The organism is Micromonospora sp. NPDC049151, from assembly GCF_040648395.1.
In the GTDB taxonomy this organism is placed as follows: domain Bacteria; phylum Actinomycetota; class Actinomycetes; order Mycobacteriales; family Micromonosporaceae; genus Micromonospora.
Map to the genome: position 1 here is coordinate 1 of NZ_JBEZDP010000030.1, position 54,111 is coordinate 54,111.

At 73.4% G+C, this 54,111-nt stretch carries 47 protein-coding genes, 1 rRNA gene and 1 pseudogene; 38 read left to right on the forward strand and 11 right to left on the reverse strand.

What is annotated here, in order from left to right:
- Positions 1-89 (forward strand): 5S ribosomal RNA (gene rrf, locus AB0B20_RS26285); the annotation flags it as partial.
- A 93-nt stretch (positions 90-182) separates the two neighbouring features.
- Here the strand turns inward: rrf and AB0B20_RS26290 are convergent.
- Positions 183-860, reverse strand: coding sequence for a hypothetical protein (locus tag AB0B20_RS26290; protein ID WP_357474306.1), 678 nt, complete (start codon positions 858-860; stop codon positions 183-185).
- A 69-nt stretch (positions 861-929) separates the two neighbouring features.
- Between AB0B20_RS26290 and AB0B20_RS26295 the strand changes: the two genes are divergently transcribed.
- Genes AB0B20_RS26295 through AB0B20_RS26305 form a run of 3 tightly spaced genes read left to right on the forward strand, consistent with a single transcriptional unit; the run spans position 930 to position 5,393 of the window.
- Positions 930-3,548 carry a valine--tRNA ligase gene (locus AB0B20_RS26295; RefSeq protein ID WP_357474309.1) on the forward strand — a complete coding sequence of 873 codons (2,619 nt, stop codon included), beginning with the start codon at positions 930-932 and terminating at the stop codon, positions 3,546-3,548.
- Between the two features lie 58 nt (positions 3,549-3,606).
- Positions 3,607-4,941, forward strand: coding sequence for a folylpolyglutamate synthase/dihydrofolate synthase family protein (locus AB0B20_RS26300; protein ID WP_357474312.1), 1,335 nt, complete (start codon positions 3,607-3,609; stop codon positions 4,939-4,941).
- Positions 4,938-5,393, forward strand: a complete 456-nt coding sequence (locus tag AB0B20_RS26305; RefSeq protein ID WP_357474315.1) for a DUF4233 domain-containing protein — start codon at positions 4,938-4,940, stop codon at positions 5,391-5,393. The genes AB0B20_RS26300 and AB0B20_RS26305 overlap by 4 nt, the downstream gene beginning before the upstream one ends.
- Positions 5,394-5,413: 20 nt before the next feature.
- Here the strand turns inward: AB0B20_RS26305 and AB0B20_RS26310 are convergent, their stop codons facing one another.
- Positions 5,414-6,772, reverse strand: a complete 1,359-nt coding sequence (locus tag AB0B20_RS26310) for a VOC family protein (RefSeq protein WP_357474318.1) — start codon at positions 6,770-6,772, stop codon at positions 5,414-5,416.
- Between the two features lie 144 nt (positions 6,773-6,916).
- On the opposite strand from AB0B20_RS26310, the gene ndk reads away from it, so the two are divergent.
- Positions 6,917-7,342, forward strand: a complete 426-nt coding sequence (ndk, locus tag AB0B20_RS26315; RefSeq protein WP_030503075.1) for a nucleoside-diphosphate kinase — start codon at positions 6,917-6,919, stop codon at positions 7,340-7,342.
- Between the two features lie 96 nt (positions 7,343-7,438).
- Here the strand turns inward: ndk and AB0B20_RS26320 are convergent, their stop codons facing one another.
- A complete protein-coding gene (locus AB0B20_RS26320) occupies positions 7,439-7,879 on the reverse strand; it encodes a carboxymuconolactone decarboxylase family protein (protein ID WP_357391061.1) in 441 nt (146 codons plus the stop codon).
- Positions 7,880-8,073: 194 nt separating this feature from the next.
- Between AB0B20_RS26320 and AB0B20_RS26325 the strand changes: the two are divergent.
- The 3 genes and pseudogenes from AB0B20_RS26325 to AB0B20_RS26335 form a co-directional block, all read left to right on the forward strand.
- Positions 8,074-9,032, forward strand: a pseudogene (locus AB0B20_RS26325) (alkaline phosphatase D family protein); the annotation flags it as partial.
- A 347-nt stretch (positions 9,033-9,379) separates the two neighbouring features.
- Positions 9,380-12,526 carry an isoleucine--tRNA ligase gene (ileS, locus tag AB0B20_RS26330; RefSeq protein ID WP_357391065.1) on the forward strand — a complete coding sequence of 1,049 codons (3,147 nt, stop codon included), beginning with the start codon at positions 9,380-9,382 and terminating at the stop codon, positions 12,524-12,526.
- A gap of 141 nt (positions 12,527-12,667) precedes the next feature.
- Positions 12,668-13,375 (forward strand): lysophospholipid acyltransferase family protein, encoded by a 708-nt coding sequence (locus AB0B20_RS26335; protein ID WP_357391067.1) that lies wholly within the window; start codon positions 12,668-12,670, stop codon positions 13,373-13,375.
- 4 nt (positions 13,376-13,379) lie between these two features.
- Here the strand turns inward: AB0B20_RS26335 and AB0B20_RS26340 are convergent, their stop codons facing one another.
- The gene (locus tag AB0B20_RS26340; RefSeq protein ID WP_357474323.1) at positions 13,380-15,524 is read right to left on the reverse strand and encodes a hypothetical protein; all 2,145 of its coding nucleotides are present in this window, start codon (positions 15,522-15,524) and stop codon (positions 13,380-13,382) included.
- 237 nt (positions 15,525-15,761) lie between these two features.
- Between AB0B20_RS26340 and AB0B20_RS26345 the strand changes: the two genes are divergently transcribed.
- The 10 genes from AB0B20_RS26345 (at position 15,762) to AB0B20_RS26390 (ending at position 28,656) form a co-directional block, all read left to right on the forward strand.
- Positions 15,762-17,747 carry a TIGR03960 family B12-binding radical SAM protein gene (locus AB0B20_RS26345; protein ID WP_043328969.1) on the forward strand — a complete coding sequence of 662 codons (1,986 nt, stop codon included), beginning with the start codon at positions 15,762-15,764 and terminating at the stop codon, positions 17,745-17,747.
- 170 nt (positions 17,748-17,917) lie between these two features.
- Complete coding sequence (locus AB0B20_RS26350) at positions 17,918-18,355, forward strand: hypothetical protein (RefSeq protein WP_357388411.1); 438 nt, start codon at positions 17,918-17,920, stop codon at positions 18,353-18,355.
- Positions 18,356-18,369: 14 nt separating this feature from the next.
- On the forward strand, positions 18,370-19,863 hold the full coding sequence (locus AB0B20_RS26355) for a hypothetical protein (protein WP_357388413.1): 1,494 nt from the start codon (positions 18,370-18,372) through the stop codon (positions 19,861-19,863).
- A 10-nt stretch (positions 19,864-19,873) separates the two neighbouring features.
- Entirely contained in the window at positions 19,874-21,283 is a 1,410-nt protein-coding gene (mycP, locus tag AB0B20_RS26360) for a type VII secretion-associated serine protease mycosin (RefSeq protein ID WP_357474326.1), read from the forward strand.
- A gap of 263 nt (positions 21,284-21,546) precedes the next feature.
- A complete protein-coding gene (locus AB0B20_RS26365; RefSeq protein ID WP_357388519.1) occupies positions 21,547-22,266 on the forward strand; it encodes a TIGR03936 family radical SAM-associated protein in 720 nt (239 codons plus the stop codon).
- 130 nt (positions 22,267-22,396) lie between these two features.
- Positions 22,397-25,729 (forward strand): Rne/Rng family ribonuclease, encoded by a 3,333-nt coding sequence (locus AB0B20_RS26370; protein ID WP_357474329.1) that lies wholly within the window; start codon positions 22,397-22,399, stop codon positions 25,727-25,729.
- 295 nt (positions 25,730-26,024) lie between these two features.
- Entirely contained in the window at positions 26,025-26,339 is a 315-nt protein-coding gene (gene rplU, locus AB0B20_RS26375) for a 50S ribosomal protein L21 (RefSeq protein WP_018787289.1), read from the forward strand.
- A gap of 11 nt (positions 26,340-26,350) precedes the next feature.
- Complete coding sequence (gene rpmA, locus AB0B20_RS26380) at positions 26,351-26,605, forward strand: 50S ribosomal protein L27 (RefSeq protein ID WP_013288010.1); 255 nt, start codon at positions 26,351-26,353, stop codon at positions 26,603-26,605.
- Positions 26,606-26,695: 90 nt separating this feature from the next.
- Positions 26,696-28,147 (forward strand): GTPase ObgE, encoded by a 1,452-nt coding sequence (obgE, locus tag AB0B20_RS26385; RefSeq protein ID WP_357388419.1) that lies wholly within the window; start codon positions 26,696-26,698, stop codon positions 28,145-28,147.
- A gap of 59 nt (positions 28,148-28,206) precedes the next feature.
- On the forward strand, positions 28,207-28,656 hold the full coding sequence (locus AB0B20_RS26390; protein ID WP_357388421.1) for a GNAT family N-acetyltransferase: 450 nt from the start codon (positions 28,207-28,209) through the stop codon (positions 28,654-28,656).
- Positions 28,657-28,659: 3 nt separating this feature from the next.
- Here AB0B20_RS26390 and AB0B20_RS26395 read toward each other — a convergent pair whose 3' ends face one another.
- Positions 28,660-29,319, reverse strand: a complete 660-nt coding sequence (locus AB0B20_RS26395; RefSeq protein WP_357388423.1) for a DUF6766 family protein — start codon at positions 29,317-29,319, stop codon at positions 28,660-28,662.
- A 76-nt stretch (positions 29,320-29,395) separates the two neighbouring features.
- A complete protein-coding gene (locus tag AB0B20_RS26400) occupies positions 29,396-29,860 on the reverse strand; it encodes a DUF4383 domain-containing protein (protein ID WP_357388521.1) in 465 nt (154 codons plus the stop codon).
- 209 nt (positions 29,861-30,069) lie between these two features.
- Between AB0B20_RS26400 and AB0B20_RS26405 the strand changes: the two genes are divergently transcribed.
- The 3 genes from AB0B20_RS26405 to AB0B20_RS26415 are packed head-to-tail and all read left to right on the forward strand — an operon-like array spanning position 30,070 to position 31,974.
- The gene (locus tag AB0B20_RS26405) at positions 30,070-30,855 is read left to right on the forward strand and encodes a hypothetical protein (protein ID WP_357388425.1); all 786 of its coding nucleotides are present in this window, start codon (positions 30,070-30,072) and stop codon (positions 30,853-30,855) included.
- Positions 30,856-30,886: 31 nt separating this feature from the next.
- A complete protein-coding gene (locus AB0B20_RS26410) occupies positions 30,887-31,339 on the forward strand; it encodes a phage holin family protein (RefSeq protein WP_018787295.1) in 453 nt (150 codons plus the stop codon).
- Positions 31,336-31,974: a DUF3618 domain-containing protein gene (locus AB0B20_RS26415; protein WP_357388427.1), complete on the forward strand. Its 639-nt coding sequence runs from the start codon at positions 31,336-31,338 to the stop codon at positions 31,972-31,974. The genes AB0B20_RS26410 and AB0B20_RS26415 overlap by 4 nt, the downstream gene beginning before the upstream one ends.
- A gap of 64 nt (positions 31,975-32,038) precedes the next feature.
- On the opposite strand, the gene AB0B20_RS26420 is transcribed toward AB0B20_RS26415, so the two are convergent.
- Positions 32,039-33,121 (reverse strand): glycosyltransferase family 2 protein, encoded by a 1,083-nt coding sequence (locus AB0B20_RS26420; RefSeq protein WP_357388429.1) that lies wholly within the window; start codon positions 33,119-33,121, stop codon positions 32,039-32,041.
- Positions 33,122-33,241: 120 nt separating this feature from the next.
- Between AB0B20_RS26420 and AB0B20_RS26425 the strand changes: the two genes are divergently transcribed.
- Together AB0B20_RS26425 and AB0B20_RS26430 are read left to right on the forward strand one after the other, a co-directional pair.
- Positions 33,242-33,880 (forward strand): cyclase, encoded by a 639-nt coding sequence (locus AB0B20_RS26425; protein WP_357388431.1) that lies wholly within the window; start codon positions 33,242-33,244, stop codon positions 33,878-33,880.
- Positions 33,877-35,055, forward strand: coding sequence for a zinc-dependent alcohol dehydrogenase (locus tag AB0B20_RS26430; RefSeq protein WP_357388433.1), 1,179 nt, complete (start codon positions 33,877-33,879; stop codon positions 35,053-35,055). Before AB0B20_RS26425 ends, AB0B20_RS26430 begins: the two co-directional genes overlap by 4 nt.
- Before the next feature lie 21 nt (positions 35,056-35,076).
- Here AB0B20_RS26430 and AB0B20_RS26435 read toward each other — a convergent pair whose 3' ends face one another.
- Positions 35,077-36,360 (reverse strand): cytochrome P450, encoded by a 1,284-nt coding sequence (locus AB0B20_RS26435; RefSeq protein WP_357388435.1) that lies wholly within the window; start codon positions 36,358-36,360, stop codon positions 35,077-35,079.
- 239 nt (positions 36,361-36,599) lie between these two features.
- Between AB0B20_RS26435 and AB0B20_RS26440 the strand changes: the two genes are divergently transcribed.
- Complete coding sequence (locus tag AB0B20_RS26440; RefSeq protein WP_357388437.1) at positions 36,600-36,986, forward strand: hypothetical protein; 387 nt, start codon at positions 36,600-36,602, stop codon at positions 36,984-36,986.
- 7 nt (positions 36,987-36,993) lie between these two features.
- Here the strand turns inward: AB0B20_RS26440 and AB0B20_RS26445 are convergent, their stop codons facing one another.
- On the reverse strand, positions 36,994-37,212 hold the full coding sequence (locus tag AB0B20_RS26445; RefSeq protein WP_013287999.1) for a DUF397 domain-containing protein: 219 nt from the start codon (positions 37,210-37,212) through the stop codon (positions 36,994-36,996).
- A gap of 66 nt (positions 37,213-37,278) precedes the next feature.
- Between AB0B20_RS26445 and pepN the strand changes: the two genes are divergently transcribed.
- The 10 genes from pepN to AB0B20_RS26495 all read left to right on the forward strand — a co-directional run bounded on the left by pepN (position 37,279) and on the right by AB0B20_RS26495 (position 48,681).
- On the forward strand, positions 37,279-39,795 hold the full coding sequence (gene pepN, locus AB0B20_RS26450; RefSeq protein WP_357474333.1) for an aminopeptidase N: 2,517 nt from the start codon (positions 37,279-37,281) through the stop codon (positions 39,793-39,795).
- Between the two features lie 83 nt (positions 39,796-39,878).
- A complete protein-coding gene (gene nadD / locus AB0B20_RS26455) occupies positions 39,879-40,475 on the forward strand; it encodes a nicotinate-nucleotide adenylyltransferase (protein WP_357388441.1) in 597 nt (198 codons plus the stop codon).
- A 110-nt stretch (positions 40,476-40,585) separates the two neighbouring features.
- Positions 40,586-40,990, forward strand: coding sequence for a ribosome silencing factor (rsfS, locus tag AB0B20_RS26460; protein ID WP_013287996.1), 405 nt, complete (start codon positions 40,586-40,588; stop codon positions 40,988-40,990).
- Positions 40,987-41,616: a histidine phosphatase family protein gene (locus AB0B20_RS26465; protein WP_357474336.1), complete on the forward strand. Its 630-nt coding sequence runs from the start codon at positions 40,987-40,989 to the stop codon at positions 41,614-41,616. The genes rsfS and AB0B20_RS26465 overlap by 4 nt, the downstream gene beginning before the upstream one ends.
- A 48-nt stretch (positions 41,617-41,664) precedes the next feature.
- Entirely contained in the window at positions 41,665-42,519 is an 855-nt protein-coding gene (locus AB0B20_RS26470; RefSeq protein ID WP_357474339.1) for a DegV family protein, read from the forward strand.
- Positions 42,520-42,528: 9 nt separating this feature from the next.
- Positions 42,529-43,311, forward strand: a complete 783-nt coding sequence (locus tag AB0B20_RS26475; RefSeq protein ID WP_357474342.1) for an SDR family oxidoreductase — start codon at positions 42,529-42,531, stop codon at positions 43,309-43,311.
- Between the two features lie 533 nt (positions 43,312-43,844).
- On the forward strand, positions 43,845-44,621 hold the full coding sequence (locus AB0B20_RS26480; protein WP_357474351.1) for a ComEA family DNA-binding protein: 777 nt from the start codon (positions 43,845-43,847) through the stop codon (positions 44,619-44,621).
- 140 nt (positions 44,622-44,761) lie between these two features.
- Complete coding sequence (locus AB0B20_RS26485) at positions 44,762-47,161, forward strand: ComEC/Rec2 family competence protein (RefSeq protein WP_357474354.1); 2,400 nt, start codon at positions 44,762-44,764, stop codon at positions 47,159-47,161.
- Between the two features lie 120 nt (positions 47,162-47,281).
- Entirely contained in the window at positions 47,282-48,262 is a 981-nt protein-coding gene (gene holA, locus AB0B20_RS26490; RefSeq protein WP_357474345.1) for a DNA polymerase III subunit delta, read from the forward strand.
- Complete coding sequence (locus AB0B20_RS26495; protein ID WP_357388451.1) at positions 48,259-48,681, forward strand: hypothetical protein; 423 nt, start codon at positions 48,259-48,261, stop codon at positions 48,679-48,681. The genes holA and AB0B20_RS26495 overlap by 4 nt, the downstream gene beginning before the upstream one ends.
- Positions 48,682-48,872: 191 nt before the next feature.
- Here AB0B20_RS26495 and rpsT read toward each other — a convergent pair whose 3' ends face one another.
- A complete protein-coding gene (gene rpsT / locus AB0B20_RS26500; protein ID WP_357388453.1) occupies positions 48,873-49,139 on the reverse strand; it encodes a 30S ribosomal protein S20 in 267 nt (88 codons plus the stop codon).
- 236 nt (positions 49,140-49,375) lie between these two features.
- Positions 49,376-50,446, reverse strand: coding sequence for an aminoglycoside phosphotransferase family protein (locus tag AB0B20_RS26505; RefSeq protein ID WP_357474348.1), 1,071 nt, complete (start codon positions 50,444-50,446; stop codon positions 49,376-49,378).
- On the opposite strand from AB0B20_RS26505, the gene AB0B20_RS26510 reads away from it, so the two are divergent.
- The 4 genes from AB0B20_RS26510 to AB0B20_RS26525 all read left to right on the forward strand — a co-directional run bounded on the left by AB0B20_RS26510 (position 50,445) and on the right by AB0B20_RS26525 (position 54,013).
- Positions 50,445-50,981, forward strand: coding sequence for a DUF4240 domain-containing protein (locus AB0B20_RS26510; RefSeq protein ID WP_357388457.1), 537 nt, complete (start codon positions 50,445-50,447; stop codon positions 50,979-50,981). The two genes, AB0B20_RS26505 and AB0B20_RS26510, sit on opposite strands and share 2 nt — an antisense overlap.
- A gap of 106 nt (positions 50,982-51,087) precedes the next feature.
- Positions 51,088-52,965, forward strand: a complete 1,878-nt coding sequence (lepA, locus tag AB0B20_RS26515) for a translation elongation factor 4 (RefSeq protein WP_357388459.1) — start codon at positions 51,088-51,090, stop codon at positions 52,963-52,965.
- Between the two features lie 222 nt (positions 52,966-53,187).
- A complete protein-coding gene (locus AB0B20_RS26520; RefSeq protein ID WP_116507974.1) occupies positions 53,188-53,475 on the forward strand; it encodes a GlsB/YeaQ/YmgE family stress response membrane protein in 288 nt (95 codons plus the stop codon).
- 253 nt (positions 53,476-53,728) lie between these two features.
- Positions 53,729-54,013, forward strand: a complete 285-nt coding sequence (locus AB0B20_RS26525) for a transglycosylase (RefSeq protein WP_013287983.1) — start codon at positions 53,729-53,731, stop codon at positions 54,011-54,013.
- Positions 54,014-54,111 lie beyond the last annotated feature (98 nt).

Below are 54,111 nucleotides of genomic sequence, written 5' to 3' on the forward strand. Positions count from 1 at the left end.
CCGGTCACATTCCGAACCCGGAAGCTAAGCCCTCCAGCGCCGATGGTACTGCACTCGGGAGGGTGTGGGAGAGTAGGACACCGCCGGACAATCTTTCAATTCAGGGCCACCCCACACGGGGTGGCCCTGAATTGCGTTGAGTCCCGGAAAGCCGGCCGGAGCCGGCCCTCGGATGAGCGGGGTCAGCGGCTCTGGACGGACTCGCGGATGTCGCGGAACAGCGCTGCCGCGTCGTCGATCCGGCGGCCCGGGAACATCCCCATTACGACGCTGCCGTGGTCGGCCCAGCCGCACACCGCGAAGTCGCCACCGTCGCCGGTGGTCGTACCGCACTTCATCACGCCGCCCAGGCGGCCGGCGTCCACCTCGCGCAACCCGGCCACCCGGCCGGTCTCGTCCGCCATCAGCCCGAACAGGGTGTCCAGGTCGCGTTCGGGCTGCCACAGCAGCGTGGTGCCGCCGAACAGGAGCACCGAGCGCTTGACGTCTCCCCGGTCGGAGTAGACAGCCCCGAAGCCGCGGTCCAGCTCGATGTCGGCGGCCAGCCCGTCGCGCAGGTACTCAGCGGTGCTGCGGGCCCGCTCACTGTCGTCCCGCACCAGCCCGGCCACCTCGGCGGGCTGGCCGAGGGTCGTGTCCTTCTGCTGGAGCACGCGCCAGCCGCCCACTCCGAAGGCGCCGGCACCGGCCAGGCCGGCCGCGACCAGGGCGGCAAGGACGATCTTCCGGCGCCGCGAGAACGGACGGCGTTCGGACTCCTGCGCGGGGTCGCGGCGGCTCAGCTCGATCGGCTCTTCGGTCAGCTCGAACGGATCGGAACCCCCGTCGACCGCGCGCTCCGTGAGATGCGCATCGGACATGACCGCCACCGTACGCGAATCACAGGTGGTGCACGTCGGGTCCCCGAAAGCGCTCCGTAGACTTTCAGGGTGACCGAGAGACTGGATGCCCGACGCCCCGACGCCCCGACCCTCGCCGGCCAGTACCAGCCCGGCGAGGTAGAGCAGCGACGGTACGAGCAGTGGGTAGCCGGCGGCCACTTCCGGGCGTCGGCGGACAGCGAGAAGCCGCCGTTCACCATCGTCATCCCGCCGCCGAACGTCACCGGGTCGCTGCACATGGGGCACGCGTTCGAGCACACCCTCATGGACGCGCTCACCCGGCGCAAGAAGATGCAGGGGTACGAGGCGCTCTGGCTGCCGGGCATGGACCACGCCGGTATCGCCACCCAGAACCTGGTCGAGCGGCAGCTCGCCGGGGAAGGGCTGTCCCGCCACGACCTCGGACGGGAGAAGTTCGTCGAGCGGGTCTGGCAGTGGAAGGCCGAGTCCGGCGGCGCGATCCTCGGCCAGATGCGCCGGCTCGGCGACGCGGTCGACTGGGACCGTGAGCGCTTCACCATGGACGAGGGCCTGTCCCGGGCCGTGCAGACCATGTTCAAGAAGCTCTTCGACGACGGGCTCATCTACCGGGCCAACCGGATCATCAACTGGTGCCCGCGTTGCCTCACCGCGCTGTCCGACATCGAGGTGGAGCACACCGACGACGAGGGCGAGCTGGTGTCGATCCGCTACGGCGACGAGGTCGTGGTGGCGACCACCCGCGCGGAGACGATGCTCGGCGACACGGCGGTGGCGGTGCACCCCGACGACGAGCGCTACCGGCACCTGATCGGCACCGAGGTGGAGCTTCCGCTCACCGACCGGCGCATCCCGATCGTCGCCGACGAGCACGTCGACCCGAGCTTCGGGACCGGCATGGTCAAGGTGACCCCGGCGCACGACCCGAACGACTTCGAGATCGGCCAGCGGCACGACCTGCCCTCGCTGACGATCATGGACGAGCGCGGCGTCATCACCGCGCCCGGCCCGTTCCAGGGCCTGGACCGGTACGAGGCCCGGCCGGCGATCGTCGCGGCGCTGCGCGAGCAGGGCCGGATCGTGGCCGAGAAGCGGCCGTACCTGCACGCGGTGGGGCACTGCTCGCGGTGCAAGACGACTGTCGAGCCGCGCCTGTCGTTGCAGTGGTTCGTCAACACCGCGCCGCTGGCGAAGGCGGCCGGTGACGCGGTGCGCGACGGCCGGGTGAAGATCGAGCCGGCCGAGCTGGCCAAGCGCTACTTCGCCTGGGTCGACAACATGCATGACTGGTGCATTTCCCGCCAGCTGTGGTGGGGCCACCGCATCCCCGTCTGGTACGGCCCGGACGGCGAGATCGTCTGCGTCGGCCCGGACGAGGAGCCGCCGACCGGCGAGGGCTGGCGGCAGGACGAGGACGTCCTGGACACCTGGTTCTCCAGCGGCCTGTGGCCGTTCTCCACGCTCGGCTGGCCCGAGCGCACCCCCGACCTGGCGAAGTTCTACCCGACCAGCGTGCTCGTCACCGGCTACGACATCCTGTTCTTCTGGGTCGCCCGGATGATGATGTTCGGCCTGTACGCGATGGACGGCGTGCAGCCGTTCGACGTGGTGGCGCTGCACGGCATGGTCCGCGACGAGCACGGCAAGAAGATGTCGAAGTCGTTCGGCAACGTGGTGGACCCGCTGGACTGGATCGACCGCTTCGGCGCCGACGCGACCCGGTTCACGCTGGCCCGGGGCGCGAACCCCGGTCAGGACGTGCCGGTCAGCGAGGAGTGGTGCCAGGGCTCCCGCAACTTCTGCAACAAGCTCTGGAACGCCACCCGCTTCGCGCTCCTGAACGGCGCGCACACCGACGGCCCGCTGCCGGACGCCGCAGGCCTATCCACCGTCGACAGGTGGATCCTGTCCCGGCTGGCGCACGTCACGGCCGAGGTGGACGAGCAGTTCGAGGCGTACGAGTTCGCCAAGGTCTGTGACCTGCTCTACCACTTCGCCTGGGACGACGTCTGCGACTGGTACGTGGAGCTGAGCAAGCCGGTGCTCGCCGAGGGTGGGCCGGCTGCCGACACCACCCGCCGGGTGCTCGGACACGTGCTGGACCAGCTCCTGCGGCTGCTGCACCCGGTCATCCCGTTCGTCACCGACGAGCTGTGGTCCGCGCTCAGCGGCGGCGAGACCGTGCTGACGGCGTCCTGGCCGGTCGCCGACCGTACCCTGATCGACGACGCCGCGGAGGGCGAGGTCGCCACGCTTCAGCGGGTGGTGACCGAGGTCCGGCGGTTCCGCTCCGACCAGGGGCTGCGGCCGACCCAGCGGGTCGCGGCGCGGCTCGACGGCCTGGCCGGCGCGGGCATCGCGGCGCACGAGCCGCTGGTGCGCTCGCTGGCCCGGCTCGACGCGCCCGGCGACGGCTTCCAGGCCAGCGCCACGCTCGCCATGCCCGGTGCGGTGAGCGTCGCGCTCGACACCCGCGGCTCGATCGACGTGGCCGCCGAGCGCGCCCGGCTCACCAAGGACCGGGCGGCGGCCGAGAAGGAGGCCACCCAGGCGCGGGCGAAGCTGGACAATCCGGCGTTCGTCGGCAAGGCGCCCGAACCGGTGGTGGCGAAGATCCGCGAACGGCTGGCGGTGGCCGAGGCGGACCTGGTCCGGATCGACGCCGCCCTGGAGGCGCTGCCCTCGTGAGCGCGAGGAGAGAGCCGGGGGCGCGAGCCCCGCAGTCGCGAACGGAAAGTGGTGCCGCATGAGCGACCGCACCGAGTTCGCCGAGGTGGAGGCCGCGCTCAACGCGCGCGGCTTCACCCGGATGCACTTCGAGCTGGAGAAGATCGAGACCCTGCTCGACCTGCTGGGCAGCCCGCAGCGGGCGTACCCGTCGATCCACCTGACCGGAACCAACGGCAAGACCTCGACGGCCCGGATGATCGACTCGCTGCTGCGGGCGTTCGGGCTGCACACCGGCCGCTACACGAGCCCGCACCTGGAGACCGTCCGGGAGCGGATCAGCCTGGACGGCGAATCGGTGAGCGAGGAGCGGTTCGTGTCCACGTACCGCGAGATCGCGCCGCTGGCCGAGCTGGTCGACCAGCGGTTCGCCGAGCCGCTGACCTACTTCGACATGACCACGGCGCTGGCGTTCGCCACGTTCGCCGACGCTCCGGTCGACGTGGCGGTGGTGGAGGTCGGGCTCGGCGGCGCGGAGGACGCGACGAACGTCATCCAGGCCGGCGTCGCCGTGATCACCCCGATCGGGCTGGACCACACCGAGTGGCTCGGCGACACGATCGAGGACATCGCGCTGCACAAGGCGGGCATCATCCACCCCGGCGCCACAGTCATCGCGGCGGCGCAGGAGGAGGATGCGGCCCGGCCGATCCTGGAACGCTGCGCCGAGGTGAACGCCACCGTCGCGCGGGAGGGCGCCGAGTTCGGCGTGCTGCGCCGCGCGGTGGCCGTCGGCGGCCAGGTGCTGACCATCCAGGGCCTGGGCGGGGTGTACGAGGAGATCTTCATCCCGCTGCACGGCGCGCACCAGGCGCAGAACGCGGCGGTGGCGCTCGCCGCCGTGGAGGCGTTCCTGGGCGCCGGGGCCCGGCGGCAGCTCGACATCGAGGCGGTCCGTGAGGGCTTCGCCGCCACCAGTTCGCCGGGCCGGCTGGAGCGGGTGCGTACCGCCCCGACGGTGCTGCTCGACGGCGCGCACAACCCGCACGGGATGGCTGCCACGGTCGCCGCCGTGCAGGAGGAGTTCGCGTTCAGCAAGCTCGTCGGCGTGCTGGCGGTGCTCGGCGACAAGGACGCGGCGAGCCTGCTGGAACTGCTCGAACCGGTGCTCGACTCGATCGTGGTGGCGGAGAACAGCTCGGCCCGGGCGATGCCGGTGGACGAGCTGGCCGCGCTGGCGCGGGAGATCTTCGGGCCGGAGCGGGTGCAGGCGACCCGGGAGATGCCCGACGCCATCGAGGCGGCCGTGGCGGAGGCCGAGGCGGACGTGCCGGGCGAACTGTCCGGGGTGGGCGTGCTGATCACCGGATCGGTGGTGACAGTGGCCGACGCCCGCCGGCTGCTCAAGCGATGACCGGCCCGCAGCAGCGCCCGGCCGGCGCTGAGCAGCCGACGGGTCCGGAGCAGGCGACGGGTCCGCAGCAGCCGGCTGGCGACGCGGCGGAGGACCGGGCGCCGGACGGCGGGCGGCGGTCCGGGCTACGGAACCCGGACAAGGCGGTACGCGGGCTGGGCGCCGGCACGATGTCGCTGGAGGCGCTGGTGCTGCTGCTGGCCATCCAGCCGATCCGGGTGGTCGGCGGTGACCTGAGCGGCGCGGCGATCGGCGCGATCGTGGCGCTGGCGGTCGCCTGCGTGGTGCTGGCCGGCATGATGCGCCGCCCGTGGGCGTGGCACGCCGGCACCGTGCTCCAGGGTCTGCTGCTGCTCTCCGGGCTGCTGCACTGGTCGCTGTTCGCGCTCGGGGTGATGTTCGCGCTGGTGTGGGCGTACGCGCTGCACGTGCGGCGGGTCATCCTCGGCTGAGGACGGCCGCCGGGTACGGCTCAGGCGTCGGCGAGCGTGCGCCACTGGGTCAGGGCCACGCCGTGGCCGTCGGGGTCGCGGAACGCCGCCGCCCACACCTCCAGCTTGGTGCCCCGGTTGACCACGCGCGGGGCGTACGTGAACCGGACGCCGGAGTCGCGCAGCCGCTCGTACGCCCCCTGGATGTCGTCCACCTCCAGGTTGACGTGCACCAGCCGGCGGCTGATCGGGGCGGCACCGGTCACCCGGCGCAGCACCAGCCGGGTCGGGCCGGAGGAGAGCACGGCGTTGCCCTCGCCCCGGTCCAGTTCGTCGAAGCCCAGTTCGCGGTAGAAGTCGAGGGACCGGTCCAGGTCGGCGACGAGCAGCGTGATGCCGACGCCACTGATCGGGCTGGCCAGATCGTCCGGCTCGGCCGAGCCGAAGATCGCCTCGTCCAGTTCCTCGGCGGTCGGCGGCACGTCGGAGCGCCGAGGAGAGTCCGAGGGATCGTCCAGCGGCACGTCGATCGGGTCGGGCAGGGTGTCAGCTGCCGGCGCGGGGTCGGCTACCGGTCCGGCGTCGGCTGCCGGTTCAGGGTCGACCGCCGGTCCGGGGTCGGCGAGCACCGTGTCGACACGCACCGTGTCGGCCGGCTCCTCGGCCGGTGCGCGGGGCGCGGGGGCACGGCGGGGGAGCGGGCCGGTGGTGGCGGCCCGTTCGACGAGCTGCCCCTCCAGCACCACCGGGCCGCCAGGGCTCTGGTGCAGCACCACCGGCTCGCGTTCCTCGGCCCGGGGCGGGACGTCGTCCAGGTACGGGTCCGGCGCGGGCGGGTAGTCGTCGCGGAAGTCGTCCTCCGGCGCGCGCCCGGCCCACGGCGGCGCCTCCTGCGCGATCAGCGGCTCGTCCAGCGGGTCCGGCTCGGGGGCGTACTCGGGCGGCATATCGGCGACGGCGGCGGCGCTCTCCGTGTGCGTGGGCACCTCGTCCCAGAGCACGCGTACGTGCCGCTGGTCGTCGAGCGCCACCCGGACCGGCAGCGCCTGGCCCAGCGAGGGCCACTTGGCGACCGGCACCCGAGGCTCGATGATCTTCTTGGAGCGGGGCGGCAGCCCCGGCGCGTCGATGACGAGTTGCAGCTCGCACCGGCCGAACGCGTACTGGGTGGGTGGCTCGGAGGCGCTGTGCACGTGCCCCAGGCCGATCACCCAGGTGCGACCGCCGCCGCGCACCGTGGCCAGGGCGATCGCCAGCACGAGCAGGGCGACGCCGAGGGCCACGATGGCCCAGCTCGTCATGCCGAGCCCGAACACCGTCACGAAGGTGGCGACGGTGCCCAGCACCACGCCGATCAGTTTGCGTACCGGCGCGATCGTGCGGTTCCCGCCATTCGCCACAGTGGACCTCCCAGGGGTTCCATGGTCAGGCTAGGCCGCCGCGGCGGGCCAGGGAAGACGCAGCCGCCGCGCCGGCGTCGGGACCGGGTCGCTACGCTGACCGTACCCAGCCGAACCCCGTTGAGCGCACAGGAGGCAACCAGCGTGTCCAGCAGCAGCCCGGACGAGCGGACGCTCGTACTGATCAAGCCCGACGCGGTGCGCCGGGGTCTGGTGGGCGAGATCCTGTCCCGCTTCGAGCGCAAGGGCCTGCGGATCGACGCGATGGTGAGCCGGACCATGGACGGCGACTTCGCCGACCAGCACTACGCCGAGCACGTCGACAAGCCGTTCTACCCGCCGCTGAAGACGTTCATGACCAGCGGACCGCTGGTGGCGCTCGTGCTCTCCGGCGACCAGGTGATCGAGGTGGTGCGCGCGATGATCGGCAGCACCGACGGCCGCAAGGCCGCCGCCGGCACCATCCGCGGCGACCTGTCGCTGTCGAACCGGGAGAACCTGGTGCACGCCTCCGACTCGGCGGACAGCGCCAAGCGCGAGATCGCGCTCTGGTTCCCCGAGCTGGCCTGACCGACCCGCCGACGGCCCCGGCCCCGCGTCTTCGCGGGACCGGGGCCGTCGTGTGTCCGCATTCAGACACAGGCCGCCGTCAGACCAGGGCCGCCCTCAGGCCAGGGCGGGCGGCTGGGTCTGGCAGGTCACCGCGATCCGGTTCCACACGTTGATGGTGGCGATCGCCATCACCAGGTCCGCCAGTTCCTTCTCCGACCACACCTTCGCCGCGGCGTCCCAGACCTCGTCCGGCACGCCGTGCTCGCCGAGCCGGGTCACCGCGTCGGTGAGGGCCAGCGCGGCCCGCTCCCGCTCGTCGAAGAACGGCGCCTCGCGCCACGCCGCCACAGCGAACAGCCGGCGGCTGTCCTCACCGGCCGCCAGCGCGTCCCGGCTGTGCATGTCGACGCAGAACGCGCAGCCGTTGCGCATCGACGCCCGCAGCTTCACCAGCTCCAGCACGGTGTGGTCCACGTTCGCCCGGACGTACTTCTCCAGGCCCAGCACGGCCTGGTACGCCTCCGGTGCCACCGCCACCATGTCCATCCGGCTCATCGCCGCCTCCTCGAGGTTGGGTACGCGGACAGGACGAGGTGGCGCGGGCGCGGTGTGACGGGACGGCGGTGTGACGGTGGTCATGATCGGGCGCTGGACAGCGGGCGTTGACATGCCGGTCACCTCGACCGGAGTTCCCGGCCACCTGCGGCCGGTAGACCGGGCTGGCGACACTGCCGAGACCGGGAGAACCCATGACGCACTTCGATCGACGTACCCTGCTCCGCGCCGGCCTGGTCGCCGGTGCCGGAGTCGCCGGCGGCGCGCTGCTCGGCGCGCCCGGCGCGCCCGCCGCGCCCGGATGGCGGCCCGGCGGCCGGCCGCTGCTCACCCACGGCGTGCAGAGCGGCGACGTGACCGCCGAGTCGGCGCTGGTCTGGACCCGCGCGGACCGGCCCGGCCGGATGCTGGTCGAGGTCAGCCGCCGCCCGGACCTGCGCGGCGCCCGCCTGGTGCGCGGCCCGGTGGTCGACCCCACCGGCGACTTCACCGCTGGGGGATCAGCCCGGACTTCGACGGCCTGGCGATCTTCCGGGCCATGCGGGAGCGCCGCCCGGACTTCTTCCTGTGCGGCGGCGACACCGTGTACGCCGACGGCCCGCTGACGGAGAGCGTGGTGCTGCCGGACGGCCGCACCTGGCGCAACCTGGTGACGCCGGAGAAGAGCAAGGTGGCCGAGACGCTGGCCGAGTACCGGGGACAGTTCGCGTACAACCTGCTCGACGAGCACCTGCGGGCGTTCGCCGCCCAGGTGCCGCAGATCAACCAGTGGGACGACCACGAGGTGGTGAACAACTGGTACCCGGGGGAGATCCTGACCGACGAGCGGTACGGCGAGAAGCGCGTGGACGTGCTCGCCGCCCGGGCCCGGCAGGCGTTCCACGAGTGGCTGCCGGTGCCGGCGGGCGGGCCGATGTACCGCAAGCTGTCGTACGGGCCGCTGCTGGACGTGTTCGTGCTGGACATGCGCACCTACAAGGACCCGAACGACGGCAACACGTACGCCGACCGCCACCGCGGCCTGCTCGGCAGGGCGCAGCGCGAGTGGCTGATCCGGGAGCTGCGCGCGTCCCGCGCCACCTGGAAGGTGATCGCCAACGACCTGCCGATCGGCGTGGTGGTGCCGGACGGGTCCGCCGCCCAGGAGGGTGTTGGCGGCGATGTCGATCTCGGATGTCGCCGTCAACCTCATGATCGCCGGGGGAGAGGTGGGGCGGGCGATACTCGGCGGCGCGGCGGGTGGGAGGTCGAGTACGCTTGAACCCACAGGCGACGACCCGGCCATCACCGGTGAGCCTCCGGAAGAACGGCCGGGTCACCGGCTCAGTAGAACCGGACGGGACGGCCCGTCACAGCCGGCCAACGAGCGGGCGGTCGCACCTCGGCCGCCAAGCGGGGTGGTACCGCGGGCCACGCCCGGTACGCCGTTCACGGCGTACCGGATTCGGCTCGTCCTCGCAGACCACAGACGAGTGAGCTGCTGAGGGAGAGCGACAGGCGATGGCCTATCCGTTGCACGACCCGACCGGCGCCGGTGTCCCGGCAAGCCCGGACCTGCCCGCGGTCGAGCGCCGGGTGCTGGAGCACTGGACGGCCGACAAGACCTTCGAGGCGTCGGTGGAGGCCCGCGACGCCGGCCGCGACGGCGAGAACGAGTACGTCTTCTACGACGGCCCGCCGTTCGCCAACGGCCTGCCGCACTACGGGCACCTGTTCACCGGCTACGTCAAGGACGTGGTGCCGCGCTACCAGACCATGCGCGGGCGGCGCGTCGAGCGCCGGTTCGGCTGGGACTGCCACGGCCTGCCCGCCGAGGTGGTGGCCGAGAAGCAGCTCGGCATCACCACCAAGGCGGAGATCCTGGACCTCGGCGTGGCCCGGTTCAACGACGCCTGCCGCACCTCGGTGCTGGAGTTCACCCACGACTGGGAGCGGTACGTCACCCGGCAGGCCCGCTGGGTCGACTTCGCCAACGACTACAAGACGCTCGACCTGGACTACATGGAAAGCGTCATGTGGGCCTTCAAGACCCTGCACGACAAGGGGCTGGTCTACGAGGGCTTCCGGGTGCTCGCGTACTGCTGGCGGTGCGAGACGCCGCTGTCGAACACCGAGACCCGGATGGACGACGTCTACCGGGACCGGCACGACCCGACGCTCACCGTCTGGTTCGAGCTGACCGCCGACGAGAACGCGCCGGAGCCGCTGCGCGGGCCGGTCAAGCTGGGCGTCTGGACGACCACGCCGTGGACCCTGCCGTCGAACCTGGCGCTCGCCGTCGGCCCCGACATCGAGTACGCGCTGCTGGAACGCGACGGCGAGCGCTACGTCGTCGGTGCCGCGCGCCTCGGCGCGTACGCCAAGGAACTCGAGGGGTACGAGCAGGTCGGCACCGTGTACGGCCGCGACCTGGTCGGACGCCGCTACACGCCGCTGTACGACTTCCTCGTCGAGCCGGCCGGCCCGAACGCCTACCAGGTGCTCGGCGCGGACTTCGTCACCACCGAGGACGGCACCGGGATCGTCCACCTGGCCCCCGCCTTCGGCGAGGACGACCAGAACACCTGCAACGCCGCCGGCATCCCCACCGTCGTGACGGTGGATGACCACACGCGGTTCACCGCGCTGGTGCCGCCGTACCAGGGCGAGCAGGTCTTCGACGTGAACAAGCCGGTGATCCGGGAGCTGAAGGAGCGGGGGGTGGTGCTGCGGCAGGACACGTACACCCACTCCTACCCGCACTGCTGGCGCTGCGACACCCCGCTGGTCTACAAGGCGGTGTCGTCGTGGTTCGTCGCGGTGACGACGTTCAAGGACCGGATGGTCGAGCTGAACCAGCAGATCAACTGGACCCCCGGCCACATCAAGGACGGCTCGTTCGGCAAGTGGCTCGCGAACGCCCGGGACTGGTCGATCAGCCGGAACCGGTTCTGGGGCTCGCCGATCCCGGTGTGGCGCTCCGACGACCCGAACTACCCGCGCGTCGACGTGTACGGCTCGCTCGCCGACATCGAGCGTGACTTCGGCGTACGCCTGACCGACCTGCACCGGCCGGCGGTGGACGACCTGGTCCGCCCCAACCCGGACGACCCGACGGGCAAGTCGATGATGCGCCGGGTGCCGGAGGTGCTTGACTGCTGGTTCGAGTCCGGCTCGATGCCGTTCGCCCAGGTGCACTACCCGTTCGAGAACCGCGAGTGGTTCGAGCACCACTACCCGGGCGACTTCATCGTCGAGTACATCGGGCAGACCCGCGGCTGGTTCTACACCATGCACGTGCTGGCCACCGCGCTGTTCGACAGGCCGGCGTTCCGCAACTGCCTGAGCCACGGCATCCTGCTCGGCTCGGACGGGCGCAAGATGTCCAAGAGCCTGCGCAACTACCCGGACGTCTACCACGTCTTCGACGCCTACGGGTCGGACGCGATGCGGTGGATGCTGATGTCCTCGCCGGTGCTGCGCGGCGGCGACATGGCGGTCACCGAGGCGGGCATCCGGGACGCGGTGCGCCAGGTGCTGCTGCCGCTGTGGAACGTCTGGTACTTCTTCTCGCTCTACGCCAACGCCGACGGCCACACCGCGCGTCGTCGTACCGACTCGGCGAACGTGCTCGACCGGTACGTGCTGGCGAAGACGAACGAGCTGGTCGCGACCGTCGGCGCGCAGATGGACGCGTACGACATCTCCGGCGCCTGCGCCACCGTGCGGTCCTACCTGGACGCGCTCACCAACTGGTACGTGCGCCGGTCCCGGGACCGGTTCTGGGCCGGCGACGCGGACGCGTTCGACACGCTGTGGACCGTGCTGGAGACGCTGTGCCGGGTGGTGGCGCCGCTGGCGCCGCTGACCGCCGAGGAGATCTGGCGGGGGCTGACCGGCGAGCGGTCGGTGCACCTGACCGACTGGCCGCAGGCGGCGCAGTTCCCGGCCGACCACGAACTGGTCTCCGCGATGGACAACGTCCGGGCGGTCGCCTCGGCGGCGCTGTCCCTGCGCAAGGCAAAGGGCCTGCGGGTGCGGCTGCCGCTGGCGAAGCTCACCGTGGCGTCGCCGGTCGCCGACCAGCTGCGGCCCTTCGCCGACCTGGTCGCCGACGAGGTGAACGTCAAGGAGGTCGTGCTCACCGACGAGGTGTCCGCGTACTGCCAGCAGGTGCTCACCGTGGTGCCGCGGGCGCTCGGCCCGCGTGTCGGCAAGGCCGTCCAGCAGGTGATCAAGGCGGTCAAGGCGGGGGAGTGGGAGCTGCGCGACGGTGCCCCGGTCGCCGCCGGGGTCACGCTCGCCGAGGGCGAGTACGAGCTGCGCCTGGTCGCCGCCGACGCCGAGCACTCCGCGCCGCTACCAGGCGGTGAGGGAGTGGTCGTGCTGGACACCGAGGTCACGCCGGAACTCGCCGCCGAAGGGCTGGCCCGGGACGTGGTCCGCGTCGTGCAGCAGGCCCGCCGCGACGCCGACCTGGACGTCTCGGACCGGATCACGGTGGCCGTCTCCGCCTCGGAGGAGGTACGCGCGGCGGTCGCCGCGTACACCGATTTCGTGGCCCGGGAGGTGCTGGCCGACAGCGTCGACTTCGCCGAGGGCCTCGACGGCTTCGCCGGTGAGGCGGGCGAGGGCGAGCGCGTGACGGTGACGGTCCGCAAGGTGTGAGCGGACCGGGCCCTCCTGCACCCCCTCGGGTGGAGGAGGGCCCGGCCCCAGCGAGTGGACTGCGGGCCACCCGCTCGGTGGCGGACGGCCGCGTCGGCTACCGTGACAGCGCCTGTTTCACGTACGACCGCCGGAGGACCCGTGCCCCTGCTCTACACCATCGGCAAGCTCACCGTGGCACCCGCGCTCCGGTTGGCCTTCCGTCCGCACGTGGAGGGTTTGGAGCACATCCCGGCGACCGGCGGCGCGATCTTCGCCAGCAACCACCTCTCCGTCGCCGACGAACTGCTCCTCGGCACCGTGGTGCCCCGCCACCTGGCGTTCTGGGCCAAGTCGGAGTACTTCAACGGCACCGGGCTCAAGGGCGGCTTCTCCAAGTTCGTGCTCACCGGGCTGGGCGCGATCCCGGTCGAGCGGGCCGGTGGGCGGGCCGCGCTCACCGCGTTCGACGCGGCGATCCCGGTGCTCAAGGCCGGTGACCTGGTCGCCGTCTACCCGGAGGGCACCCGCTCCCCGGACGGGCGGCTCTACCGCGGGCGTACCGGCACCGTCCGGCTGGCGATCGCCGCGGGCGTGCCGGTCATCCCGGTCGGCGTGACCGGCACCGACAAGGCCCAGCCGATCGGTACGCGGATCCCGCGTCCGGGCCGCGCCAAGATCACCATGAAGTTCGGCAAGCCGCTGGACTTCACCGGCCGCTCCGACGACCGCACGTCGCTGCGCGTGATGACCGACGAGATGATGGCCGAGATCCAGAAGCTCAGCGGCCAGGTGTACGTCCCGCGGTACGCGCCGAAGCGCGCCGACCAGGCCACGGGCGACCAGGCCGGCGGCGAGCAGACCGCCTGAGCGGTCAGGACTTCGGCACCACCACGCGCTGGCGCAGGTCGTTCAGCAGCCGCCCGCTGTCGTCCACCGACAGCCGGGTGAACACCCCGGTGGTGAGGCTGCCGTGGTCGGCCGAGACGCAGACCACCACCGAGTCGCCGTCCGCCCGGCCGACCGCGCAGCGCTCGTGGCGTCCCCGCACGCCGGTGTCCACCACCACCGACTCCTGCAGGGCGTAGTCCCCGGCGAGGCGGTCGAGTTCCGACTTGGCGTCCGACTCCGGACTGAACCGCAGGCCGGTGCTGCCGAACAACGTCACCCGCTTGCCGTCGCTGGTGGTGTAGATGCCGGCGAACGTGTCCTCGGCGAGCAGGTTCGACTCGCGTACCCGGGCTTTCAGCTCCTCGGCGACGGCCCGGCTGCTCTCGTCCTGGCGTAGCTGCATCGAGTCGATCTGGTCCGGAAGGCTGGCGCTGGCCGGGTACTGGCTGGAGATCGGCAGGAACCACCAGAGCGGCAGTCCGCAGCAGCAGGCGATGGAGAGCAGCAGCACCCAGGGCCAGCGGCGCCGGCGACGGGTCCGCTTGGGCGGCTGCTGCCAGCCGGGCGGCGGCGCGACCGGCGGTCCGGCCTTGCCCCGGCGCTGCTTCGGCGGCCGTCCGGGCTTCGCCGGCGGCGCGGCCGGTGGCATCGGACGGGCGGCCGGCGGTGCGGGGTGGCGCGGCGGCGAGACCGGCCGGGCCGGTCCCGGGTAGGGCGCGCTGGGCGGCGGCGAGACCGGCCGGGCCGGGCCGGGGTACGGCGCGCCGGGCGGCGGCGACACCGGGCGGGCGGCGGGCGGCGCGGGATGGGCCGCGGGCGGTGCCGGCTGCGGGGCGGAATGCGCCGGGTGGGCCGGTGGCGCCGCGGGTGGGGCCGGGTGGGCCGGGTGCGGGTTCGGCGCGGCCCAGGGCGCGGTGTACGGCAGCGTCGGTGTCAGGGGCGGCAGCTCCGGGGCGTGCAGCTCCCAGCCGGTGGTGTCCACCCCCGCCCACGGGTCGACAGGTGTGGCGTGTTCCGGCGACGCGAGCGGCGGCACCGGCGTGGGCTCGGCGGACTCCCCCCAGGCGGGCCGGCGTGGCGGCGGTGGCGGGACGGCGGCGGAACCACTCCAGCGGGGCGCGGGCGCCTCGACCCGGGTCGGGTCCGGGGTCGTCTCCACCCGTGTGGGATCCGGCGTGCTCGCGGCCCGGGCGGCGTTCTCGACCTTCGTGGGGTCCGGGGCGGTGGTGGCCCGGGGCGGCTGCGGCGCGAGGTCGATCCGGGTCGGATCCGGCCGGCGCCCGGTCCGGGGAGTGGGTACGGGCGTGGTGCGGCCCGGAACCGGTGCCGATCCCCGAGCCCGGGTGACCGGTGCGGGCGATCCTGCCCCGGCGGTCGGTGCCTCGGCCGTGTCACTCGGCGTCCCGGCGGGAGCGTCGCTGGTCGCCGCGTCGCTGGTCAACGCGTCGCTGGTCGCCGGGTCGGCGGGCGGGTGCGGGGTGGCGTCGTCGAGTAGGGCGGTGCCGGCAGGGTCCGCGTGGCTCCCCGCCGGTTCGGCTCGTTCGTCCTGCCGCGCGGCTTCGGCCCGCGCCGTCGGTTCGGCCCGCGCCGTCGGTTCGGCCTGCGCTGTCGGTTCGGCCCGCACTGTCGGTTCGGCGGGGCCTGGGGAATCTGCCGCCGCTTCGGTCTGCGCCGTCGTCCCGGCCTGTGGTGCCGCGGTCGGCGCGGGCGTGGACTGCGGGTCGAGGGTCGAGGTCGCCGGACTCTGGGCGGTCGGGACGTCCGGAGGCGAGTCGTCGGAGTGGTCGCCCGAGGGCCGGTCACCGGGCTCGGCACCGCGCGGCTGCTCGCCGGACGCGGCGGACGGCCGGCGGTCGGGCGTACCGTCGTGCGGCCTGCTGTCGGCGTCGGACGAGCGGTCGACTGGTGCCCCGGCGGGGGTCTGGTCGGCGGCGGCGTCCGACGGCCGTTCGGCCGGTGCCCTGTCGGGGGTCCGGTCGTCGGCGGTCTCCGGCGTGCCGGCGGACGGAGACGCCGGAGCCGAGGCGCCGGTGGCGTCCTCGGTGTCGACGGCGGTCGCCGGCTCGGTGACGGACGGCATCTCGGCCCCGTCGGCCGGCCGGCCCGCCGCCGGCTGCGGCTGCGGCATCGCGGCTATCTCCTCTCGCGCCCGTTGCGAGGTTAGTACCGTCCCGCCACCCACCACGAATCCCGCCCTCTCGCACCGGTGATCTAGTCCCCACGCCGGTGATCAAGGAGTTCGTGTCCGTCAGGAGCGCGGAACAGCACGCAAACTCCTTGATCAACGCGGCGGAGCCGGGCGCGGGCGGGTGGCGGCGGGGCGGAGGGCGGGGGAGGGCGGGGGCACCGCGTACGCTTGGGCATCATGAGTGCCCCGTCCACGACCCCGCGTCCCGCCGCCGCCAACTCGGTCTGGCCTCGGCTGGAGCCGTTGCTGCCGCAGGTGACAAAGCCCATCCAGTACGTGGGTGGAGAGCTGGGAGCGGTGGTCAAGGACTGGGACGCGGCCACCGTCCGCTGGGCGCTGATGTACCCGGACGCGTACGAGGTGGGTCTGCCCAACCAGGGCGTGCAGATCCTGTACGAGGTGCTCAACGAGCTGCCCGACGTGCTGGCCGAGCGCACCTACGCGGTCTGGCCCGACCTGGAGAAGCTGATGCGCGCCCACGGCGTGCCGCAGTTCACCGTCGACGCCCACCGTCCGGTGCGTGACTTCGACGTGTTCGGCGTCTCGTTCTCCACCGAGCTGGGCTACACCAACCTGCTCACCGCGATCGACCTGGCCGGCATCCCGCTGCTCGCCGCCGACCGCACCGACGCCGACCCGGTGATCGTGGCCGGCGGGCACGCCGCGTTCAACCCGGAGCCGATCGCCGACTTCGTCGACGCCGCGGTGCTCGGCGACGGCGAGGAGGCGGTGCTGGAGATCACCGCGATCGTCCGGGAGTGGAAGGCGGAGGGCTCCCCGGGCGGCCGGGACGAGCTGCTGCTGCGGCTGGCCCGCACCGAGAGCGTCTACGTGCCGCGCTTCTACGACGTCGACTACCTGCCGGACGGCCGGATCCAGCGGGTCGTGCCGAACCGCCCGGACGTGCCGTTCCGCGTGCACAAGCGCACGACGATGGACCTGGACGCCTGGCCGTACCCGAAGAAGCCCCTGGTCCCGCTCGCCGAGACCGTGCACGAGCGGTACGCGGTGGAGATCTTCCGCGGTTGCACCCGGGGCTGCCGGTTCTGCCAGGCCGGCATGATCACCCGACCGGTGCGGGAGCGCTCGATCACCACCGTCGGCCAGATGGTCAAGGAGGGGCTGGAGTTCTCCGGCTTCCACGAGGTGGGCCTGCTGTCGCTGTCGTCGGCCGACCACTCGGAGATCGGCGACATGTGCTCCGGCCTGGCCGAGCAGTACGCCGGCACCAACGTCTCGCTGTCGCTGCCCTCGACCCGGGTGGACGCGTTCAACATCGACCTGGCCCAGGAGCTGTCCCGCAACGGGCGGCGGACCGGTCTGACGTTCGCCCCGGAGGGCGGGTCGGAGCGGATCCGCAAGGTGATCAACAAGATGGTGTCGAAGGAAGACCTCATCCGCACCGTGGTCACCGCGTACTCCAACGGCTGGCGCCAGGTGAAGCTCTACTTCATGTGCGGCCTGCCCACCGAGACCGACGAGGACGTCCTGGAGATCGCCGACATGGCGCACGAGGTGATCCGGGCCGGCCGCGCGGCCACCGGATCCAAGGACATCCGCTGCACGGTCTCCATCGGCGGGTTCGTGCCGAAGCCGCACACCCCGTTCCAGTGGGCCTCGATGGAGCGGCCGGAGGTCATCGACGGCCGGCTCAAGCTGCTCAAGCAGGCGATCAACAGCGACCGGTCGCTGGGCCGGGCGATCGGCTTCCGCTACCACGACGGCGAGCCGTCGCTGATCGAGGGCCTGCTGTCCCGGGGTGACCGCCGGGTCGGCGCGGTGATCCGCAAGGTCTGGGAGAACGGCGGCCGGTTCGACGGCTGGAGCGAGCACTTCTCGTACCAGCGCTGGGTCGACGCCGCCGCCGAGGTGCTGCCGGCGTACGGCGTGGACCTCGACTGGTACACCACCCGGGAGCGCGAGGAGCTGGAGGTCCTGCCCTGGGACCACCTCGACTCCGGCCTGGACAAGGACTGGCTCTGGCAGGACTGGCAGGACTCGCTGTCGGAGTACGAGCAGGACGACTGCCGCTGGACGCCCTGCTTCGACTGCGGCGTCTGCCCGTCCATGGACACCGAGATCCAGATCGGCCCGACCGGCCGCAAGCTGCTGCCGCTCACCCCGGTCAACGGTCTCAAGCTGCCCGCCGCCGCCCAGGGCTGAGGCCGCCGGCACCCGACCGGAGCGCGGGCACCCCACCGGGTGCCCGCGCTCCGTCGTCTCTGCCGGTGGCCACCGCGCGACGCGGGGTGGGGGTGCCCCGACTGGTCCATCCTCGATACGCTGCGTCCGTAGTGGACCGGCCGGGGCCGGCAGCGGGGAGGACAGGCAGCATGGGCATCAATCCGCCGGACACCGGCGATCTGCACGTCAGCGTCGAGGACCTGGATGCGGCGGCCGAATACATCGAGCGCCTCAAGCAGTACGTCGAGGACACCATCTCCTGGGAGATGGAGCGCATCAAGCTGAACATGCAGGGCGACAGCAACAGCCCGCAGATCGTGGCCAACGGCACCCCGTTCGGCGCCTTCAGCGACGCCCGCCTGCAGTGGCAGGCGCTGGAACGCTCCACGGCCAACATGGAGAGCCACCTCAAGGGCCTCTCCGCGAAGCTGGCCGGCCTGAAGAAGGGCACCGAGGAGATCGCCAAGGCGTTCCGCGACGCCGAGGAGCGCAACGCCGCCAACGGCAAGGACATCGAACGGCTGCTGGAGTCGGCGGCGGAGCCGCCGGCCGCGGCAGAGCCGCCCACCTACCCGTACCCGGCCTGAGAGAGGAGACGGTCATGGCTGGAGCCACCTGGGAACGCTGTGTCCGCGAGGTGACGCTGTCAGCGGATCCGTACACCGTCGGCCTGGTCGGCTCGGGGTGGAGCAACCTCTCCACCGCTCTCGGTCACCTGCGCGACTCCCTCGCCGGCCGGTCGTTCGTCGGCCCGGTCGCGGCCGGCCAGGAGCGCCCGCACACCGGCGGCCTGCCCGGGATGCTCGCCGGCTGGAAGGGCAGCGGCGGCGACGCGTACCGCGAGCACCTGTCCGAGATCGGCAAGGACATCGAGGACCTGATCACGCACGCCAGCAACGTCAGCGGGGCGCTGTCGCGGATCGAGAGTGACATCCGCAAGACGGTGGCCAGCATCCCGATCCCGCTGATGGACAACTTCGGCTGGAACGAGTGGAGCCTGCCCGGCGGCACCGAGCTGGACGACGCGCGCGACGGTGAGAGCCAGTCCGGCTTCCTCGCCGCCCTGCGCAGCGACTTCCAGGCCAACCAGGCGCTGTACGCCGACGGCGCGTTCCGCGACAAGGCCGACGACCTCGAAGCCACCATGAAGATCGACGGCAACGCCAACGACCAGAAGCGTGGCGGCTGGTGGGACACCAAGTCGCACCTCGACAACTGGTACAACGACAACCAGAAGGCGGCCAACGCGGCGATGTCGCCGCTTCCCGCCGCGGTGGATGCCGAGCGTCCCAAGCTGGCCGTACCCCGTCCCACCCGGGAAGAGCTGGACGACGGCTACCGGGGGGACCCGCGGGTCCCCCCGACGGGTGTGCCCGGCGGTGGCCTGCCGGGCGGCGGCGGGATGCCGGGCGGCGGGATGCCCGGAGGCGGCGGTGGCGGCCCGATGCCGTCGATCGGCAGCACCGGCATCGGTGGCGGCACGCCCGGTGGTGGTTCGTACACGCCGCCCCCCGGTGGGCCCGGCAGCGGCGTCCCCGGCGGCGGTTCCTACACCCCGCCGACCATCGGCGGGCCTCCCGAGCTCGGTGGTGCCCCGGGCTCGGGCACCCCGGAGTACGGCAGCGGCCTGGCGGGCGCGGGCGGGCCCGGCACGGTCACCGCGGGCGGACCGGCCACGCTCGGTCTCGGCGGGGGCGGTGGCGTGGGCGGACTGAGCGCTGGTGGCGGCGGCTTCGGTGGCGGTGGCGGCGGCGCCGGTCTGGGTTCGGCCGGTGGGATCGGCGGCGGTGGGATCGGTGCGGCCGGCGGCCTGGCCATGGGCGGCCTGCCCGGCATGGTCGGTGGCGGTAACGGCAAGGTTCCGCCGCTGACCAGCGCGGCCAGCGCGCTGAAGGCCGCGGCCGGAGCGGGACCGGGCGGCGCGGCCGGTACGCGTGGCGGGATGGCCGGCGCCGGGATGATGGGCGGCGGAATGATGGGCGGTCACGGCGGCGCCGGTCACGGGGGTGACGCGGCAGGGCACTCGTCGTGGTTGACTGAGGACGACGATCCGTGGGGTGCCGGTGACGGTGCGTCCCCGGGCATCCTGCGATGAGGACGGACGGATGAAGGTGCACGTCGGCGCGCTCCGGCCGGTGGCGGCCGGTCTGCTTGCCGGACTGATGCTGCTGGGCGCCGCCCAGCCGGCGGTCGCCGCTCCGCGCCGTGCCGAGCAGTGGTATCTGGACGAGCTGCGGATCGACAGGGCACATCAGATCTCCACCGGGCGGGGCGTCGTCGTCGGCGTGCTGGACACCGGTGTCGACGCCGGGCACCCCGACATGCGGGGTCAGCTCCTGGCCGGGGGCAGCACCCGCGGCTCGGGCGACGGCCGGAGCGACCCGGACGGCCACGGCACCCACATGGCCGGGATCATCGCGGCCAACGGCGCCGGGGTGGTCGGCATCGCGCCCGACGCCCGGATCCTGCCCATCCGCAAGCCCGTCGGCGCGGCGGCCACCCCGGACGACTCCGCGACCGGCATCCGGATGGCAGTCGACGGCGGGGCGAAGGTGCTCAACCTGTCGTACGGCGGCGGTGGGGCCGTGGACGAGGGCGAGGCAGCCGCGATCCGGTACGCGCTGGAGCGCGACGTGGTCGTGGTGGCCGCCGCCGGCAACATCCGGCAGTCCGGCCCGGACGTCGCCTCACCCGCAAACATTCCCGGCGTGATCGCGGTGACCGGCACGGTCCGGGGTGGAGGCTTCTGGTCCGGATCGGCCCAGGGCCCGGAGGCGGTGATCGCCGCACCCGGCGACGAGGTCTACAACATCGGCCCGGACCGGGGCTACGGCTGGGGGGACGGCACCTCCGACGCCGCCGCCATCGTCTCCGGCGTCGCGGCGCTGATCCGGTCGAAGCACCGCGACCTCTCCGCGCCCGACGTGATCAACCGGATCATCCGCACCGCCCGGGACGCCGGCCCTCCCGGCCGGGATCCCCGGTTCGGCTTCGGCCGGATCGACCCGGTCGCGGCGCTCACCGCCGACGTGCCGTCGGTGTCGGCGAACCCACTGCTCGGGGACGCCGCGCCGAGCGCGTCCGCGCCACCGGCCGCCGCCGAGGACGACAACTTCGACGTGACGAAGTACGGCGACCGGGGCGGCCCCACCGACCAGCAGGTGATGGTGATCGGCATCGGCATCGCCGTGGCGCTCGTCGTGCTGCTGGCGCTCGTGGTGTTCCTGATCTGGAACCGCCGCCGTCACCGGCGCGAACTGGCCCGGGCCGGCTCGATCCCGGACGAGGAACTGGACCGGATGAACGGGCAGGACCCGCCGGTGCCCGCCGGTCGCGTGACCGCCCAGCCGCCCGGCTACGGCCCGCCCGGCGCCTACCCGCAGCCGGGCGGACACCCCCAGCCCGGTGCGTACCCGCCGCCCGGCACGGGCACCTACCCGCCCCACGGTCAGGCCCACCACACTCCACCCGGCCGGAGCCCGTACGCCCCACCCGGTGACGACGACCGTTCCTGACCCACCGCGAGTACGGATCCCGCACACCACTCCTCACCGCCCCGGAGAGCCGCCCCCGCACGCCCGCGCCCGGGGTGGGGTGGGCTGGGGCGAGGGTGGGGCGAGTTTGAGTGGGTTTGGGGTGGGTGGGGTGGCCCCGGGTGTGGGGCGTGGTGAGCGCTGCGTCAGGATGAGACCGATACGCAGGCACAGCCGAGGAGCTCACGATCGCCAGAAAGCCTCAACCCGAGGGCGGCCAGGCCCCCGTCGTCCAGCGGGTCCGTATCCGGTACGCCAAGCGTGGGCCGCTGCGGTTCACCTCGCACCGGGACTTCGCCCGGGCCTTCGAGCGCGCGCTGCGCCGGGCCGGCGTGCCGATCGCCTTCTCCCAGGGCTTCACCCCACATCCGAAGATCTCGTACGCCTCGGCCGCCCCGACGGGCGTGGCGAGTGAGGCCGAATACCTGGAGATCGGGCTCCGTGAGCCCGTCGACCCGGCGCGGCTGCGCGAGGCCCTCGACGCCGCGCTCTCGCCCGGCCTCGACGTACTCGACGCGGTGGAGGCCACCGGCGGCAGCCTGGCCGACCGGATCGAGGCGTCGTACTGGCGTATCGAGCTGCCCGAGGTCGACCCGAAGGTGCTGGCGGAGGCCGTGGCGGCCTTCACCGCCGCCGAGGAGATCCAGGTCGAGCGGATGACCAAGCAGGGGCGGCGTACGTTCGACGCCCGCGCGGCAGTGGCGTCGATCGATGTCGTGGCTCCGGCTGAGACGCCTTCCGGGGCGGCGGCCGTACCGTGTGCGATACTCGAACTGGTCGTGCGGCAGGTCACCCCGTCCGTTCGGCCCGATGACGTCCTGTCCGGCCTCCGCGCGGTGGCCGCCCTGGAGCCGCCGGTCACCCCGAAGGTGATCCGGCTGGCGCAGGGCACGTTGACCGCGCAGGGCGAGATCGTCGATCCGTTGGACGCGGATCGCGACGGGGCAACCATCGGAGAGCGCTGACCGTCGGTCAACGCTCTGGCAGGCAGACTTCGGCGGTCGCGCGTCTGCGCGCCCGGCGGAAACACCTTTGCGGCAACCCTGCGTGGCAGCGCTCACCCGCGCCCGGGGCGGCCAGAACTGGAGAACGTCCATGCTCGAGAACGAGCCCGAGGGCGGCGAACGGACCGGCGCGCAGCCGGCCGGGACGACCGCCGACAGTGCCACCACCGCCTCCGGCGGCGCCGCGAGCGCGGCCTCCGCCGGTGCCGAGGGTGCCGCCTCCGGCAGCGCCGACGGCGCTGTCGCGGAGGGCGTGGCCGAGACCAAGCCGCCGGCCCGCAAGCGGGCCAGCCGCCGCAAGGCCGCCCCGTTGAACCAGCCGGAGCAGACCGACGCGCCGGTCGAGGCGTCCACGACGGTGACCGGCAGCGGCGAGTCGCCGCAGGCCGAGGTGTTCGCGCCGGTGGCCGGCGAGTTGGACACCGCGCCGAAGACCACCCGGCGGCGTCGTAAGGCGACACCGGCGAAGGCGGTCGAGGAGCCGGTGGCCGCGGCCGGGGTGGAGGCCGCCTCGGAGGAGGTCGTGCCGCCGGTCAAGGTGACCCGGACCCGCCGTCGCAAGGCCACGCCGCCGGCCGCCGAGACCGTGGCGCCGGACGAGACCGCCGCTGGGCAGGCGCCCGCGGACGCGGTGATCGACGGGCCGGTCTCCGCGCCCGGTGGCGACCTGATCGCCGAGGGACGCGCCGACATCGACGGCGGCGAGGCCGGCGTCGACCGGCCCGCCACGGGCGAGGCCGTCGGCGGGGAGGCCGCCGCAGCTGCCGGGCAGCCCACCACCGGCCGGCGCACCACCCGCAGCCGCAAGGCGAGCACCCGCGGTACGGCGAGCACCGAGGGCGCGGCGAGCACGGCCGCCATCAGCGGCACGGCCGCCATCGGCGAGCCCGTCGAGGACGAGGACGCCGAGGGCGAGACCACGAGCGCCGCGTCGACGCGTACCCAGGAGGTCGACCTGGCTCGCGGCGGCGGCCCGGCGGACGCGACGGGCGTGGTGTCGACGGGCGCCGCGGTGCCGCGTGCGGACGAGGAGCCGGCGGAGACGCCGCCTGCCACCGGCCGCCGGCGTCGTGCCGCGCTCTCCGCGCCGACCGTCCTGTTCATGGCGCCGCAGCCCGACGAGGCGCCGGCCGTCCAGGTGACCTACCCGGCCGCTGAGGAGCCGATCGAGGAAGCGGTCGAGACCACCCGGCGCCGCCGTCGTGGCCGCCGTGAGGTCGAGCCGGTCGAGGCCGAGGTCGAGCCGGAGGCCGTCGAGGAGGAGCCGGTCACCGAGGCCGAGGAGTCCGCCGAGGCGGACGAGGCGGACGAGGACGACGAGACGGCCGCGGCCCGGCGTCGCCGCCGCCGGGGCCGCCGTGGTCGCGGCCGGGGCAAGGGCGGCGCGGACGAGGCCGACGACGAGGATGTCGACGAGTCCGGCGCGGCCGAGACCGCCGAGGGTGAGGCCGAGGAGCCCGCGGAGGACGAGGAGGCCGAGGGCGAGGGGATGACCCGTCGCCGTCGCCGTCGCCGCCGCCGGGGCGCCGGGGAGGCGGACACCGCCGCCGAGGACGGCGTGCCGACCGTGGTCAAGATCCGCGAGCCGCGCAAGCCGGTCGACGAGGTGCAGGGTGTCTCCGGCTCGACCCGGCTGGAGGCCAAGCGGCAGCGCCGCCGGGACGGCCGCGAGCAGCGGCGTACGCGGCCGCCGATCCTGAGCGAGTCGGAGTTCCTGGCCCGCCGCGAGGCGGTCGACCGGGTGATGGTGGTCCGCCAGCGCGGTGACCGTACCCAGATCGCCGTGCTCGAGGACGGCGTGCTGGTCGAGCACTACGTCACGCGCAACTCGTCCGGCACCATGGCCGGCAACGTCTACCTGGGCAAGGTCCAGAACGTCCTGCCGAGCATGGAGGCGGCCTTCGTCGACATCGGGCGCGGACGCAACGCGGTCCTGTACGCCGGTGAGGTCAACTGGGACGCCACCGGCCTGGAGGGCCGGGCCCGCTCGATCGAGCAGGCGCTGCGCTCCGGTGACTCGGTGCTGGTGCAGGTCACCAAGGACCCGATCGGGCACAAGGGCGCGCGGCTGACCAGCCACATCGCGCTCTCCGGCCGGCACCTGGTCTACGTGCCGAACGGCAACGCCTCGGGGATCAGCCGCAAGCTGCCCGACACCGAGCGCAAGCGGCTGCGCGACGTGCTGAAGAAGCTGGTGCCGGACGGCGCCGGGGTGATCGTCCGGACCGCGGCCGAGGGCGCCAGCGAGGACGAGCTGGCCCGCGACGTCAAGCGGCTGCAGGCGCAGTGGGAGGACATCCAGGCCAAGGCGACCGAGGGTGGCGCGCCGGTGCTGCTCTACGAGGAGCCGGACCTGGTCATCCGCGTGGTCCGGGATCTCTTCAACGAGGACTTCCGCGAGCTGGTCATCGAGGGCGAGTCCGCGTACGGCATGGTCGAGTCGTACCTGTCGCACGTCTCCCCGGACCTGGTGGAGCGGCTGCGCCGGCACGCCGGGGTGGTGGACGTGTTCGCCGAGTACCGGATCGACGAGCAGATCCTCAAGGGGCTGGACCGGAAGGTCTTCCTCCCCTCCGGCGGCTCGCTGGTGATCGACCGCACCGAGGCGATGACTGTCATCGACGTCAACACCGGCAAGTACACCGGCTCCGGGGGCAACCTGGAGGAGACGGTCACCCGCAACAACCTGGAGGCGGCCGAGGAGATCGTGCGCCAGCTGCGGCTGCGCGACATCGGCGGCATCGTGGTGATCGACTTCATCGACATGGTGCTGGAGTCGAACCGGGAACTGGTGCTGCGCCGGCTCACCGAGTGCCTCGGCCGGGACCGCACCAAGCACCAGGTCACCGAGATCACCTCGCTCGGCCTGGTGCAGATGACCCGCAAGCGCATCGGTGCGGGCCTGCTGGAGGCGTTCAGCGAGACCTGCGAGTGCTGCAAGGGCCGGGGCGTGATCATTCACACGGAGCCGGTGCCGGAGAAGCCGCGCGGCGGTGCGGGGGAGAAGGTCAAGGCGGTCGCCTCGGCGGTCGCCGCGCCGGCCGAGGAGAAGGGCCGCCGCCGGGGTCGCAAGACCGCCGCGGCGGAGGCCGCGCCGGAGCAGCCGGCCGCGTCGCCGCAGGCCGCCGACGAGGCACCGGCCGTCCCGGCCGCTCCGGAGCGGACCGTCGCCCCGGAGCGGACCGTCGCCGAGGTGGTCGAGAACGACGACGACTACTACGACACCCAGGGCTACGACCTCTCCCGGTTCGAGACGGACACGCCCGCCGCCCCGGCGGTCGCGGACAGCCAGGAGGGCGACTCGGCCCGGCTGGCCGCCGCCGACGACCCGGACGCGATCGGTGACGGCGACAACGACGACGACAGCGGTGCCCCCCGCCGGCGGGCGCGACGCGGCGGCGCCCGGCGGCGTACCCGGCCGTGAGGCGCTGACCTGCTCGAACAGGACCCCCGAATCCGCGCGCTATGGGCGGATTCGGGGGTTCTGTCGTGTCCGTCGGCCGGCCGTGAGGACGCGGACCGCGGGCCCGGTTTGGGGGGCGGGCCGGGTATGCCGTACGCTTGCCTGCGGCGCACTTTGGTGTGCTGAGTTCCCGCGTGCCCGCGCTGCCGGTGTCACGGCTCCCGGCGAGACGCCGTGGGAACGACCGTGAACGGTGTGACAGCCGACAGCGGTGGAATAGACGCCAGTAGCCTCAACGACAGGGAGTCCGCCTCCGATGTACGCGATCGTCAAGACCGGCGGCAAGCAGTACAAGGTCGCCGAGGGCGACGTGATCGAGGTCGAGAAGCTCGCCGGTGCCCCCGGCGACGCGGTGAAGCTCACCGCGGTGCTCCTCGTCGACGGTGACGACCTGGTGACCGACGCGGCGAAGCTCGCCAAGGTCGCGGTGTCCGGCGAGATCGCCGCGCACACCAAGGGCCCGAAGATCCGGATCCACAAGTTCAAGAACAAGACCGGCTACCACAAGCGCCAGGGTCACCGCCAGCCGCTGACCCAGGTCAAGGTGACCGGCATCTCCAGCGGGAAGTAGGTCGTCCTCCAATGGCTCACAAAAAGGGTGCGTCCAGCTCGCGTAACGGCCGTGACTCCGCGGCCCAGCGGCTCGGCGTGAAGCGCTTCGGTGGTCAGGTCGTCAGCGCGGGTGAGATCCTCATCCGTCAGCGTGGCACCAAGTTCCACCCCGGTGACCTGGTCGGCCGTGGCGGCGACGACACGCTGTTCGCGCTGGCCGCCGGTTCGGTGCAGTTCGGCACCAAGCGCGGTCGCAAGACCGTCAGCATCGTGCCGCAGCAGTAGTTCTCAAAGCGTTGCGGGCCGCGGACCTCGAGTCCCGGCCCGCTTCGCTTTTCCCCGTGCGGGGCGGACCCCGCTGGAAGGATTGGCGTCGTGACGACGTTCGTTGACCGGGTCGTCCTGCACATGCAGGCCGGCGACGGCGGGCACGGCTGTGTCTCGATCCACCGGGAGAAGTTCAAGCCGTTCGGCGGGCCCGACGGCGGTAACGGCGGCCACGGCGGCAGCGTGTCGCTGGTGGTCGACCCGCAGGTCACCACGCTGCTCGACTTCCATTTCCGGCCGCACCTCAAGGCCGAGAACGGCAAGGGCGGCGCCGGCTCGAACCGGGACGGCGCCAACGGCCGCGACCTGCTCATCAAGGTGCCGAACGGCACAGTGGTGCAGAGCCTCGACGGCGAGGTGCTGGCCGACCTGGTCGGCGTCGGCACCACGTTCGAGGCGGCCCGGGGTGGCCGGGGCGGGCGCGGCAACGCCTCGCTGGCCAACGCCCGCCGCAAGGCGCCCGGCTTCGCCGAGCTGGGTGAGCCCGGCGACCGGCTGGACGTCGTGCTGGAGCTCAAGAGCGTCGCCGACGTGGGCCTGGTCGGCTTTCCGTCCGCCGGCAAGTCGTCGCTGATCTCGGTGATCTCGGCGGCCAAGCCGAAGATCGCCGACTACCCGTTCACCACGCTGGTGCCGAACCTGGGCGTGGTCCGGGTGGACAACCACACCTTCACCGTCGCCGACGTGCCCGGCCTGATCCCGGGCGCGGCCACCGGCAAGGGCCTGGGCCTGGAGTTCCTCCGCCACGTCGAGCGCTGTGCCGTGCTGGTGCACGTGATCGACACCGCGACGCTGGAGCCCGGCCGCGACCCGCTCGCCGACATCGACGCCATCGAGTCCGAGCTGTCCCAGTACGGCGGGCTCGCCGACCGGCCCCGGCTGGTCGCGCTCAACAAGGTCGACGTGCCGGACGGCAAGGACCTCGCCGACATCGTCCGCCCCGACCTGGAGGCGCGCGGCCTGCGCGTGTTCGACGTCTCCACCGCCACCCGGGAGGGCCTGCGCGAGCTGACGTACGCGATGGCGGAGCTGGTCGACCAGGGCCGCCGCGCCGCCCCGCCGGCCGAGCCGACCCGGATCGTGATCCGCCCGAAGGCGGTCGACGACGCCGGCTTCACCATCGAGGCCGAGGACGACGGCTCGTACACGGTGCGCGGCAGCCGCCCGGAGCGCTGGGTGAAGCAGACCAACTTCGACAACGACGAGGCGGTGGGTTACCTGGCCGACCGGCTGGCCCGCCTCGGCGTCGAGGAGAAGCTCGCCAAGGCCGGCGCCCAGGCCGGCGACCTGGTGCGCATCGGCGACCGGGAGTTCGACTGGCAGCCGACGCTCTACGCCGGTGTCGACTTCGTACCCGGTAACCGGGGCACCGACGTCCGGCTGGAGGAGAAGTCGAACCGTCCGTCGGCGTCCGACCGGCTGGCGGCCCGCAAGGCCCGCCGGGTCCGGCCGGAGGACGAGATCGAGGCCGCGTCCGCCGCGGAAGCGGACGCCGAGTAGCCGTTTGCGGGTCGGTGGCGGGAAACCTGCGCGAAATCCGGCCGATCTAGCGTACGGACATGTTGATCGAGTCCCGTCCCGTCACCGATCCGGAGATCGCCGCGCTCGTCGTCGCCCAGCAGCGTGAGCTGCGCGACGCGGACGGCGGCCTGGACGGGCAGGTCACAGTCGTGCACACCGACATCCACTACCTGGCCGCTGTCGTCGGCGGCCGGGCGGTCGGCTGCGGCGGGCTCCAGGCGCTCGACGCCGGCACCGGCGAGCTGAAGCGGATGTACGTGCGGCCGGCGTACCGGGGGCGGGGCATTGCCCGGCAGCTGCTCGTGGCGCTGGAGGAACTGGCGTTCCGGCAGGGTCACCGCACGGTGTGCCTGGAGACGGGCACCTACCTGCCGGCCGCGATCGGGCTCTACCGGTCCAGTGGTTACGAGCCGATCCCGGTCTACGGCGAGTACGTGGACAACCCGTACAGCGTCTGCTTCGCCAAGCGGCTGCCGGTCGCGGCCTGACGCTCAGGCGCTGGTCTGCGCGTGCGGCGCGGTGACCGGCTTGGACTCCGGGCTGGCGTGCTGGCGCAGCACGATGCTGAGCAGGATCAGCACGCCGACGGCGAGGAACTCGCTCTGCCAGTTCTGCATGGACTGGAACCAGAAGTCGCTGGTGCCGAGGAACTGCCAGGCGCTGATCGGGGCGGCGTCGCTCTCCAGCGCCTGCTCCTGGTTGTAGGCGGCCACGCCGCCGAACAGGTGCCCCAGGAACGCGCCCCCGAAGATCATCAGGAGTGCGATGGCGAGGCTGTTGCGGTAGACCACGAGCGGCAGCCCGCCCACGCGTACCGGCCACGGCGCGTGCGGGCCGGCGTGGTCGCGGTTGTCCTCCGGCCGGTCCGTCTGGTCCACCGGCTTCGACTCGGCCGAGCCCTTCTGCACCAGGTACGCGGTGAGCAGCACGTAGCCGCCCATCTGGAGGAACTCCGACTCCCAGTTCTCGAACACCGCCTCGGCGAAGTGCCCGGTGCCCAGATAGGCCCACCAGCTCAGCGGCTCGGCGCCGTACCGGCTCAGTTCCTCGTTGTGCACCTGCCAGCCGAACACGCTCTGCAGCAGCAGGAAGACGAGGAACGCGCCGAGCATGGCCACCGAGAGCATGTTGTCGCGCAACCACCGTGGCATCGCCGAACCTCCTCGTCGCGGCCCTCCTGCCCCCGGCGGTACCCGGGCAAACGCCGGCCCGGCGTGTCGCGCCTGGTCAGGGGCGGTCGAACGGGGCCTCGACCGGGCTTCCGGTGCCCAGATTGTCGTTGAGCAGCAGGCCGGCGGCGAGCATGCCGAAGCCGAGGAACAGGTGCAGCCAGTTGTCGGCGTCGTTCACCGGCACGAAGTTCGCGGCGGTGTCCCTGTCGACGGCGAAGCCGTACAGCCACAGCACCAGGTAGAGCGCGCCGCCACCGGCCAGGAACACCCGCGCCCCGGCCAGCCGCCGGGCCATCACCAGCCCGACCAGCCCGAACAGCAGGTGCAGCAGGTTGTGCAGCACCGACACCTGGAACACCCCGAGCAGCTTCGCCTCGGAGTGGTGCCCGGCGAACGTCAACTCGCCGTAGTGGGTGGTGATGCCGGGCACGAAGCCGAGCACGCCGATGAGCGCGAAGAGGGCCGCCGCCGCGAGGGCGACCTTCTGCACCGCAGGCCGGGCGGGCGCGTGTTCGCGCAGGTCACGTGCCATCCCTGTCACCCCCGTGGGACGCGTCGCCGCCCGGGCGGGCAGGCATCCCATTCTCTGACCGGGGCGGGCCGGTCCCGCAGAGAATTCACGAATCAGGCATGGAGCCGTCGACCTGGGGTAGGGCGATTGTCACGCGGAAACGATCCGCGTACCCCCCGAAGACAACCGCTGGGAAACACACGAGCGGAAGGGACACCATGACTCAGGATCTTTCCCCCAGTTCGGCCACGTACCAGTCGACGAACGGTGGTGGCGGCGTACGTGACCAGGCCCGCCAGGTCGGCTCCGACGCCGCGAACGCGGGCGGCGCTGTCGCGCAGACCGCCAAGGAGCAGGGCCGGGAGGTGGTGGGCGAGGCCAAGCGGCAGGCCCGCGACCTCTACGGCGAGACCCGCAGCCAGGTCACCGCCCAGGCCGGCCAGCAGCAGCAGCGCGCCGCCAGCGGGCTGCGCTCGCTCGCCGACGAGATGCGCACCATGGCGCAGCAGGGCGGCGGCTCCGGGCCGGTCACCGAGCTGGCCCACCAGGCGGCCGAGCGGGTGCACGGCGTGGCCGGCTGGCTGGAGCAGCGCGAGCCGGGCGACCTGCTCAACGAGGTGAAGAGCTACGCCCGCCGCAACCCCGGCACGTTCCTCGTCGGCGCGGCGCTGCTCGGCGTGGTCGCCGGGCGGCTCACCCGCAACATCGCCGCGATCGGCGACGACAGCACGGCGCGGCCGGCGTACGACCCGGATCGCACCGCCGTCATCCCGACCGCGCGCGAGGTGCCGGGCCAGGTGCCGCCGGGCGGCTACCTCGACCCGACGCCGGGCAGCTACGCCGAGCCGGACCCGGGCTACTCCGCGCCGGGCGCGACCTACCCGGCCGGCGGCGCCCCGAACACCTGGGCCGACCCGGCGGGTGGCACCGGTCAGCCGCTGCCGCCGCCGGAGCGCACCGACCCGCTGCCTGGTGTCCCGTCCACCGGTGCTCCCCGCCCGTGACCGGCCGCACCGGCAGAAGGGAGGCGACGGCATGACCGTACCCACGCAGGACCCCGGCTATCAGGCGGCGGGCGCACCGCCCCACGCCGACGAGGTGCGCGGCAGCTCGCTCGGTGACCTGATGCGTCAGGTCACCACCGACCTGTCCACGCTGATGCGCCAGGAGGTCGAGCTCGCCAAGGCCGAGATCCGCCAGGAGGGCAAGAAGGCGGGCAAGGCCGCCGGACTGTTCGGCGGCGCCGGCTTCGGCGGCTACATGGTGGCGCTCTTCGTCTCGATCGCGATCTGGCAGTTCCTCGACAACGTCATGGACTCCGGGCTGGCCGCGCTGATCGTGGCCGTGATCTGGGCCGCTGTCGCGGCGGTCCTGTACTCGATGGGCAAGAAGAACGCCGAGCGGATCCGCGGCCTGAAGCAGACGAACGACAGCGTGCAGCGCATCCCCGACGCGCTCAAGCCGCACCCGGAGGGAGTCACCCGATGAGCACCGATCCCGAGCAGATCCGCCGTGAGATCGAAGCCACTCGCAACAACCTCAGCTCGGACGTGGACGCCCTGGCGTACAAGGTCAGCCCGAGCCGCATCGTCGACGACCGCAAGCAGCGCGTACGCAGCGCGCTGACGAACGTGAAGGACAAGGTGATGGGAACCGCTTCGGACCTCGGCCACAGCACCGGCCACGCCGCCCACTCGGTGGGCGACCACGCCTCCTCGATGGCCTCCACGGTGGGCGACAAGGCGCAGTCCGCCGCCGCCACGGTGAGTGACGCCGCCCACCGGGCGCCGCAGGTGGTGCGGCGCAAGTCCGAGGGCAACCCGATCGCCGCCGGCGTGATCGCCTTCGGCGTCGGCATGCTGGTCTCCTCGCTGATTCCGGCCACCCGCCGCGAGCAGCAGGTCGCCGCGCAGGTCAAGGAGAAGGCGGCCGAGCACGGTGGCGTGGTCAAGGAGAAGCTTGGCGAGGTCGCCGGTGAGCTGAAGGAGGAGCTGCGCGAGCCCGCGCAGCACGCCGCCGAGTCGGTGAAGGCGACCGCGCAGGACGCCGCGTACGCGGTCAAGGACGACGGCCGCGCCGCCGCGCAGGACGTCCGGCACAGCGCCGAGCAGGTGCGGTCCTGAAGTCCGCGCCCTCGGTAAGGAAGGGCCCCTTTTTATCGCCTGGGCGATAAAAAGGGGCCCTTCCTTACACCTCGGCGCGCAGCGGCGGGGGCAGTGCCCCGGCCTGCACCCAGAGCACCAGATCGTCGGGGCGGCGCCGCGTCATCCGCCGGCGCAGGGCCCGTGTGGGGTTGGCCGCCGTCCGCAGCCGGGCGCCCGCGTAGGGCACCCCGCCGCGCAGCCGCCGGCCCACCGCCAGCCAGGCGCACAGGCCGCGCTCCAGCACCCAGGCGGGCGCGGCGAGGCTGGTGTGCGCCGGGAAGACCCGGGCGCCGCCGGCCCGTCGCCGGCCCAGCTCCGCCACCGCGACCGTCGCCAGCCCGGCCCGCAGCAGCAGCCCGGGCCGGCGGGCGGCGATCGCGACCGCCGTCGCCGGCAGCACCGCCAGCGCGGCCAGCAGCCACACCGGCCGGGCCGTCTCGTCGTACGCCTGGCGCACCCGCTGCCCGAGGAAGTGCGCGGCGGAGGGCGGTAGCCGCCGCACGTACAGCCAGGCCGGGGTGGCGGTGCTGCCGCCGTACGCCCGCACGGTCCGGGCCAGCTCCAGGTTTTCGAAGAGCACGTCGGGGTCGTAGCCGCCCATCGCCAGGAACGTGCTCCGCCGCACTCCCAGGGTGCCCGGCCAGTCGCCGCCGAACACGCGGGCCAGCAGCGTCCGGCCGGTGTCCCACCAGGCGTGCCAGGGCAGCGGGTCGAAGTGGTTCTGCGGCCGGACCAGGTCCACCCCGTCCAGCATCTGGTGCACCGCGGACAGCGCGGCCCGGTCGTACCGGACGTCGTCGTCGGCGATCACCACGTGCTCGTGCCGGGCCAGCGCGACGCCGGTGAGCACGCCGAGCACCTTGCCGTTGCGCCCGCGCAGCGCCGGGTCCGGCGGCACGTGCCGCACGAGCCCGCGCCAGGCGGCGGCGTGCCGGGCGAACAGCTCCGGCGCCGATCCGTCGACCACCACCACGTCGACAGACCGGCTCAGCTCGCGCAGGTACCCGGTCAGCTCGTCCAGGCCGCTGTCGTCGTGGGCGCGCAGCGGCAGGACGTACGCCATCGGAAGCCGGACCGGCGCGGACGCGGCGCCCTCGTCGCGGTGCGCGGCGGTCGGTCGGGTCACGTCGCCTCCCTCGTGTCGGGTGACGCGACTTGCCCGGAATGCGGTCGCTGAAACCGTTTCGGGCGTGCTGCGTCGGGTAGCGCAGCCGGATACGGACGGACCGAGTCGGAAGGAGACGTGATGCCCAGCAACGCGACGAGATGGGCGCTGGCCGGCGCCGCCGCCGTGACGGCGCTCGGAGTCACCCGGACGGTGGCGCGGCGGCGGCACCGGCACCAGCCCGACCGGGAGGACGGCTGGTACGTGGTGCACCGGGGGATCACCGTGAACCGGCCGGTCGACGAGGTGATCGGCTTCTGGACCGACCGGGAACGGCTCGACCGGGGGCTGGCCGAGTGGGCCACGCTGGAGCAGCTCGACGCGAACCGGTGGCGCTGCGTGGCGGCCGACCCGGCCGGCGGCGGCACCGAGTGGCGGGCCGAGATCACCGTCGACGGGCCGGGCCGGCTGAGCTGGCGGGTCACCGACGGGCCGGTCGCCCAGCGCGGCCGGGTCGAGCTGGTCGCCGCCCCGCAGGACCGGGGCACCGAGATCCGGGCCGAGCTGCGGTGGCGCTCCGGGCCGATCCGGCGGGCGGTCGGCCTGGCCGGCGGCGACGACCCGGACCTGGGGCTGCGTACCGCGCTGCGCCGGATCAAGTCGCTGATCGAGACCGGGCAGGTGCTGGACACCCGGCACGACCCGTCCGGGCGCAACCCCCGGCAGGAACGGGCGACGGACAAGGTACGCGAGAGGCTGACGGCGGGAGGACGACCGTGAGGGCGCTGTGCTGGGAGGGCGTGGGCAAGCTGGCAGTGCGGGACGTGCCGGAGCCGACCATCAGGTCCGGCGGCGACATCATCGTCAAGGTGCGCGCGAGCAGTGTCTGCGGCTCCGACCTGCACCTGATCAATGGTTACCTGCCGGCCATGCGCGAGGGCGACATCCTCGGCCACGAGTTCATGGGCGAGGTGGTCGAGACCGGCCCGGACGTGCGGCGGATCTCCGTCGGTGACCGGGTGGTGGTCGGATCCGTGGTGGCCTGCGGCTCGTGCTGGTACTGCCGCACCGAGCAGTTCTCGCTCTGCGACAACTCCAACCCGCAGCCGGTCTTCACCGAGAAGCTGTGGGGCCACTCGCCCGCCGGCATCCTCGGCTACTCGCACGCGGCGGGCGGCTACTCCGGCAGCCACGCCGAGTACATCCGGGTGCCGTTCGGCGACGTCGGCGCGTTCACGGTGCCGGACGGGGTGCCGGACGACTCGGTCGTCTTCGCCTCCGACGCGATGCCGACCGGCTGGATGGCCGCCGACTTCTGCGACCTCAAGGGCGGCGAGGTGGTGGCCGTCTGGGGCGCCGGCGGCGTCGGCCAGATGGCCGCCCGGTCCGCGCAGATCCTCGGCGCCGAGCGCGTCGTGGTCATCGACCGGCTGCCGGAACGGCTCGCCACCGCCGCGCAGCGGCTCGGCGTGGAGACGATCAACTACGCCGAGACCGACGTGCTGGAGGCGCTGCGGGAGATGACCGCCGGGCGCGGCCCGGACGCCTGCATCGAGGCCGTCGGCATGGAGTCGCACGACGTCGGCCCGGCGTACGCGTACGACAAGGCCAAGCAGACGGTACGCGCGCAGACCGACCGGCCCACCTCGGTCCGTCAGGCGATCATGGCGGCTCGCAAGGGCGGCACGGTGAGCATCGTCGGCGTGTACGGCGGCCTGGTGGACAAGTTCCCGCTCGGCGCGGCCATGAACAAGGCACTGGTGCTGCGGATGGGGCAGATGCACGCCCAGCGCTACATCCCGATGCTGCTGGACCGGATCGCGGCCGGCGAGATCGACCCCGGCTACCTGGCGACCCACCCGATGTCGCTGGAACAGGGCGCCCGGGGCTACGAGATCTTCGAGAAGAAGGAGGACGGCTGCCTGCGTAGCGTGCTGCACCCGCAGGCCGCCTGACCGAGTGAGGGGTGCGACCCTTCAGCGCAGCGGGCGTACCCCGTCGGCCGAGTGTGCGCCGTCGGCCGGGCGTACCCCGTCGAGCACCAGCCCGGCGGGCGGCAACGCCGGCATCGAACCGAGGTCGAGCGCCAGGTCCTGGGGCGGTACGCGGTAGCTCATCGCCCCGGTCAGGTTCGTCACGGCCCGCTTCATCAGCTCGATGGTGATCCACTCACCGGCGCAGCGGTGGCCGGTGAAGTGGTCACCGCCGCCCTGCGGGATCAGGCCGAACGGGTCGTCCCGCCAGCCGGTGAAGCGCTCCGGGCGGAACCGCTCCGGCTCCGGCCAGATGTCGGGGTGGTGGTTCGTGCCGTACAGGTCGAGCAGCACGCGCCGGCCCTGCGGGAACGCGTACCCCCGCCACTGGAACGAGCGGCGTACCCGGGCCGCGGCGACCGGGAAGAACGGGTAGTAGCGGCGTACCTCCTGCACGAACCGCTCGGTCGCGGCGGCGTCGCCGGGTAGCCGGTCCCGCCAGTGCGGGTGGTCGTGCAGCGCCAGCGCGGCGAAGACCACGTACCGGTCCACCGCGACGGTGGGGCGCAGCACGTTGAGCAGCTCCACGGCGGCGATCCGGCGGGGCAGCGGCACACCCCGTTCGTCCCGGTGCCCGGCCACCACCGCCAGCGCGCTGCCCTCCGGGGCGGGCACCGCGCCCGCGCGTACCCGCTCGATCAGCTCGCCGGCCCAGCGTTGCGCGTGGCGGCGGCCGAGCCGCCCGCGCCAGTGCCGGGGGCCCAGCGCGGCCGGTGACTCGATCATCGCGTGCATCTCGGCGGTCCGGCGCGGCACGTCGGCCTCGGCCAGCGGCACCCCGGCCCAGGCCCAGACCGTACGGGTCAGGATCCGGCCCACCTCGTCGTAGAGCACCACCGGCCCGCCCCGCGCCCAGACCGGGATCCGGGCCCGCCACTGCTCGTCGAAGATCTCCCCGAGACGGCGGATCGCGGCCGGCGTCATGATCGACATGAACATCGCCTTGCGGACCCGGTGCGCCTCGCCGTCGAGGCCCTGCACACCACCGACGCCGGTGAGCGTGCGCTGCCCGCGCATCGGCATCGCGCCGCGCCGGACGAACCGCTCCTCGTCGTAGAACAACTCGGCGGCCTCCCGGCCGCGCAGGCAGATCGTCGGCTCCAGCAGCAGCCGGGTCTGGAAGACATCGGTGCCGAGGCGGTCGCAGCGGGCGCCGACGAAGCGGTAGCCCTCACGGAGGAACGCGAGCGTGCTGTCCGGGCTCCGGTCGCTCGGCATGGTGCTCATCTCAGCTGCTCCTGACGCGGTTCGGCGGCCCTGCCTACCTACCCGGGCCGGCGCGGCCGAACCCTCCATTCCAGCAGCTCCGGCCCGTTGAGGGAGGGGCCGGCGACACGGACGCGTGCTGGCCCCTCCCCGGGCGCGGAAAAGCTGGTTGTCTCGGTGTCGCGGACCGGCGGCGACCGGCCCGCCGCCGCCGGCGCGACGTCCGGCGGCGCGGTCACCGGAGACGGGGGAGGACACCGATGCGTGACGACAGGGCGGTACGACGGCACCGCGAGGCGACGGCCCGGCTGCGCGGCGACCGCGGCGGCGGGCCGCTGATCGGCGCGCCCCGGCGCTCCGCGCCCCGCCCGCCGCGCCACTTCACAGTGCACCTGGGCTTCGCCGCCGCCGATCCCGCCGTCGCGCGGGAGCACGCGGTGGCGTACGCCGAAGCCCTCGGCCTGCTCCGCCCGGAGCTGGCGCTCGGCGCGGCGGCGTTGTCCCCGGCGGACGCCTGGCACCGCGCCGAGCGGCTGTTCTGCGACGCCCTCGGCCCCGACGGCGAGGGCTGTGCGGACGTGGCCGGCCACCCCGGCTTCCACCACGCGCCCGGTCCGGGCGGCCTCGGCTGGGGCGACGGTGACTGAGCCGCGCTCAGTCCAGGTCGAACTCGCCGTCCTGGGCGCCCGCGACGAACGCGTCCCACTCGGCCTGGGTGAAGACCAGCACCGGCCCGTCCGGCTCGGCGGAGTTGCGCATACCGATCAGGTCGTCGACGAATGCCACTTCGACCGCTCCCTCGGAGGTGTCGCCCTCAGCCCGCTGCCAAACCGCCCGGGAGAGGTCGAAATCGCCCTTGGGGTGCTGACCCATCGCTGTTCCTCCATCGCCACGCGTAACGAGACGGCCCGAGCGGACCACATCGGGCAGGATAAGCGGATGCCGAGCCTCACCCGTGCAGAGGCGACCGCGCGCCGCGCGTCGATCACCGTCGAGTCCTACGATGTGGACCTCGACCTGACCGGCGACGCCGAGCGGTTCCGCTCCGCCGTCACCATCCGGTTCCGGGCCACCCCCGGCGCCGAGACCTTCGTCGACGTCAAGCCGCGCCGACTCCTCGCCGTCCGCCTCAACGGCAACGACCTCGACCCGGCCCTGCTGGCCGGCGACCGGCTGCCGCTGACCGGCCTGGCCGAGGACAACACGCTCACCGTCGAGGCCGAGATGGCCTACTCCAACACCGGCGAGGGGCTGCACCGTTTCGTCGACCCGGCAGACGGCGAGACCTACCTCTACGCGCTGTCGTTCCTGGACGACGGGCCGCGCGTCTTCGCCGCGTTCGACCAGCCCGACCTGAAGGCCCCGGTGACGCTGACCGTCACCGCGCCGCCGGAGTGGACTGTCGCCGCCAACGGGCCGCTGGCCGACCGGCCCGCACCGGGGCGTTGGGAGTTCGCCACCACCAAACCCCTGGCCACCTACTTCGTCTCGCTGATCGCCGGGCCCTGGCACGTGCTGCGCGCCGAGCACGACGGCATCCCGCTCGGCCTCTACTGCCGGCGTTCGCTCGCCGCCCACCTGGACGCCGACGCCGACGAGATCCTCACCGTCACCCGGCAGTGCCTCGACCGCTTCCACCAGCTCTTCGCCGAGCGCTACCCGTTCGGCAAGTACGACCAGGCGTTCGTGCCCGAGTTCAACGCCGGCGCGATGGAGAACCCGGGCCTGGTCACGATCCGCGACGACTACGTCTATCGCTCCGCGGTCACCGACACCCAGCGGGAGTTGCGCGCCACCACCATCGCCCACGAGATGGCGCACATGTGGTTCGGTGACCTGGTCACCATGAGCTGGTGGGACGACCTGTGGCTCAACGAGTCCTTCGCCGAATACCTCGGCACCCGGGTCACCGCCGAGGCGACCCGGTTCGACCGGGCGTGGACCACGTTCGCGAGCCACCGCAAGGCCTGGGGCTACACTGCCGACCAGCGCCCCTCCACCCATCCGGTGGCGCCGGAGGAGGTGGCAGACGCCGCGCAGGCGCTGCTCAACTTCGACGGCATCTCGTACGCCAAGGGCGCCAGCGTGCTGCGCCAGCTCGTCGCCTGGCTCGGTGACGAGGCGTTCCTGGCCGGGCTGAACGCGCACTTCGCCGCGCACCGGTTCGGCAACGCCACGCTCGCCGACCTGCTGACCGCCCTGGGCGCGGCGAGCGGCCGCGACCTGGACGGCTGGGCGGAACGCTGGCTGCGCCGCGCGCAGGTGAACACGCTGCGGGTCGACACCGCCGTGGACGCCGACGGCCGGTGGACCGACGTGGCGATCGTGCAGACCGCCCCGGCGAGCCACCCGGTGCTGCGGCCGCACCGCATCGGGGTGGCCCACCACACCGCCGACGGTCCGGCGTACCGGTTCGAGGTCGACCTCGAACCGGACGCCGACGGCGGCCGGACGCCGCTGCCCGAGCTGGTCGGTCGGCCTGCCACCGGGCTCGTGCTGCCGAACGCCGGTGACCTGACGTTCGCCAAGATCCGCCTCGACCCGGCCTCGGCGGACGCGGTGCCGCTGCTGCTGCCGGGGCTCGACGATTCGCTGGCCCGGGCGCTGCTCTGGGCCGAGACGCTGGACGCGGTCACCGACGGGGAACGGCCGGCCGGCGCGCTCGCCGGGCTGATCGCGGCGGCGCTACCCGCCGAGACCGAAGTGACGATCGTCGAGGACGTGCTGCTGCTCAGCCGCCGGCTGATCGACCGCTACCTCGACCCGCTCGCCCGGGACGCGGCGCTGCTGCGGGTGGCGATCGCCTGCGCGGCGCTGCTCGACTCGGCGCCCGCGGGCGGCTCCCTGCAACTGGCGGCGGCGCGCGGCCTGATCGGTGCCACCACCGACACGGCCATGCTGACCGGCTGGCTCGCCGGCAAGGACGTGCCGCCAGGGCTCGCGGTCGACGCCGACCTGCGGTGGGCGGTGCTGCGCCGGCTCGTGGTGCTCGGCGCGGCCGGGGCGCCGGAGATCGACGCCGAGGCCGACGGCGACCGCAGCGCCACCGGCGCCGAGCAGGCCGCCGCGTGCCGGGCCGCGCTGCCCGACGCCGACGCGAAACGGGCCGCCTGGGAGATCGTCACGCGCAGCACCGAGCTGTCGAACCGGCTGGTCGAGGCGACCGCCGAGGGCTTCTGGCAGCCCGAGCAGGCCGAGCTGACAGCCGGGTACGTGGAGCGCTACTTCACCGACATGCCGGCGGCGGCGCGTCTGCGTACCGCCTGGGTGGCCGACGCGGTCACTGTCGCCGCGTACCCCCGCTACGCCGTGTCGCAGCCCACCCGGGAGATGGCCGCGGCGCTGCTGGCCCGCGACGACCTCACGCCCGGTCTGCGGCGGTGGGTGACCGACCTGGACGACGACATGCGCCGGGCGCTCGTGGCGCGGACGGCGGTGGCCGCCGCGTCGGCCTGACCGGGCACGCCGGGCGGGGGCGCACCCGCCCGGCGTGGCCGACCCCGCCCGGGCCCGTCCGAGACGCGGCCTACGATCGCTGGGTGGAGGAAGACATCCGGCGGATCGGCATCATGGGCGGCACGTTCGACCCGATCCACCACGGGCACCTGGTGGCGGCGAGCGAGGTGGCCGACCGGTTCGGCCTGGACGAGGTCGTCTTCGTGCCGACCGGGCAACCGTGGCAGAAGGCGGAGGAAGCGGTCACCCCGGCCGAGGACCGCTATCTCATGACGGTGATCGCCACCGCCTCCAACCCGCGTTTCCAGGTGAGCCGGGTCGACATCGACCGGGGCGGCCCCACCTACACCGTCGACACGCTGCGCGACCTGCACGCCGAGTACGGCCCGAAGGCGCAGCTGTTCTTCATCACCGGCGCGGACGCCCTGGAGCGCATCCTCTCCTGGAAGGATCTGGACGAGGCGCTCGAACTGGCCCATTTCATCGGCGTGACCCGGCCCGGTTTCGAACTCACCGACAAGCACCTGCCGGCCGACTCGGTGAGCCTGGTGCAGGTGCCGGCGATGGCGATCTCGTCGACCGACTGCCGTGCTCGCGTCGCCCGGGGCGAGCCGGTGTGGTACCTGGTGCCCGACGGTGTGGTGCAGTACATCGCGAAACGGCGTCTTTACCAGCGGTGATTCGCCCTGTTCCGTCCCGGTCCATGCCTGAAATCGACCAGAACTGACGAGTCGCCACACCGCCGGGTGTGAGACGCTTGGAGGGTCGCACTGTTGATCGAAGGAGAACGGTGACAGTTTCCGAACGCGCGCACGAGCTGGCGATGGCCGCCGCCCAGGCCGCGGCCGACAAGAAGGCACAGGACATCGTCATCATCGACGTGGGCGACCAGCTCGCGATCACCGACGCGTTCCTGCTGGCCGCCGCTCCGAACGAGCGTCAGGTGCTCGCCATCGTCGACGCCATCGAGGAGCGCCTGCTGGAACTGCCGGAGAAGGCCAAGCCGGTGCGCCGCGAGGGCGAGCGCGGCGGCCGCTGGGTGCTGCTCGACTACGTCGACATCGTGGTGCACGTCCAGCACACCGAGGAGCGCGAGTTCTACGCGCTGGACCGGCTCTGGAAGGACTGCCCGCAGATCCCGTTCACCGATCGCGACCTGGCCGACTCGGCCGCCGGCACCGCCACCGCCGAATGACCCGCCTGATCATCTGGCGGCACGGCAACACCGACTGGAACGCCGGCAACCGCGTCCAGGGCCAGACCGACGTACCGCTCAACGACCTCGGCCGGGAGCAGGCCCGGGCCGCCGCGCCGGTGCTCGCCACGCTGCGCCCGGACGCGATCGTCGCCAGCGACCTGCGCCGGGCCGCCGACACCGCCGCCGCGCTGGCGGCGCTGACCGGGCTGCCGGTCCGCTCCGACGCCCGGCTGCGCGAACGGCACTTCGGCCAGTGGCAGGGCCTCACCCTGACCGAGGTGGCCGAGCGGTTCCCCGACGAGTACGCCCGCTGGCGGGCCGGCGACCCGGACCCCGGCGCCGGCATCGAACCCCTGGACGACCTGGGCGCCCGGCTCGGCGCCGGATTCCAGGAAGCGGCCGACCTGGCCACCGGCGGCACCGTCGTGGTGACCACGCACGGCGGCGGCGCCCGGCAGGGCGTCGGGCACCTGCTCGGCTGGGACCACGCGGTGCTGCGCAGCCTCGGCTCGCTGGCCAACTGCCACTGGTCCGAGCTGCGCCACGACGACGTCCGGGGCTGGCACCTGCGCGCGCACAACGTCGGCCTGATCACCCAGCCGGCGCTCACCGACGCGTTCTGACACCTCCGGCCCCGGCACGTCACAGCGCCATCGGCTAGCGTGCCGGGCATGTCCGTCGCGGTCGTCACCGACTCCACCGCCTACCTGCCCCCCGACCTGGCCCGCGCCCGCGGCCTCACGGTCGTCCCGCTGACCGTCGTGCTCAACGGCGCGGAAGGGCTGGAGGGCGTCGAGACCTCGCCCGCCGACGCCACCCGCGCGCTGGGCGCGCGGCGGGTCTCGGTGAGCACGTCCCGGCCCGCGCCGGAACAGTTCGCGCAGGTCTACCGCAGGCTGCTCGCCGAGGGCGCCGACGGCGTGGTGTCCGTGCACCTGTCCGCCGAGCTGTCCGGCACGGTCGAGGCCGCCCGGCTGGCCGCCGCCGAGGTCGGCGACGACAAGGTCACCGTGGTCGACAGCCGATCCACAGGCATGGGCCTCGGCTTCCCGGCCCTCGCGGCCGCCGCGGCCGCCGCGCGGGGCGCCGACCTGACCGGGGTACGCGACGCGGCGCTGGACGCCGTCGCCCGGACCACCATCTACTTCTACGTCGACACGCTGGAGTTCCTGCGGCGGGGCGGCCGGATCAACGCGGCCGAGGCACTGCTCGGCACCGCCCTCTCGGTCAAGCCGATCATGCACATGCCGGACGGCGCGATCGTGGTCAAGGACAAGGTCCGTACCGCCAGCCGGGGTGTGGCGCGCCTGGTCGACCTCGCCGTCGAGGCGGCAGACGACGCCGAGGTGGACCTCGCGGTGCACCACCTCGCCGCGCCGCAGCGGGCCGAGCAGCTGCTGACCGCGCTGACCGAGCGGCTGGGTGACCGCCTGCACGACACGTACGTCACCGAGGCCGGAGCGGTGGTCGCCGCCCACGCCGGGCCGGGGCTGGCATGCGTGGTGATCCACCGCCGCACGCCCTAGGGTGGCCGGATGAGCCCACTGTCGTACGTCGTCACCGGTGGCGGGCGCGGCGTCGGGCGGGCCATCGTGGAACGGCTCGCCGCCGACGGGGGAACCGTGGTCGTGGTCGAGCGGGACACCAGCGCGCTGGACTGGCTGGCCCGGCATCCGCTCGCCGACCGGCTGCACGCGGTGACCGGCGACGCCGGCGACGAGGCGGTCACCGACCGGGCCGCCGACCGCGCCGAGGCGCACGCGCCGCTGGGCGGCTGGGTCAACAACGCCGCCGTCTTCCGCGACGCCGACCTGCACCGCGCGCCCGCGAGCGAGGTCGTCGACCTGATCGCCCTCAACCTGCGCCCCGCCGTGGCCGGGGCCGGCACCGCCGTACGCCGGTTCCTGGCCGCCCGCACCGGCGGCGCGATCGTCAACGTCTCCTCCCACCAGGCACGCCGGGCGGTGCCCGGTGCGCTGCCGTACGCGACGGCGAAGGCCGCGCTGGAAGGGCTGACCCGGGCGCTGGCAGTCGACTACGGTCCCCGGAGGATCCGCGCCAACGCGGTGGCGCTCGGTTCCGTCCACACCGAACGGCACGCCGTCTACCTGGCCGGACTCGACCCGGTGGAGGCGGCGCACGTAGACGCGGAGATGGCCCGGCTGCACCCGGTCGGCCGGATCGGCCGCACCGACGAGGTGGCCGAGGTGGTCGCGTTCCTGCTCTCCGAACGCGCCTCGTTCGTCAACGGCGCTACGGTGCCGGTCGACGGTGGACGGGCCGCGCTCGGGCTGGACCCGGAGGCACGGCCGGCGTGACCCGCTGATCTGCCGGGCGCCGTGCCTAGCACGGCCACTGCTTGATCGGGTGCCTGTCCACAGCGCATCGGTCGTCCACAGGTGAGCGTTCACCGGCCGATGCGGGACGAACGATCGCCGTACCGTCCCGAGCCGTGCCAGACGACGAGGAGACGACGGTACGGCGGCGGCTCGCCCGGCTGTTCGGGTTCGCGGACGCCGCTGGTGTTCCGCCGATCCCCGCTGACCGCGTGGGCGGGTCGGGCCGGGCGGAGCGGTCCTCGCGGCGGCCGGGGCTGTCCCCGTCCGGGCCCGGCCGCGAGCCCGGACCCGAGGAAGCCGGGCCGTTCTTCGAGCCTGGGCCCGGGGAAGCCGGGCCGTTCTTCGAGCCCGGGTCCGGGGAAGCCGGGCGGGTCTTCGAGCCCGGGCCCGAGGAGGCCGGGCCGGTCTTCTTCGCGGCCGGGGCCGGCTCCGGGTCCGCCCACGGCGGCACCTGGCCCGATCTCCCTGCTCGGCCCGGGCGTGCGCCGGACGGGATCGAGCCGGGTTTCGGCCTGCGCCGTGGCTTCCCGGAGCACGACAGCGGGCGGGAGCATCCGTTCGGGACGGAGCCGGCCTCCGGCGATCCGGACGACGACGGAATCCACGACGCCCCGGCGACCGGGCGCGGCCTGTCCCGGCTGCCCGGCCCCGGTGCGTTCGATCCCGGTCGCCGGGGCGTCCGCGCGCTCGCGGCGGTGGCGGCAGTGGTGGTCGTGGCGGCAGCCGTCTGGGCGTGGCGCTCGCGTCCGAGCGCCGAAGCCGTCCAGCCGGTCGCGGCGTCCGCCGAGGCGCCGGTGACCGAAGCGGTTTCCGGGGCACCCGTGCCCGCAGGCTCATCCGGTCAGGTGGTGGTCGCGTTGGCCGGGAAGGTCCGGCGGCCCGGCCTGGTCCGTCTCCCGGCCGGCGCGCGAGTCGCCGACGCGATCGAGGCGGCGGGCGGTGCGCTGCCCGGCGTCGACACCGCCCTGCTCAATCCCGCCCGCAAGGTCACCGACGGGGAGCTGATCCTGGTCGGCGTCACCGCCCCGCCCGGCCAGGCCGCGCCCGGCCCGGCGGCGGGCGGCGGTGGAGCGCCGGGCGGCCCGGCGGCACCGGCCGGACCGGTCAACCTGAACACCGCCACCCTGGCCCAACTCGACGCGCTGCCGGGCGTCGGTCCGGTGCTCGCCCAGCGGATCCTCGACCACCGGGACCGCAACGGCGGGTTCCGGTCCGTGTCCGACCTGCGCCAGGTCGACGGCATCGGCGACGCCCGGTACGAGCAGCTCAAGGAACTGGTGACGGTGTGAACGGCCGGCGCGGGCAGTCCTCGGACCTCGATCGCCCCAGCTTCGCCGGTGCGGGCACCACCGAACGAGCCGGTGCCCGCGTGACGGGTACGGAGCGGGCTCGATCCGGCGCCGCGGCGAGCGCCGAGCGCGGCCGGGGCATTCCCGCGAGCTCCTTCACCGTCGACGGGGAGTCGGCGGGTCGCGACGCTCCCGACCTGCGGCTGGCCGGGCTGGCGGTGGCGGCGTGGCTCGCCGCGCTGGCCGGGCTGCACCTCAGCCTCGGGGTGACGGTGTGGGTGGCCGCCGTCGCCGCCGCGCTCGCCCTGCTCGCGGGCCTGCACCTGGGAGGTGTGCTGGGCCGGCCGGGTGTGGCGGCCCGCCGCTACGGCTGGATCGCGGTCGCCGTGCTGCTCGGCGTGCTCTGCGGGGCGGCGGCCACCGGCGCCCGCGTCGTGGTCCGCGACGCCGCTCCGGTCCGCGCGCTCATCGCCGACCGTGCCCAGGTCACCGCCGAGCTGGTGCTGCGCGACGATCCCCGCCCGGTACGCGGTGCGCCCGGGCGGCAACCGATGCTGCTGGTCCGCGTGGATCTGATCCGGCTCACCGGGCCCGACGGCGCGCGGGTCACCGGCCCGGTACGCGCCCTGGTGCTCGCCACCGACCCGGCCTGGCGTCCACTGCTCCCCGGGCAGCGGGTCACCAGCCGGGGACGGCTGTCCGCGCCGCGCGGCGGCGACCTGACCGCCGCCGTGCTCTCCACCACCGGCCCGCCCACGCCGCGCGGCGAGGCGTCGTGGCCGCAACGGGCCGCGGGCGTGCTGCGGACCGGGCTGCAACGGGCCTGCGAGCCGCTGCCCGACGCGCCGGGCGGGCTGCTGCCCGGCCTGGTGGTGGGCGACACCAGCCGGCTGCTGCCAGAGGTGGAGGAGGACTTCCGGGCCACCGGGATGACCCACCTCAACGCCGTGTCCGGGTCGAACGTGGCGATCGTCGTCGGGGCGGTGCTGCTGCTGGCACGCTGGGCCCGCGCCGGCCCGCGTACCGCCGCCGTGCTCTGCGTACTCGCGCTCGTCGGGTTCGTCATCCTGGTGCGGCCGTCGCCGAGCGTGGTGCGCGCCGCCGCGATGGGCGCGATCGGGCTCGCCGCGCTCGCCGCCGGGCGGTCCCGGTCGGCGCTGCCGGCGCTCGCCACCGCCGTCACCGGCCTGATCCTGTACGACCCGGACCTCGCCGGCGACCCGGGCTTCGCGTTGTCGGTGTGTGCCACCGGGGGACTGCTGCTGCTCGCGCCCGGGTGGCGGGACGCGCTGCGGCGCCGGGGCGTACCGGCCGGGCTGGCCGAGGCGCTCGCGGTGCCGGCCGCCGCGCAACTGGCCTGCGGCCCGGTCATCGCCGGGCTGTCCGCGACGGTGAGCCTGGTGGCGGTGCCGGCGAACCTGCTCGCGGTGCCCGCCGTCGCGCCGGCCACCGTGCTCGGGGTGCTGGCGGCGGTGCTGTCACCGCTGTGGCCGGGCGGCGCGGAGTTCCTGGCCTGGCTGGCGAGCTGGCCGGCGCGCTGGCTGGTGGCGGTCGCCGCATACGGGGCGGACCTGCCCGCCGGGAACCTCCCGTGGGCGGGCGGGGTGGCCGGCGCCCTGCTGCTGGCGGCGGTGAGCGTGGCGCTGCTGCTCGGCTTCCGGCGACGCGGGGCGCGGCGGCTGATCGCTGTCGTCGCGGTGGCTGTGGTGCTCGGTGCGGTGCCGATCCGGCTGCTCGCCTCCGGCTGGCCGCCGCGCGGCTGGGTGGTGGTGGCGTGCGCGGTGGGGCAGGGGGACGCCGTGGTGCTGCCGGTCGCCGCCGGCCGGGCCGTCGTGGTCGACGCCGGCCCGGAGCCGTCCGGCGTGGACGCCTGCCTGCGCCGCCTTGGCGTACGCGAGGTGCCGCTGCTGGTGGTCAGTCACTTCCACGTCGACCACGTCGGCGGGGTGGCCGGGGTGTTCCGGGGGCGGCGGGTGGGCGCGGTGGTGGGTCCGTCCTGGTCCGAGCCGCCCTACGGCGCCGCCCAGGTACGCGAGGCGGCCCGCCGGGCCGGTGCGCCGCTCGCCTCGGTGCGGGCGGGCTGGCGGTGGCGGGCGGGTGCGGTGGACCTGGCAGCTGTCGGTCCGCCGTATCCGCTGCGGGGCAGCCGGTCCGATCCGAACAACAACTCGCTGGTGCTGGCCGCCACAGTGGGCGGGGTACGGATCCTGCTCACCGGTGACGCCGAGACCGAGGAGCAGCGGGCGATGCTGGAGACGACGCCGGCCGCCGCGATCCGGGCGGACGTGCTGAAGGTCGCCCACCACGGGTCGGCGTACCAGGCACCGGAGTTCCTGGCCGCGGTGCGTCCGGCGGTGGCGCTGGTGTGCGTGGGTGTCGACAACGACTACGGGCATCCGAACGCGGGGCTGCTGGACCGGCTGACCCGGGGTGGCGCCCGGGTGCTGCGTACCGACGTCGACGGGGACGTCGCCGCGGTCCGGGCGGGCGACGGTCTCGTGGTGGTGAGGCGCGGCCGCGAGTCCGAACCGTCACGATGAACGGGGATCTTGTGACGTTAGGCGGTAGATCAAGGCAAATGTCTGGATTTGCGCTGTGTGCGGGCTGCGCCGTCACAGTCCCCGATGAGCGGGCCCGGCAGGGTCGGAGGGCGTGCGAGTATGGGCGACGTGACCCCCGCCGACCTGCCTCCTATTGTGCTCGTCCTCGGCGACGAGGAGCTGCTCGCCACGCGAGCGGTCACCGAAGCCGTCGCCCGGGCTCGCGAGGTCGACCCCGACGTGGACGTGCGGGAATACCAGGCCGGCACGCTCACTGTCGGCGAGATCGCCGAGATGCTCAGCCCGTCGCTGTTCGGCGGTCGCCGGGTGCTCGTGCTCCGCTCCGGCCAGGACGCCCGCAAGGACCTGTCCACCGCGCTGCTGGCATACGCGAAGAACCCCGACCCGGACGTGCAACTGGTGGTGCTGCACCTGGGCGGGGCCAAGGGCAAGGCGTTCGCCGACGGCCTGCGTGCGGCGGGTGCCACAGTGGTGCCGGCGGTCAAGCTCAAGGGCGACCGGGAGCGGGCCGCCTTCGTGCGGGACGAGATCCGCCGCATCGGCGGCAAGTGCTCGCCCGACGCGGCCGACGCCCTGGTCGCCGCAGTCGGCAACGACATGCGCGAGCTGGCCGCCGCCTGCTCGCAACTGGTCGCCGACACCGACGGGCGCATCGGCGCCGACACGGTCGCCCGGTACTACCGGGGCCGGGCCGAGGTGACCGGCTTCACCGTCGCCGACGCGACGATGATCGGTGACGTGCCAGGCGCGCTGGAGGCGCTGCGGTGGGCGCTGCACGTCGGCGTCGACCCGGTGCCGATCGCCGACGCGCTGGCCGACGGCGTACGCACCGTGGCCCGGGTCGCCGCCGCCGGCCGGGGTAACGCGTTCCAACTGGCCAAGACGCTCGGCATGCCGGCGTGGAAGATCGAGAAGGCTCAGGTACGCGCCCGGGGCTGGACGCCGGAGGGGCTGGTCGAGGCGATGCGGGTGGCCGCCGAGTGCAACGCGGCGGTGAAGGGCGGCGCCGACGACCGCGCGTACGCGCTGGAGCGGGCCGTGTTCTCGGTGGCCGCGGCCCGGCAGGGCGGCGCCCGGTGACCCGAGCGTGGTCGACGGTGGCCACGGACGAGGAGCGGTACCGACCGCTCTACGCCCGGGTGCTCGGACTGCGCTTCATCAACCCGGGTGGGGTGCTCTGTTTCCTCTTCTTCGAGGGCGCGATGGCGCTGGCCGTCCTGCTCGCGCTCGCGGAGCTGGTGAGCTGGTGGGCGGTGGTGGTGCTGCCGATCGCGGTGGCCGCAATGGTCAAGCTCAACGACGTGGTGGCCGAGGTGGTCGTCCGCACCGCGGCGCAGGTGCCGGAGCAGGAGCGGGACCGCTTCCGCCGGCAGATGGAGCCGGTGATCGGGCGGGCCCGGGTGCCGGCCAGCGCCCGCGCGATGCCGGTCGCCGGCTCCCGGGGAGTCCGCTACCACCACCCGCAACGGTCGACGTTCCACCACCCAGGCGAGCGGTAGCACGCGTCGCCCGTGAGCACGCCGCAGATCTTGGTACGAAACGGCCCCTGTGGGGGCTGTTCAGTCCCTGTGGGGGCCACCTCGTACCAAGATCTCGCGCTGGTGTGCCGGCGCGATCAGGGGAGGGCGGACGGGCGGAAGCCCCGTGGGCACGATGGCCCCGGGGCTTCCGGTGTGATCTGTAGCGCTGGTCAGGCGGAGAACGAGGCGACGCGCTTGGCGATCGCCGACTTCCGGTTGGCCGCCTGGTTCAAGTGGATGACACCCTTGCTGGCAGCCTTGTCCAGCTTGCGGGTGGCCTCACGCATGAGCACGGTGGCCTTCTCGGTGTCGCCCGCCTCGGCAGCCTCGTGGAACTTCCGGATGGCGGTCTTCAGCGACGACTTGACCGACTTGTTACGCAGCCGGCGCTTCTCGTTCTGCCGGTTGCGCTTGATCTGGGACTTGATGTTCGCCACGCGACAGCCTCGTCTTGATAGCTCGGGTTGGTCTGCTTTCGCGCACGACGAGCATGCGTCATCGCCGCGCGAAAAGCCAGGCTACCAGGTCGGCCCCGGACGAGCCAAAACGCCTCCGCCCGGCCCTTCCGGCACCGCCACCATCCTGCCCTCGCGGCCAGGGACCACGCCAGGCCGGACCGGTTCCCGGGCTGGGCGCGGGAGACGTCCCCGCCCTCCCGGCGAAGCGGTGTGGATCAAGAGGTGGGACGAGCCCAGGACCAGCCCCGCCGCTCGGCCAGCCAGCCGAGCGCCTGCTCCCCGCTCCAGCGCTGGTGGGCGCGCAGGTGCGGGGAGCCGTTCGGCGGCCCGGCCGCGGCGCCGGTCAGGTAGTAGCCGGCCAGCGCGGCGAGCGTCACGTCCAGCGCGTCGCCGGGCGCTCCGGCCGCCGCCGGGTGACCGGCGAACGCGGCGTCCGCGTCCAGGCCGCTGGCGTACGCGGTGAGCAGCAGCCCGGCCAGGTCGAACCAGGCCGGTCCGTGGCAGAGCCAGGGCCAGTCGCACAGCCAGGCCCGTCCCTCGGGGCCGATCAGGAGGTTGTCCACCCGCAGGTCGCCGTGGGCGAGCCCGGGGGCGGCGTCGGCGTACCCGGGCAGGCGCGACTCCAGCGCGACCAGCTCGGCCAGCGGGGCGCCGGCGGCCGGCTCGGGCAGCGGCTCGCGCCCGGCGGCCACCTCGCCCCACCAGAGGATGTCGTCGCGGGCCAGGTCGGCGAGGCGGGGGAGCCGGAGCGCGGCCAGCTCCGCGGGCGGGTCGGCGAGCGCGGCGGCCACTTCGGCGTACGTGGCGAGGGCGGCGTCCAGCTCGGCCGGCGCCCAGGGCAACCGGGGGGTGTGCCCGTCGATCGCGTCGAGCGCGAGCGCGTACCAGCCGGACTCGGTGAGGGCCCAGCGCGGCCGGGGCACCGGCAGCCCGGCCGGGAGCCGGGCCAGGACCGCCGCCTCGTGGGCGTACCAGTCGACCAGGTGCAGTTGCCCGTGCAGCGCCGCCGCCTTGACGAACACGCGCTCCCCGGCGGGGCCGGTCAGCACGGCGGTGAAGCCGCTGGTGAACCCGCCGGTCGCCACCCGTACCGCCGCCGGTGGACCGCCGATCCGGGCAGCCAGCGCGTCGCGCAGCCCGGCCGGCAGGTCGGGCCAGCCGGGCCGGACGGCTGTCGACCCGTACGGAACCGGCGGTAGGGAGATCGCGCGCACCGCACCATGCTGCCGCACCGGCGGCGCGCGTCGGGCCGGCGCGTCGGTGGGCTCTGCCAGACTGCCCACCATGAGGACCGACGAGTTCTGGCAGTTGATCGACGACGCCCGCGCCGGTGCCGGGGGAGAGCCCGACGCGGTGGCCGCCCGGGCGGTCGCGCTGCTGGCCGAGCGCGACCCGGAGGAGATCGTCGGCTACGCCCACCACCAGCGGCGGGTGCTCGCCGCCTCCTACAAGGTCGACCTGTGGGGTGCGGCCTACCTGATCAACGGGGGCGCCTCGGACGACGGCTTCGAGTACTTCCGGGGCTGGCTGATGACGCAGGGGCGGACGGTGTTCGCCAAGGCGGTCGGCGACCCGGACGCGCTGGCCGGGCTGCCGCAGGTGCGGGCCGCCGCGCTCAGCGGCGAGGAGTTCGAGTGCGAGCAGATGCTGGCGGTGCCGTGGGACGCGTACCGGAAGGCCACCGCGTCCGACCTGCCGGCCGAGCGCGACCCGGTCCCGGTGCCCGACCTGAACGACTTCTGGGACTTCGACGACGAGGAGGAGGCCCGCCGCCGGCTGCCGAGGCTGGCCGCCCTGTTCGTCGAGCCACCTGTGGAATAGCCGTGGAGTGAAGGGGGAGTCCGGGCGCGTCCCGGAGGACGTGGGACCATGGAGGGGGCCGGCGGCGCGCCGGCCCGCTCACGTCAGCCGACCAGAACGGACCGCTGTGCCACCGACGCTCGATCCCGGCGCGAACGCTCCTGGTGCCACCGACCCGGCGCGCATCCGGAACTTCTGCATCATCGCCCACATCGACCACGGGAAGTCGACCCTGGCCGACCGGATGTTGCAGCTCACCGGTGTGGTCGACCCCCGGCAGATGCGCGCGCAGTACCTGGACCGGATGGACATCGAGCGCGAGCGCGGCATCACCATCAAGAGCCAGGCCGTGCGGATGCCGTGGACGATCCGTGAGGGCGACCGGGCCGGCGAGGCCGCCGTGCTCAACATGATCGACACCCCGGGGCACGTCGACTTCACCTACGAGGTGTCCCGTTCGCTGGCCGCCTGCGAGGGCGCGCTCCTGCTCGTCGACGCCGCGCAGGGCATCGAGGCGCAGACCCTGGCGAACCTCTACCTGGCGCTCGAGAACGACCTGCGCATCATTCCGGTGCTCAACAAGATCGATCTGCCGGCCGCCCAGCCCGAGAAGTACGCCGAGGAGTTGGCCCACCTGATCGGCGGCGACCCGTCGGACTGCATCCGGGTCTCCGGCAAGACCGGCGACGGTGTGCCCTACCTGCTGGACGAGATCGTCCGGCAGTTCGTGCCGCCGGTGGGTGAGGCCCAGTCACCGGCCCGCGCGATGATCTTCGACTCGGTGTACGACGTCTACCGGGGCGTGGTCACGTACGTCCGGGTGATCGACGGCCGGATCTCGGCCCGGGACCGGATCAAGATGATGTCCACCGGCGCGGTGCACGAGCTGCTGGAGATCGGCGTCATCTCGCCGGAGATGGTCAAGGCCGACGCGCTCGGCGTCGGCGAGGTGGGTTACCTGATCACCGGCGTGAAGGACGTGCGCCAGTCCCGGGTCGGTGACACGGTCACCATCAACGGCAATCCGGCCAAGGAGGCCCTCGGCGGCTACAAGGACCCGAAGCCGATGGTCTACTCGGGGCTCTACCCGATCGACGGCTCGGACTACCCGAACCTGCGCGAGGCGCTGGACAAGCTCAAGCTCAACGACGCCGCGCTGGTCTACGAGCCGGAGACCTCCGGCGCGCTGGGCTTCGGCTTCCGCTGCGGCTTCCTCGGCCTGCTGCACCTGGAGATCATCCGGGAGCGGCTGGAGCGCGAGTTCAACCTCGACCTCATCTCCACCGCCCCGAACGTGGTCTACCGCGCCATCCAGGAGGACGGCGAGGAGATCGTGGTCACCAACCCGAGCGAGTACCCGACCGGCAAGATCGCCGAGGTGTACGAGCCGACGGTGCGGGCCACGGTGCTGACCCCGAACGACTACGTCGGCGCGGTGATGGAGCTGTGCCAGGGCCGCCGGGGCAGCCTGCTCGGCATGGACTACCTCTCCGCCGACCGGGTGGAGCTGCGTTACACGCTGCCGCTGGCCGAGATCATCTTCGACTTCTTCGACCAGCTCAAGAGCCGTACGAAGGGTTACGCCTCGCTCGACTACGAGCCCTCCGGCGAGCAGGCGTCCGACCTGGTGAAGGTGGACATCCTGCTGCACGGCGAGCCGGTCGACGCGTTCAGCGCGATCGTGCACAAGGACAAGGCGTACACGTACGGAACGACGATCGCGGCGAAGCTGCGCACGCTGATCCCGCGCCAGCAGTTCGAGGTGCCGATCCAGGCGGCGATCGGCAGCCGGGTGATCGCCCGGGAGACCATCCGCGCGATCCGCAAGGACGTGCTCGCCAAGTGCTACGGCGGTGACATCAGCCGTAAGCGCAAGCTGCTGGAGAAGCAGAAGGAGGGCAAGAAGCGGATGAAGATGGTGGGCCGGGTGGAGGTCCCCCAGGAGGCGTTCATCGCGGCGCTGTCGTCCGACTCCGGCGACGGCAAGCCCGCCGGCAAGAAGTAGCCGTCAGAGCCCACGAACCGGCCGGCGTCCTCTCCTGCGAGGGTGCCGGCCGGTCGCGTACCCAGGGAATTTTCAGCTTGTGGCAGCGCTCCCACCTGCGGATTCGGCCAGGCCGGGGGAGCGGCGGTCGATGCGGCCGGTTTCGGTTTTCGATGCGTCGGGCACTTAGCGGGCACGACAGCAAACGCACAGAACGTGCGAAATCGTTTAGGAGGACCGACCGTGGAGTTCACCGTCTGGGGCATCATCACCGCGCTCGTCGTGGGTCTGATCGTCGGCGCGCTGGGCCGGCTGGTCGTGCCGGGCCGGCAGAACATGCCGATGTGGCTGCACATGGTGATCGGCGTCGGCGCCGCGCTGCTGGGTACCGTCCTGGCCCGCGCGCTCGGCATCGCCACGCAGACCGCCGGCATCGACTGGGCCGAGCTGGCCGTGCAGGTCGTGCTCGCCGCCATCGGTGTGGCCCTGGTGGCCGGCGTCGGCCGCCGCCGCAGCGTCTCGCGTTACTGATCGACGCACAACGCGCCTCGACGGGCGCCCGGCCGCACCGGCCGGGCGCCCGTCGGCGCATTCGGCACATTGAACCCCGTCGGTGCGCCTGGCCCGCCCGCCGCGCTGGGTTTCGGGGAGAAGCAGCAGGTCAGGGTACGTCTGAACAATTCGTCACCGGAGTCGGTTTGGATTTCCGGGCGGTCGGGAACTTAGCGATCACGACAGTAACCACACAGGAATGTGTGACCCGATCTTAAGGAGGAGGGCGACCATGGAGCTCACCGTTTGGGGCATCATCACGGCGCTGGTCGTTGGTCTGATCGTCGGCGCGCTGGGCCGGCTGGTCGTGCCGGGCCGGCAGAACATGCCGATCTGGCTGCACATGCTGATCGGTGTCGGCGCCGCGCTTCTGGGCACGATCGTGGCCCGGGCCTCCGGCTTCGCCGAGACCGCCGGTATCGACTGGCGCGAGCTGATGCTGCAGGTGCTGTTCGCCGCGATCGGCGTGGCCCTGGTGGCCGGCGTCGGCCGTCGCCGCGGCGTCTCGCGCTACTGACCCCGCACCCCGCGCCTCGACGGGCGCCCGGCCACCAGGGCCACGCCGATCGCGGCGAACAGCACCTGCAGCATCAGCTCGCGCCAGTCGATACCGGC

Coding starts and splice junctions, on each gene's coding strand:
- AB0B20_RS26465 (WP_357474336.1), top strand. CDS start 40,987: ATGACCCGCCTGATCATCTGGCGGCACGGCAACACCGACTGGAACGCC.
- rpmA (WP_013288010.1), top strand. CDS start 26,351: ATGGCTCACAAAAAGGGTGCGTCCAGCTCGCGTAACGGCCGTGACTCC.
- holA (WP_357474345.1), top strand. CDS start 47,282: ATGGGCGACGTGACCCCCGCCGACCTGCCTCCTATTGTGCTCGTCCTC.
- AB0B20_RS26475 (WP_357474342.1), top strand. CDS start 42,529: ATGAGCCCACTGTCGTACGTCGTCACCGGTGGCGGGCGCGGCGTCGGG.
- AB0B20_RS26405 (WP_357388425.1), top strand. CDS start 30,070: ATGACTCAGGATCTTTCCCCCAGTTCGGCCACGTACCAGTCGACGAAC.
- AB0B20_RS26345 (WP_043328969.1), top strand. CDS start 15,762: ATGAGTGCCCCGTCCACGACCCCGCGTCCCGCCGCCGCCAACTCGGTC.
- AB0B20_RS26350 (WP_357388411.1), top strand. CDS start 17,918: ATGGGCATCAATCCGCCGGACACCGGCGATCTGCACGTCAGCGTCGAG.
- AB0B20_RS26355 (WP_357388413.1), top strand. CDS start 18,370: ATGGCTGGAGCCACCTGGGAACGCTGTGTCCGCGAGGTGACGCTGTCA.
- AB0B20_RS26305 (WP_357474315.1), top strand. CDS start 4,938: ATGACCGGCCCGCAGCAGCGCCCGGCCGGCGCTGAGCAGCCGACGGGT.
- AB0B20_RS26445 (WP_013287999.1), bottom strand. CDS start 37,212: ATGGGTCAGCACCCCAAGGGCGATTTCGACCTCTCCCGGGCGGTTTGG.
- AB0B20_RS26340 (WP_357474323.1), bottom strand. CDS start 15,524: ATGCCGCAGCCGCAGCCGGCGGCGGGCCGGCCGGCCGACGGGGCCGAG.
- AB0B20_RS26425 (WP_357388431.1), top strand. CDS start 33,242: ATGCCCAGCAACGCGACGAGATGGGCGCTGGCCGGCGCCGCCGCCGTG.
- AB0B20_RS26320 (WP_357391061.1), bottom strand. CDS start 7,879: ATGAGCCGGATGGACATGGTGGCGGTGGCACCGGAGGCGTACCAGGCC.
- AB0B20_RS26510 (WP_357388457.1), top strand. CDS start 50,445: ATGAGGACCGACGAGTTCTGGCAGTTGATCGACGACGCCCGCGCCGGT.
- AB0B20_RS26370 (WP_357474329.1), top strand. CDS start 22,397: ATGCTCGAGAACGAGCCCGAGGGCGGCGAACGGACCGGCGCGCAGCCG.
- AB0B20_RS26435 (WP_357388435.1), bottom strand. CDS start 36,360: ATGAGCACCATGCCGAGCGACCGGAGCCCGGACAGCACGCTCGCGTTC.
- pepN (WP_357474333.1), top strand. CDS start 37,279: ATGCCGAGCCTCACCCGTGCAGAGGCGACCGCGCGCCGCGCGTCGATC.
- mycP (WP_357474326.1), top strand. CDS start 19,874: ATGAAGGTGCACGTCGGCGCGCTCCGGCCGGTGGCGGCCGGTCTGCTT.
- AB0B20_RS26525 (WP_013287983.1), top strand. CDS start 53,729: ATGGAGCTCACCGTTTGGGGCATCATCACGGCGCTGGTCGTTGGTCTG.
- AB0B20_RS26440 (WP_357388437.1), top strand. CDS start 36,600: ATGCGTGACGACAGGGCGGTACGACGGCACCGCGAGGCGACGGCCCGG.
- AB0B20_RS26390 (WP_357388421.1), top strand. CDS start 28,207: ATGTTGATCGAGTCCCGTCCCGTCACCGATCCGGAGATCGCCGCGCTC.
- rplU (WP_018787289.1), top strand. CDS start 26,025: ATGTACGCGATCGTCAAGACCGGCGGCAAGCAGTACAAGGTCGCCGAG.
- ileS (WP_357391065.1), top strand. CDS start 9,380: ATGGCCTATCCGTTGCACGACCCGACCGGCGCCGGTGTCCCGGCAAGC.
- AB0B20_RS26470 (WP_357474339.1), top strand. CDS start 41,665: ATGTCCGTCGCGGTCGTCACCGACTCCACCGCCTACCTGCCCCCCGAC.
- AB0B20_RS26395 (WP_357388423.1), bottom strand. CDS start 29,319: ATGCCACGGTGGTTGCGCGACAACATGCTCTCGGTGGCCATGCTCGGC.
- AB0B20_RS26300 (WP_357474312.1), top strand. CDS start 3,607: ATGAGCGACCGCACCGAGTTCGCCGAGGTGGAGGCCGCGCTCAACGCG.
- AB0B20_RS26415 (WP_357388427.1), top strand. CDS start 31,336: ATGAGCACCGATCCCGAGCAGATCCGCCGTGAGATCGAAGCCACTCGC.
- AB0B20_RS26410 (WP_018787295.1), top strand. CDS start 30,887: ATGACCGTACCCACGCAGGACCCCGGCTATCAGGCGGCGGGCGCACCG.
- AB0B20_RS26505 (WP_357474348.1), bottom strand. CDS start 50,446: ATGGTGGGCAGTCTGGCAGAGCCCACCGACGCGCCGGCCCGACGCGCG.
- AB0B20_RS26290 (WP_357474306.1), bottom strand. CDS start 860: ATGTCCGATGCGCATCTCACGGAGCGCGCGGTCGACGGGGGTTCCGAT.